This window comes from Tumebacillus avium (genome assembly GCF_002162355.1).
GTDB lineage: Bacteria > Bacillota > Bacilli > Tumebacillales > Tumebacillaceae > Tumebacillus_A > Tumebacillus_A avium.
The window spans coordinates 4145653-4202227 of sequence record NZ_CP021434.1; the positions used below are offsets into that span (position 1 = coordinate 4145653).

The 56575-nt window shown below is 57.7% G+C and carries 57 protein-coding genes (2 of these 57 running past the window's edge); 5 read left to right on the forward strand and 52 right to left on the reverse strand.

What is annotated here, in order from left to right; genetic code table 11:
• The 17 genes from CBW65_RS19245 to CBW65_RS19320 all read right to left on the reverse strand — a co-directional run.
• On the reverse strand, nucleotides 1-573 hold the 5' portion of the coding sequence (locus CBW65_RS19245; protein ID WP_087458221.1) for an anhydro-N-acetylmuramic acid kinase. Its footprint begins 618 nt before the window's first position; the window shows 573 of its 1191 coding nt (coding positions 1-573); its start codon is at nucleotides 571-573; the stop codon falls past the left edge of the window.
• A complete protein-coding gene (nagZ, locus tag CBW65_RS19250; RefSeq protein ID WP_232463371.1) occupies nucleotides 570-2228 on the reverse strand; it encodes a beta-N-acetylhexosaminidase in 1659 nt (552 codons plus the stop codon). Before nagZ ends, CBW65_RS19245 begins: the two co-directional genes overlap by 4 nt.
• A gap of 12 nt (nucleotides 2229-2240) precedes the next feature.
• On the reverse strand, nucleotides 2241-3137 hold the full coding sequence (murQ, locus tag CBW65_RS19255; RefSeq protein WP_087458222.1) for an N-acetylmuramic acid 6-phosphate etherase: 897 nt from the start codon (nucleotides 3135-3137) through the stop codon (nucleotides 2241-2243).
• A gap of 25 nt (nucleotides 3138-3162) precedes the next feature.
• Complete coding sequence (locus tag CBW65_RS19260; protein WP_157722066.1) at nucleotides 3163-4125, reverse strand: N-acetylglucosamine kinase; 963 nt, start codon at nucleotides 4123-4125, stop codon at nucleotides 3163-3165.
• A gap of 10 nt (nucleotides 4126-4135) precedes the next feature.
• Complete coding sequence (locus tag CBW65_RS19265) at nucleotides 4136-4861, reverse strand: GntR family transcriptional regulator (protein WP_087458224.1); 726 nt, start codon at nucleotides 4859-4861, stop codon at nucleotides 4136-4138.
• A gap of 96 nt (nucleotides 4862-4957) precedes the next feature.
• The gene (locus tag CBW65_RS19270) at nucleotides 4958-6466 is read right to left on the reverse strand and encodes a protein O-GlcNAcase (RefSeq protein WP_087458225.1); all 1509 of its coding nucleotides are present in this window, start codon (nucleotides 6464-6466) and stop codon (nucleotides 4958-4960) included.
• Nucleotides 6467-6601: 135 nt separating this feature from the next.
• Nucleotides 6602-8548 (reverse strand): SpoIID/LytB domain-containing protein, encoded by a 1947-nt coding sequence (locus CBW65_RS19275; protein ID WP_087458226.1) that lies wholly within the window; start codon nucleotides 8546-8548, stop codon nucleotides 6602-6604.
• 129 nt (nucleotides 8549-8677) lie between these two features.
• On the reverse strand, nucleotides 8678-8839 hold the full coding sequence (locus tag CBW65_RS24360) for a hypothetical protein (protein WP_157722067.1): 162 nt from the start codon (nucleotides 8837-8839) through the stop codon (nucleotides 8678-8680).
• A 267-nt stretch (nucleotides 8840-9106) separates the two neighbouring features.
• Nucleotides 9107-9652 (reverse strand): GNAT family N-acetyltransferase, encoded by a 546-nt coding sequence (locus tag CBW65_RS19280; protein WP_157722068.1) that lies wholly within the window; start codon nucleotides 9650-9652, stop codon nucleotides 9107-9109.
• Nucleotides 9653-9723: 71 nt separating this feature from the next.
• Nucleotides 9724-10221, reverse strand: coding sequence for a helix-turn-helix transcriptional regulator (locus CBW65_RS19285; protein ID WP_232463372.1), 498 nt, complete (start codon nucleotides 10219-10221; stop codon nucleotides 9724-9726).
• Nucleotides 10222-10659: 438 nt separating this feature from the next.
• A complete protein-coding gene (locus CBW65_RS19290) occupies nucleotides 10660-11634 on the reverse strand; it encodes an extracellular catalytic domain type 1 short-chain-length polyhydroxyalkanoate depolymerase (RefSeq protein WP_087459300.1) in 975 nt (324 codons plus the stop codon).
• Nucleotides 11635-11694: 60 nt separating this feature from the next.
• Nucleotides 11695-12462, reverse strand: coding sequence for an alpha/beta fold hydrolase (locus tag CBW65_RS19295; protein ID WP_087458228.1), 768 nt, complete (start codon nucleotides 12460-12462; stop codon nucleotides 11695-11697).
• Nucleotides 12463-12474: 12 nt separating this feature from the next.
• A complete protein-coding gene (locus tag CBW65_RS19300) occupies nucleotides 12475-13428 on the reverse strand; it encodes a branched-chain amino acid ABC transporter permease (protein WP_087458229.1) in 954 nt (317 codons plus the stop codon).
• Between the two features lie 5 nt (nucleotides 13429-13433).
• On the reverse strand, nucleotides 13434-14294 hold the full coding sequence (locus CBW65_RS19305; protein ID WP_087458230.1) for a branched-chain amino acid ABC transporter permease: 861 nt from the start codon (nucleotides 14292-14294) through the stop codon (nucleotides 13434-13436).
• A gap of 4 nt (nucleotides 14295-14298) precedes the next feature.
• Nucleotides 14299-15024 (reverse strand): ABC transporter ATP-binding protein, encoded by a 726-nt coding sequence (locus CBW65_RS19310; protein ID WP_087458231.1) that lies wholly within the window; start codon nucleotides 15022-15024, stop codon nucleotides 14299-14301.
• Nucleotides 15002-15775 carry an ABC transporter ATP-binding protein gene (locus CBW65_RS19315; protein WP_087458232.1) on the reverse strand — a complete coding sequence of 258 codons (774 nt, stop codon included), beginning with the start codon at nucleotides 15773-15775 and terminating at the stop codon, nucleotides 15002-15004. Before CBW65_RS19315 ends, CBW65_RS19310 begins: the two co-directional genes overlap by 23 nt.
• A gap of 50 nt (nucleotides 15776-15825) precedes the next feature.
• Complete coding sequence (locus tag CBW65_RS19320) at nucleotides 15826-17043, reverse strand: substrate-binding domain-containing protein (protein WP_087458233.1); 1218 nt, start codon at nucleotides 17041-17043, stop codon at nucleotides 15826-15828.
• A 244-nt stretch (nucleotides 17044-17287) separates the two neighbouring features.
• On the opposite strand from CBW65_RS19320, the gene CBW65_RS19325 reads away from it, so the two are divergent.
• Nucleotides 17288-18646 (forward strand): sodium-dependent transporter, encoded by a 1359-nt coding sequence (locus tag CBW65_RS19325; RefSeq protein ID WP_408646510.1) that lies wholly within the window; start codon nucleotides 17288-17290, stop codon nucleotides 18644-18646.
• A 61-nt stretch (nucleotides 18647-18707) separates the two neighbouring features.
• On the opposite strand, the gene clpP is transcribed toward CBW65_RS19325, so the two are convergent.
• The 8 genes from clpP to fabG form a co-directional block, all read right to left on the reverse strand.
• A complete protein-coding gene (gene clpP / locus CBW65_RS19330) occupies nucleotides 18708-19289 on the reverse strand; it encodes an ATP-dependent Clp endopeptidase proteolytic subunit ClpP (RefSeq protein ID WP_087458235.1) in 582 nt (193 codons plus the stop codon).
• 37 nt (nucleotides 19290-19326) lie between these two features.
• Nucleotides 19327-19563, reverse strand: coding sequence for a hypothetical protein (locus CBW65_RS19335; protein ID WP_087458236.1), 237 nt, complete (start codon nucleotides 19561-19563; stop codon nucleotides 19327-19329).
• Nucleotides 19560-20159, reverse strand: coding sequence for a winged helix-turn-helix domain-containing protein (locus tag CBW65_RS19340; RefSeq protein WP_087458237.1), 600 nt, complete (start codon nucleotides 20157-20159; stop codon nucleotides 19560-19562). Before CBW65_RS19340 ends, CBW65_RS19335 begins: the two co-directional genes overlap by 4 nt.
• A gap of 122 nt (nucleotides 20160-20281) precedes the next feature.
• On the reverse strand, nucleotides 20282-21295 hold the full coding sequence (locus CBW65_RS19345; protein ID WP_087458238.1) for a 3-oxoacyl-ACP synthase: 1014 nt from the start codon (nucleotides 21293-21295) through the stop codon (nucleotides 20282-20284).
• Between the two features lie 28 nt (nucleotides 21296-21323).
• Entirely contained in the window at nucleotides 21324-22607 is a 1284-nt protein-coding gene (locus CBW65_RS19350) for an AfsR/SARP family transcriptional regulator (RefSeq protein WP_087458239.1), read from the reverse strand.
• On the reverse strand, nucleotides 22513-24582 hold the full coding sequence (locus tag CBW65_RS19355; protein ID WP_157722069.1) for a winged helix-turn-helix domain-containing protein: 2070 nt from the start codon (nucleotides 24580-24582) through the stop codon (nucleotides 22513-22515). The genes CBW65_RS19350 and CBW65_RS19355 overlap by 95 nt, the downstream gene beginning before the upstream one ends.
• A 122-nt stretch (nucleotides 24583-24704) precedes the next feature.
• Nucleotides 24705-26204 carry an acyl-CoA synthetase gene (locus CBW65_RS19360; protein WP_087458241.1) on the reverse strand — a complete coding sequence of 500 codons (1500 nt, stop codon included), beginning with the start codon at nucleotides 26202-26204 and terminating at the stop codon, nucleotides 24705-24707.
• Entirely contained in the window at nucleotides 26204-26944 is a 741-nt protein-coding gene (gene fabG, locus CBW65_RS19365; protein ID WP_087458242.1) for a 3-oxoacyl-ACP reductase FabG, read from the reverse strand. The genes CBW65_RS19360 and fabG overlap by 1 nt, the downstream gene beginning before the upstream one ends.
• 226 nt (nucleotides 26945-27170) lie before the next feature.
• Here fabG and lexA point away from each other — a divergent pair, with 226 nt between their 5' ends.
• Nucleotides 27171-27794 (forward strand): transcriptional repressor LexA, encoded by a 624-nt coding sequence (gene lexA, locus CBW65_RS19370; protein ID WP_087458243.1) that lies wholly within the window; start codon nucleotides 27171-27173, stop codon nucleotides 27792-27794.
• Between the two features lie 98 nt (nucleotides 27795-27892).
• Here the strand turns inward: lexA and glnA are convergent, their stop codons facing one another.
• The 6 genes from glnA to CBW65_RS19400 all read right to left on the reverse strand — a co-directional run bounded on the left by glnA (nucleotide 27893) and on the right by CBW65_RS19400 (nucleotide 34725).
• Entirely contained in the window at nucleotides 27893-29227 is a 1335-nt protein-coding gene (gene glnA, locus CBW65_RS19375; RefSeq protein WP_087458244.1) for a type I glutamate--ammonia ligase, read from the reverse strand.
• A gap of 55 nt (nucleotides 29228-29282) precedes the next feature.
• The gene (locus CBW65_RS19380; protein WP_087458245.1) at nucleotides 29283-29708 is read right to left on the reverse strand and encodes a MerR family transcriptional regulator; all 426 of its coding nucleotides are present in this window, start codon (nucleotides 29706-29708) and stop codon (nucleotides 29283-29285) included.
• Nucleotides 29709-29890: 182 nt separating this feature from the next.
• Nucleotides 29891-31150: a methionine gamma-lyase family protein gene (locus CBW65_RS19385; RefSeq protein ID WP_198299854.1), complete on the reverse strand. Its 1260-nt coding sequence runs from the start codon at nucleotides 31148-31150 to the stop codon at nucleotides 29891-29893.
• Nucleotides 31151-31250: 100 nt separating this feature from the next.
• Nucleotides 31251-32531, reverse strand: coding sequence for a TolB-like translocation protein (locus CBW65_RS19390; protein WP_087458246.1), 1281 nt, complete (start codon nucleotides 32529-32531; stop codon nucleotides 31251-31253).
• Nucleotides 32532-32807: 276 nt separating this feature from the next.
• The gene (gene hflX / locus CBW65_RS19395; protein ID WP_087458247.1) at nucleotides 32808-34178 is read right to left on the reverse strand and encodes a GTPase HflX; all 1371 of its coding nucleotides are present in this window, start codon (nucleotides 34176-34178) and stop codon (nucleotides 32808-32810) included.
• A 31-nt stretch (nucleotides 34179-34209) separates the two neighbouring features.
• Entirely contained in the window at nucleotides 34210-34725 is a 516-nt protein-coding gene (locus CBW65_RS19400; protein WP_087458248.1) for an NUDIX hydrolase, read from the reverse strand.
• Between the two features lie 83 nt (nucleotides 34726-34808).
• Here CBW65_RS19400 and CBW65_RS19405 point away from each other — a divergent pair, with 83 nt between their 5' ends.
• The gene (locus CBW65_RS19405) at nucleotides 34809-35081 is read left to right on the forward strand and encodes an LPD28 domain-containing protein (RefSeq protein WP_087458249.1); all 273 of its coding nucleotides are present in this window, start codon (nucleotides 34809-34811) and stop codon (nucleotides 35079-35081) included.
• Between the two features lie 53 nt (nucleotides 35082-35134).
• Here CBW65_RS19405 and CBW65_RS19410 read toward each other — a convergent pair whose 3' ends face one another.
• From CBW65_RS19410 to CBW65_RS19425, 4 genes are all read right to left on the reverse strand, one after another.
• A complete protein-coding gene (locus CBW65_RS19410) occupies nucleotides 35135-35785 on the reverse strand; it encodes an SCO family protein (protein WP_087458250.1) in 651 nt (216 codons plus the stop codon).
• A gap of 93 nt (nucleotides 35786-35878) precedes the next feature.
• Nucleotides 35879-37591 carry a M4 family metallopeptidase gene (locus CBW65_RS19415; protein WP_087458251.1) on the reverse strand — a complete coding sequence of 571 codons (1713 nt, stop codon included), beginning with the start codon at nucleotides 37589-37591 and terminating at the stop codon, nucleotides 35879-35881.
• A gap of 183 nt (nucleotides 37592-37774) precedes the next feature.
• Complete coding sequence (locus CBW65_RS19420) at nucleotides 37775-38887, reverse strand: S-layer homology domain-containing protein (RefSeq protein ID WP_198299667.1); 1113 nt, start codon at nucleotides 38885-38887, stop codon at nucleotides 37775-37777.
• A 394-nt stretch (nucleotides 38888-39281) separates the two neighbouring features.
• Complete coding sequence (locus tag CBW65_RS19425; RefSeq protein ID WP_087458253.1) at nucleotides 39282-40829, reverse strand: ABC-F family ATP-binding cassette domain-containing protein; 1548 nt, start codon at nucleotides 40827-40829, stop codon at nucleotides 39282-39284.
• A 397-nt stretch (nucleotides 40830-41226) separates the two neighbouring features.
• Here CBW65_RS19425 and CBW65_RS19430 point away from each other — a divergent pair, with 397 nt between their 5' ends.
• Nucleotides 41227-41445, forward strand: coding sequence for a hypothetical protein (locus CBW65_RS19430; protein WP_087458254.1), 219 nt, complete (start codon nucleotides 41227-41229; stop codon nucleotides 41443-41445).
• Nucleotides 41446-41686: 241 nt separating this feature from the next.
• On the opposite strand, the gene CBW65_RS19435 is transcribed toward CBW65_RS19430, so the two are convergent.
• The 10 genes from CBW65_RS19435 to surE all read right to left on the reverse strand — a co-directional run bounded on the left by CBW65_RS19435 (nucleotide 41687) and on the right by surE (nucleotide 50929).
• A complete protein-coding gene (locus tag CBW65_RS19435; RefSeq protein ID WP_087458255.1) occupies nucleotides 41687-42484 on the reverse strand; it encodes a DnaD domain-containing protein in 798 nt (265 codons plus the stop codon).
• A 122-nt stretch (nucleotides 42485-42606) separates the two neighbouring features.
• The gene (gene asnS / locus CBW65_RS19440) at nucleotides 42607-43905 is read right to left on the reverse strand and encodes an asparagine--tRNA ligase (RefSeq protein WP_087458256.1); all 1299 of its coding nucleotides are present in this window, start codon (nucleotides 43903-43905) and stop codon (nucleotides 42607-42609) included.
• Nucleotides 43906-44026: 121 nt separating this feature from the next.
• Nucleotides 44027-45241 (reverse strand): acetate/propionate family kinase, encoded by a 1215-nt coding sequence (locus CBW65_RS19445; protein ID WP_087458257.1) that lies wholly within the window; start codon nucleotides 45239-45241, stop codon nucleotides 44027-44029.
• Complete coding sequence (locus tag CBW65_RS19450; RefSeq protein WP_087458258.1) at nucleotides 45238-46110, reverse strand: 3-hydroxyacyl-CoA dehydrogenase family protein; 873 nt, start codon at nucleotides 46108-46110, stop codon at nucleotides 45238-45240. Before CBW65_RS19450 ends, CBW65_RS19445 begins: the two co-directional genes overlap by 4 nt.
• A 94-nt stretch (nucleotides 46111-46204) precedes the next feature.
• The gene (locus CBW65_RS19455; protein ID WP_087458259.1) at nucleotides 46205-47056 is read right to left on the reverse strand and encodes an SRPBCC family protein; all 852 of its coding nucleotides are present in this window, start codon (nucleotides 47054-47056) and stop codon (nucleotides 46205-46207) included.
• Nucleotides 47057-47167: 111 nt separating this feature from the next.
• Complete coding sequence (locus tag CBW65_RS19460) at nucleotides 47168-48670, reverse strand: AAA family ATPase (protein WP_087458260.1); 1503 nt, start codon at nucleotides 48668-48670, stop codon at nucleotides 47168-47170.
• Nucleotides 48667-49215, reverse strand: coding sequence for a hypothetical protein (locus CBW65_RS19465; protein ID WP_087458261.1), 549 nt, complete (start codon nucleotides 49213-49215; stop codon nucleotides 48667-48669). Before CBW65_RS19465 ends, CBW65_RS19460 begins: the two co-directional genes overlap by 4 nt.
• 140 nt (nucleotides 49216-49355) lie before the next feature.
• Nucleotides 49356-49916 (reverse strand): hypothetical protein, encoded by a 561-nt coding sequence (locus CBW65_RS19470; RefSeq protein ID WP_087458262.1) that lies wholly within the window; start codon nucleotides 49914-49916, stop codon nucleotides 49356-49358.
• A 54-nt stretch (nucleotides 49917-49970) separates the two neighbouring features.
• Nucleotides 49971-50147, reverse strand: coding sequence for a DUF4264 family protein (locus tag CBW65_RS24365; RefSeq protein ID WP_157722070.1), 177 nt, complete (start codon nucleotides 50145-50147; stop codon nucleotides 49971-49973).
• A 23-nt stretch (nucleotides 50148-50170) separates the two neighbouring features.
• Nucleotides 50171-50929 (reverse strand): 5'/3'-nucleotidase SurE, encoded by a 759-nt coding sequence (gene surE, locus CBW65_RS19475; protein WP_087458263.1) that lies wholly within the window; start codon nucleotides 50927-50929, stop codon nucleotides 50171-50173.
• A gap of 107 nt (nucleotides 50930-51036) precedes the next feature.
• On the opposite strand from surE, the gene CBW65_RS19480 reads away from it, so the two are divergent.
• Nucleotides 51037-51237, forward strand: a complete 201-nt coding sequence (locus CBW65_RS19480) for a hypothetical protein (protein WP_087458264.1) — start codon at nucleotides 51037-51039, stop codon at nucleotides 51235-51237.
• 263 nt (nucleotides 51238-51500) lie between these two features.
• Here CBW65_RS19480 and CBW65_RS19485 read toward each other — a convergent pair whose 3' ends face one another.
• The 7 genes from CBW65_RS19485 to CBW65_RS19510 all read right to left on the reverse strand — a co-directional run.
• Complete coding sequence (locus CBW65_RS19485) at nucleotides 51501-52799, reverse strand: amidohydrolase (protein ID WP_087458265.1); 1299 nt, start codon at nucleotides 52797-52799, stop codon at nucleotides 51501-51503.
• Between the two features lie 34 nt (nucleotides 52800-52833).
• Nucleotides 52834-53514 (reverse strand): class II aldolase/adducin family protein, encoded by a 681-nt coding sequence (locus tag CBW65_RS19490; protein ID WP_087458266.1) that lies wholly within the window; start codon nucleotides 53512-53514, stop codon nucleotides 52834-52836.
• 16 nt (nucleotides 53515-53530) lie between these two features.
• Nucleotides 53531-54559 (reverse strand): S-methyl-5-thioribose-1-phosphate isomerase, encoded by a 1029-nt coding sequence (gene mtnA / locus CBW65_RS19495; protein ID WP_087458267.1) that lies wholly within the window; start codon nucleotides 54557-54559, stop codon nucleotides 53531-53533.
• A 21-nt stretch (nucleotides 54560-54580) separates the two neighbouring features.
• On the reverse strand, nucleotides 54581-55372 hold the full coding sequence (gene mtnP, locus CBW65_RS19500) for an S-methyl-5'-thioadenosine phosphorylase (RefSeq protein ID WP_087458268.1): 792 nt from the start codon (nucleotides 55370-55372) through the stop codon (nucleotides 54581-54583).
• Between the two features lie 88 nt (nucleotides 55373-55460).
• Nucleotides 55461-56207: a DNA polymerase domain-containing protein gene (locus tag CBW65_RS19505; protein WP_232463373.1), complete on the reverse strand. Its 747-nt coding sequence runs from the start codon at nucleotides 56205-56207 to the stop codon at nucleotides 55461-55463.
• The gene (gene ligD / locus CBW65_RS24945) at nucleotides 56128-56391 is read right to left on the reverse strand and encodes a non-homologous end-joining DNA ligase LigD (RefSeq protein WP_232463374.1); all 264 of its coding nucleotides are present in this window, start codon (nucleotides 56389-56391) and stop codon (nucleotides 56128-56130) included. Before ligD ends, CBW65_RS19505 begins: the two co-directional genes overlap by 80 nt.
• Nucleotides 56388-56575 carry the 3' portion of an ATP-dependent DNA ligase gene (locus CBW65_RS19510; RefSeq protein WP_087458269.1) on the reverse strand. It continues 763 nt past the right edge of the window, so 188 of the gene's 951 nt are visible here — the last part of the coding sequence; its start codon lies off the right edge, out of view — the gene reads right to left on this strand; its stop codon occupies nucleotides 56388-56390. Before CBW65_RS19510 ends, ligD begins: the two co-directional genes overlap by 4 nt.

Here is a 56575-nt window from a genome sequence, read left to right on the forward strand (position 1 = left end):
GGGCAAAACGGTCAGGTTGGCGATCCCGCCGATGTTCGCCGCAATCCGCCCGACATCGAGCGAGGTGAACAACAGCTTGTCAACAAATGGCACCAGCGGCGCGCCTTGACCGCCTGCCGCCATATCGCGGACGCGGAAGTCGGAGATCGTCGTGATCCCCGTCTTTTCGGCGATCACCGAAGCTTCGCCGATCTGCAGGGTCGAGGTGACCTCATGCCCGTCGATCAGCTCCGGCACCGGGCTGTGGTAGATCGTCTGCCCATGCGAAGCGATGAAGCTAACATCCTGCGGGGAAATTCCCGCATTCCGCAGCGCGAGCAACGTCGCATCGGCAAATACATGTCCCAACAAAAAGTTCATCGTGCTCAGCTCTGGCACAGTCGCCTGCTCCGGGTCGAACAGCCGGAAAATGCGGCGGCGGACCTCATCCGAAAACGGCACCGTCTCAAAATGCACAACGCTCACAGCAAGCTCCGGCGGCGCGCCTGTGATCTCCACGACCGCAACATCGATGCCGTCCACCGAAGTGCCGGACATCAAGCCGACACAGGTCAGCTTTTCAAATGTGGTCATCGCCCTTCCCCCCGGTTCTGCGCTTGATGCCCGCGCGGTGCGATGTCCGGGATGGTCACCGGCAGCCGTCCGCGCAATTCACGCTTGCCGAGGATCGCTTCAACAGCGATCTCCAGCGCGGCCGGGGTAAATTCGTACGCCGCGATGTGCGTCGCCACCTCTGGAAACACCGCCAGATCATACGGTGTGCGCATCGAGATCACCACCAGCGGGATGCCCGCGCGGTTAAGTCTGCTCACAAGTTCCGCCTGCCCCGGCGCCAGTTGCGCGTTCATCGTGCCCACGATCACTGCCGCACAGCCGTCCAGACTCTCCAGCACCTGCACGATGTCCGCTGCGGTCGGCGGATTGTTTACTTCCAGGCAACGCGTGTTCCCATGCGACGCTTCCACCGCCCGCTGCAGCGGGTTGATCAGATACCGTTCGTCCTCAACAAGCGAGGTCAGCGTGTTTTTCAGGCACACCACCGCGATCGTCTCTTCTGCCCCCACGGTGAGCGGGAGCAGCCCGGCTTCATTTTTCGTCAAGGTCACAGCTGCTTCCATCGCTTCACGGGCCAGGCGTTCATGCTCCGGCCCGCCGACAAGCGTATCGGGCTCCGGGTCTTGCTGCTCAAACCACGGCGTGATCTGCTCCCAGCTCAAGTATTTCTCCTTCAGCTTGAGAATGCGCCTGACCGCGTCATGAAGCCGCTGAAGCGGCGTGTCGCCCGCTTCGATTCCAGCCGCCATCCGCTCGATCGCGCCGAGCTGCCACTCGTAGGTGTGCGAGATGAACGACAGGTCGATGCCCGCTTGAAAGGCGCGGTATGTACCTTCCACCGTGCCGGGGCTGTCGGCGATCGCCTTCATCTCCATGCAGTCGGTGGTGATCACGCCGTCAAATCCCAGCTCGCCGCGCAACAGGTCGGTGACGACGCGACGGGACAAGGTCGCCGGCAGCGCCGGGTCCGGCTCGATCTCCGGGAAGCAGACGTGCGCGATCATCATCGAGTCAACGCCTTCTGCAATCGCTTTCACAAAGGGAACCAACTCTACCTGTTCCAAGCGCTCCCGGCGATGCGGAATCATCGGCAACGTCAGATGCGAGTCTTTACTGGTATCGCCATGGCCTGGGAAATGCTTGCCGCAGGTGGCGACGCCCGCTTCCTGGAATCCGTGGATCGCCGCCGTGCCGCATTCCGCGACAAACTGCGGGTCTTCCCCGTAGGAGCGCACCCCGATCACCGGGTTGTGCGGGTTGTTGTTCACATCGAGCACCGGCGCCAAGTTGAAGTTGATCCCCAGCGCTTTTAATTCGCGCCCGGTCGCTTTTGCCGTTGCTTGGACCAGTCGGGTGTCCCCGGTTGCCCCCAGCGCCATGTTGCCCGGCAAGAGCGTCGTGCCTGCTCCGAGGCGGCGCACGATGCCGTTTTCCTGGTCGATCGAGATCAGGAGCGGATGCTCATGTCCGGCCTCATAGGCGATCTTTTGCAGAGCGACGGTCAGTCGCAGCACATCTTTTGGCTCCGCAATGTTGCGGGCGAACAGAATGACGCCGCCGACATGATGGTCGCGGATCAGCGTGGTGATCTCAGGCGTTGGTTCCGTACCGTGAAACCCGAACATCATCGTCTGCCCGATCTTCTGACGCAGCGAACGTTGTTTTTCTGCCACGCGACTCCCCTCCTATCCTTCGATGGCCCGGCGGACAAAACCGCCGACAGCTTGCAAACGCGCTTCCGCTTCCTGCGGCCCAAGACCTGTTTTCAGCATCACCAGCGCCACTTTGGCGCGGTTATCCGCCATTTTCAACGCTTCGGCCGCCTTGTCGTAGTCCACTTCGGCCGCCATCGTCAAAATCCGGGTCGCGCGGTCAACCAGTTTGATGTTGGTCGGCTTCACGTCGATCATCAGGTTTTGATAGACTTTGCCGTTCAGTACCATGCTCGCCGTGCTCAGCATGTTCAGCACCATCTTCTGTGCGGTGCCCGCTTTGAGCCGGGTCGAACCCATCAGCACTTCCGGGCCGGTCATCACTTCGATCGCCACGTCGGCCAGCTTGGAGATCTCCGCCGGCGCGTTGCAGGACATGGCGATCGTCGCCGCGCCGATCTCGCGGGCGTAGTTCAAAGCGCCTGCGACGTACGGCGTGCGGCCACTGGCGGAGATCCCGACCACCACATCGAGCAGGGTCAAGTTCACCTTCTGCAGATCTTGCGCTCCGGCGTCCGCATCGTCCTCTGCGCCTTCCAAGGCATTGACCAGCGCGGAGTCGCCGCCTGCGATCAGGCCTTGGACAAGCGTTGCGTCGGTGCCAAACGTCGGCGGGCATTCGGACGCATCCAGGATGCCGAGCCGGCCGCTCGTGCCGGCTCCGATGTAGAAGAGTCGTCCGCCTTTGGCAAGCGCTGCAGCGATCGCTTCCACCGCCTGCCCGATCTGCGGCAAAGCTTGCTGCACCGCAAGGGCTACCGTCTGATCTTCACGGTTGATCAGCGTAACGATTTCCAGCGGGCTCATCCGGTCAAGGTTGGCGGACTGCTCGTTAGTCTGTTCAGTGCTTAATTTCGAAATTGATTCCATAGGACAGGGTCATCCCTTCTCTGCCTTACTTGATCTCGGACAGCGTCTGCTCCCAGTGGTCGCCGGGAGCAGCGCCGGCCTGCTTGTGTGCCAGAATGACTGCGCCGACTGCGGGCGGCTTCTCGCTGCGCACCACATCGGCCCGTCCTGAGAGACGGCCTTCCACCATGCCGATCAGCGGGCTTCCTGCATGGAACAGCCCGCCGGTCAGCACGACCGGCACCCGCGCTTTGACAAACGACATGCGGGTCAGCATCGTCCGCACTAATTCAGCAAGTTCGTCGGCCGCACGACTCAGCAAGGTCAAACTCACCTCATCGCCTTCCCGGGCTGCTTCAAACACAAACCAGGTCACCGCCGCGATCTGCTCGCGGGAAAAATCGTTGGAGTAGACCAGCGGAATCAAAGCGGTCGGGTCTTGGAGCTGGTAGTACGCGAGGATCTTGCCGGTCAACAGCGTTTGCGGCCCGCGGCCGTCAAAGCTCCTCAAAACGGCGGAGTACGCGTCCCGGCCGATGTCATAGCCGCTGCCTTCGTCACCGATCAGATAACCCCAGCCGCCGACGCGGCATTGCTCGCCGCGATCATTGATGCCAAAAGCGATCGAACCGGTGCCGCCGATCAGCACGATTCCTTCCGTCTCGCCGGAACCGCTGACCAGCGCGGGCAGCGTGTCATTTTCAACGCCCACAGCAGCGCCGGGCCACTGTGTCGAAATCCATTCGCTCATCTTTCTTCGCTCTTCCGGACGGTCCACTCCTGCCAATCCGAAAAAAAGACTGCTAATCCAAGTGTTGGCAGGAAGCGAAGCGCGAATTTGTTCAAACAGGTCTCCCAAAACCGTCTGGGCACGTTCCCATCCGAAATGGTTGACATTGCTGCCTTCGGTCACGATGTCGGCGATCTTTTCGCCCGTTTCGGAAACGACGACAGCACGGGTTTTCGTCCCGCCGCCATCCACTCCTAAAAACGCTTTCCTAGCGCTCAACAGTCAACACCTACCGATGGAGTTCTACTTGAAGTTTATAACGGTCGCCCCGGTACACCGAGCTGACATATTCAAACGGCTGTTCGTCCCCGTCAAACGTCACGCGCTCGATCAACAGCACCGGCGACTTGACGGAGATGCCAAGCGCTTCCGAATTGGAGCGGTCGGACAGCCCAACCTCGATCACTTGTCTGGCAAATTTGATCTGCAGGCCATGCTTTTCCTCCAGCAAGGTGTACAGCGAGACCGAATGCAAATCTTCCTGCTCAAGTTCCGGGAACCGGGCCAGAGGCAAATGCGACACCTCAAAAGCCATCGGCTTGGAATCGGCCAAACGGACGCGCTCCAGCACCAGCACCTGACGATTCTGGCCGAGGTTGAGCGCCGCCGCGACACTCTGCGCCGCTTCCTCCGTATAGATCGCGAGAATGCGCGAGTCGGGCTTCATCCCGCGGCTGCGCATATCTTCGCTAAACGAGGTCAAGCGCAAGAGCGGCTGGTCGATCTTCGGCTCGGCGACAAACGTCCCCTTGCCCTGCTCCCGTACCAGCAAGCCTTCTTTGACCATCTCGCCCAGCGCCTGGCGCACCGTCATCCGGGAGATCCCATAGCGGTCGCTCAGTTCGCGTTCCGACGGCATCAAAGCGCCCGGCTGCAGCTCTCCTTCGCGGATCGTCTGTGTCAGCCGTTCCTTGAGCTGATAATACAGCGGAATCGGAATATTCTTGTTTAACATGGCATCACTTCACCTAACCTATGGAGGTCTATACCACCTTATATATTCGAAAAGTCCGTTTCTTTTCCTTCTCTTTTTCGACAGGTTCCAAAAAATTTACTGTTTCTGCAAGGACAAGTCCACAAACGTCAAGATTTCTTCGCCGATCTTGTACGGCTCCCCTTTGAGCTTGTTCAGTTCTGCCTGTGTTTGTTTGGTCAGTTTGGCCCGCTCTGCAGACCCGGGCGCCGCCGCCAGCATCTGCAAGGTCAACAAGCCCAGTTCCCCTTCGCGGCTCAGCTTCATCAGCCACGGGTCGATCTCTTTGAGCAGCTGTTTGTTGGTCGTGCTCTGCATCAGCGCGCCGCGCAGGCCTTTCAGTTCCTCAAACTCTTTTTTCAGACGCGCTTCGTCCTCGATATCGACCAGCGCCTTAAACTTCGGATTCCACACGTCCTCTTCGAACATCGAACGGCGGGAGTAATCGGCAAACTTGTTGAACAGCCCTCCGTCCGCCACGCCTTGGAGCTGGGATAGGCCTTCGACATACGCTTTCTCCGGGTCATACGCAGCCGGACTTTGCAGATATTTCGAGATCGAATACAAAGCCGGCTTCGACGATTCCGGCTGCACCATCGGGTTGGCGAGCAGACCGGAGACATGCTTATGCAAGTCTTCAGAACGCGCCTCCAGAGGGCCGAAAAAGAGCTGCGGCTCATTTGCGATCGCATAGGTAAAATCGTTAACCGGATAGTTATCCCAGATCAACGGCTTGCGTCCGAGCAACTGCGCAACTTTGTCGGCGTCGGCCGAGTCGATTTTTTTGGAAAGAATCTCCGGGCCGGTCCAGATCACCTGGATCGACGGATCGAGCTGTTCACGCAGCGTCTGCCAATAGGGATCGTCCTTGACCCCCCAGTAGCGCGTCGGGGCAAACCACAGCTCGAAGCCGGGGTCCTTTTTCTTCCCTTCGGCCAGCAGGTTGTTGGCCAGCTGCATGTGCGCTTCCGCATAGTTGGTGCCGTAGATGCCTTTGTCTTTGTCCTTCAGCTCTTCCTGCACATCGTCAAAAGACAGCATGAGCGTCTTCACGCCCATCTCTTGCAGCTGCGCGATCTTGGCGGACAAGCGTTTGCGGTCTTCCTCGGAGGAGAACAGGATCGCTTTTTCATACATCTCGGTTGTGGTTGGCTTGTTCGGCAGCGCCAGCGGGATGCCCGGCGAGATCGAATAGACAAAACGCAGTCGCCCCGCCTCCGCCTTTTGAATCAACTCGCGCATCTTCCCCGCCTGCTGCTCCGGGTATGGCAACGCCCAGTCAACGCGCTGGTACGGATCGTCTTTCGGCGCGTAGACGTATGTATTGTAAAGGTTGCGCGACATAAACTCGAACATCGCAAGCCGCTGCTCATGCGTCCAAGGCGCACCGTAAAACCCTTCGATCACGCCGCGAATGGCGAACGACTCTGCTGTTTGCTGCTCTTTTTGCTGCTGTTGTAACGGTTCGGCCGTCGCTTGTTTCGGGTGCTGCACCGCTTGCTGCTCCGGAGGCTGTGAAAAATAAAGCACTCCGCCTGCACCAAGCACTGCCGCAAATACGCCGGCCCAGATCACCGTTCGTTTCATCCAATCGACTCCTTCCCCATTTCCACCCAATTTTCCAATATCATTTCTACCTTAACAAGAAACATTCAAAAGCACCACCCAAAATTCGGGTGGTGCCTGTTTTTTCTGAATCTTTTTGCGGTTTTTTTCTTGCGCTTAGTACGCCTGCACCAGTTCCATGCCGTTGTAGTACGCGTTGAGAATCTGGTCGTACGACCAGCCGGACAGACCCAGCATCGAAGCGCCGTATTGGCTCATGCCGACGCCGTGGCCGTTGCCGCCGCCGAAGAAAGTGACAGACGAAACGGTGCCGTTTGCATCGCGCGCAATGTCAAAGGTCGCAAACGCCGACGGAAGGATCGTGTAATTTTTCAGCGTGTAGCCGAGATCGTATGCGGTCGAGCCGCCTTTTGCCCGGTACAGCGAGACGTCTTGGCCCAGCGTGAAGGTTTTGCTCGGACGGATCGTAAAGCGGATGTTGTACTCTTTGACGATCTTGTAGGTGCCGGTCGTGCCTTCGACAACCAGTTCCATCATGTTGCCGCCTTGGCCGCGCTTGGCAACGTACAGGTTTTTCAGCTGGCCGATGCCGGTGGCCGGGATCGCTTTTTGGACAAAATTGCCCGCAGCGTCTTTCGTCAAAATGAACGCCGGATCTGCCGCGTAACGGCCGGCGAGGTTTTGGTTGATCGTGTTTTCCAGCTCCAGCTTGGAGAAGCCGACTTTCCAGCGGAAATAGTAGGACGCAGAATCATAACCGTTTAAGGTCAAGTCCTTATAGAAGGTGTTCAGCGCCGCTTCATCTTGGGTGTTGATGTTGTAGATCTTCGAGCTGTCGGTCGGATCATACGTGAAAGAGCGAGCCGACAGATACGGGATCGGAACGCCCGGGTAGATGTTGCCTGCGTCCGACCACACTTCGTGTTTCGCCGCGCCATAGCCGCCCGAGGTGGAGTAGTAACGAGCATCGACCAGCGTGCCGTTTTCCTCCATGATCATGCCGGCCGTCGCGTTGACCGCCTGGGTGTGCAGCGGGCTCTCCGCGCTATTGTTGTAAACTTGGCTCAACGTTGAGTCATCGACGTGGAAGCCACGCTTCGCATAGCGGTTGGAGAAGTAGTCGCTCATCGCATAGGTGCGGGCGGCGACGCTTTGCGCTTTCAACGCTTCCAGGCCAAACGATGCCGGCATTTCGCTTGGTACCACTTGGTACAGGTACTGCTCCATGTTAACTTCGTTGATCAGGTTCAGCTTGCCTGCCGCTGCCGCCGGCGTGATTTCGAACGTGCCGCGGTAGTTCGGGTTGCCGTATGCGCGCTTAAACGTGGTGATCTGCACCGTCGAAGCGTCGCTGACCGGTTCGACGTACAGACGGCTGGTCGAGGTGTGCAGTTCGACGCCGCCCACCGTTGCTTTCACCCCGGTCGCCGTTTGCACAAACGTGACCACAGCGTTTGGCGCTACATCAAAGGTCTGGCCGGCTTTCTTGTCGACCACTTTCAGACCGTCTCCCGAACGGAAGTCGAGCTGCGTGTGATCAAGCGAAGCAAAGCCGTTGGTCATGATCCCGACACGCATCGTATCGGTCGGCGTGATGCCGTCGATGACGATCAGATCGACTTGACCCAGTTCATTAAAGAAAACGTTTACATTCTCCGCCCCGACAAACACGTCGTTCAGCGATTTTTGAACCGACTGACCGTTCAGCGACTGGTACACTTGGTAGCCGTTCGCCAATTGCACGGTGCCGGACAGTTCCAGGTCCAGCGTTTTGCCGGTCGTGTCTTTGGACATGATCTTTTCGTTCACGCTCTGCACGGCCACCGTGTCGCGGAAATCGACGATGCGGTCCTGCTGGGCTTTAAACGAAACAAACGAGCCCGGCTGTGCGGCAAACGATTTGTTGTGCGTGTAGAACGTCTGAACTTTGCCGCCCACGATCATCTGATACGTGACAGCGCTGCCCTCTTCGGTTGCGCTCAGCACGTACGCTTTGGAAATGCCATCCATCGCTTTGTTGTCGTCCTGTGCCAGGACCGGTGCGCTCATGACGGTCGACAGCGAAAGCGCCACCGCCACGGCGAGACTTGCAAACTTGCGCATGAAATACCCCTCCTTTTCTCTCCCACCAACTGGTGGTATATACCACTTCGCGCCTTTTGCCTGTAAATCCTCTTTGGTTTGATTCTCGTATAAGTAAAAAATAAAAAAGAGCCCTGCTCTCGCAAGGCTCTACGCAGTTTCGCGTCTCGGGCGCCATTGGACGACCCATCCATCGTTGACCGCTTCCGGCTGTCTGGTTTCGTACCCGAGAGCTTCCAGAATGCCAACGTATTTTTCAACCTGATCGAGCTTAGGCATCGCCATGCTCACAAACCATTCCGCAACATTCACTCTCGAACGCCTCCTTGACCTTATATGTAAACAAGCACACTCTGCAGAATCAATTGTATTCAAGCTGCCGTTATATGGTTCGAGGCACCCGCCTCGTTTTGTGATGGTTTAGGCTTGTCCGAATTTTCGACTTATTATGACTGTATTTTTCGACAGCATGAGCCTTTTTTTCGCAGCTCTAGCAATTTGACTCTAATTTAATAGACGCAGGATCTGAGTGAAAGGTTACAACGTTGACAAAAAAAGAAGAAGCCCGGCGGCTTCTTCCTACTCGTTCGTTCGATTCCAGTGCGGATTGACGATCGCAAAATGCACGCAGTCACGCCACTCCTGGTTCAGCCATATGTACTTTTCGGAGCGCCCGACATATTGAAACCCCAGCCGCAGCACCGCCATCTGGGCCGGGACATTGGTGGTTAAGGTTGACGCTTCGATCCGATGCAGCCGATGCGTGTCAAATCCTTCCCGCACCAGCAGGCGCAGCGCTTTGCTGGCGATCCCGTGTCCGGCGTGACAGCGGCTTAAATGACAGCCGATCTCCGCCTTCTGACGCGGCCCGCGCATGATGTCATACAAGTGGCAGCGCCCGGCCAAATCCCCATTGCAGTTGCGGATCAGGTAGGAGAACCGCTCTCCCGTTTTGTTCGCCGCCAACTGCTTCTCAAACAGCTCGCGCAGCTTTTGCGGATGGTAAAACAGGTCATCATCCCGCCCCGGAACCGTCTTGCGCAAAAACTCGCGGTTATTTATTTCAAACTCGATCACTTCTTCATAATCCGCTTCTGTGATCAGTTGGATCTCGATGTCTGACACGGAACTTCCTCCATTCAACCCAGCAAATCTACACCGTTCGACAAAAATACGACCTGAAAAAAAGGCCTCCGTTAGAGGCCTTCCTGCGCACCGCCATCTTCTGCCAGCTCACGCAAACGCTTGTGCGCTTCCGAGGGGTCCATGCTGTAGTAGTGCAAAAAATGATCCTCGTCGATGATCCGGAAGTGTCCGGTCAGCACATGCTTTTGCAGGCAAAATCCGCCTGAGCGCTGCATCTCCGTCCACCATACTTTGCCGCCCATCGTCTTGTACCATGCGCCGGAACGGCGTTTTCCGGAGACCAGATCGAGGATTTCCAAAACCGATTCCCCGAACATCGCCTGCACGATCTCGCTTTTGCGAAACAGCACCGCCGTTAAGCCTGCCGCCGTGAATCCGAGCGTCTGGCGGCCCTTTTCCACCTGCACCAGCGTTTTTTTCGAAATGCCGATCAGCTCGGCCATCTTGTCTTGCGTCAGATCCAGATCTGCCCGAATCAGGCGCAGCTTGTCCGACACCATCTTGTCGAACTGTTCGCGGCTAAATCCTTGTTCGGTCCCCTGCTCCACTGCGTCCGACCACCTTGTCGTATTTGTGTAATTTTACACTACACAAAGGGGCTGGTTTTGTCAAACGCCATAAAAACGCTCCCTGCCATCAGACAGGGAGCGTTAGAAAAGCTCGTCAGCACTGCGAGCCGGGAATGCTCTCATCGTAAATCGAAAAGCCGTCATCCTGATCATAGTCGATCACGAGGTCCTGTACCAGCGACGACGTTTTCGAGCCAAACAAAAACAGGATGCCTTCTTCTTCTACCTGGGTATCGCGCGGAGCCGGCTCATCCAGAGCCAGTTTATAGGTTGGGCCGCCTCAGCCCGGCAGCACATAGATGCGCGCGCCATGGTTCTCTTTGCCCGCTTCCTGCTGGAGCTCTTTGATCCGCTCCACGGCGGCCATACTGATGTCGATCGAAATCATCTTCCTCACCTCAACACCAGTGTAGCACATCAATGCGCACTGAAGAAATCCCACATCACCCGCGAAGCATCCGGGCCGTAGGGATCGGTGTACGAACCGGCCGTGGAACCGCCCGACCAGGCGTGCTCCAGCCCGCTTACTTTATAGTAGTGAATCAGCGAACTTCCGCTTCCGTCGTTGTAGACGTATTTCGTATAGCTGCGGCCGTTCACCGTGCCGCTCGTGGTCAGCTCGGCCGTATTGTTCACCGAGCCGTTGTCCGAACCGTCATCGACGAGGTCGTTTGTCTGCGCCCACTGAGTAATCACCTGTGCGGCGTTGATGAGCTCGACTGTGGTGTCGCTCGTGCCGTGGAACACGATCACCGGCATGCGGCGCTTGTAGCTCCCCATCTCATAATAGGCGTCTCGCCCGGCTGTGTTCGGATCGATCCCGCCGTATGACATCGCGGAGATCCCGCCCGCCGCCGTGTTGGCAGCGTTGTATTCCACGCCTGCGCTCACGCCAACTGCGCGAAACACATCCGGATAGGTCGCCCCCATGATCACGCTCATGCCCGCCCCGGCCGACAACCCGGCCACATAGACGCGGGAGCTGTCGATGCTGTACTTCGCCTTCACCGCATCGACCATTCCTTTGATGATCGCAGGCTCGCCGCTGCCCCGGTGCTGGTTGTAGTCATAAAACCAATTCCAGCAAGCGTTCGGATTGGCGTACACGTTCATCTCCGGGTACAGCACGATAAACTTCTTCTCTTCGGCCAGCGCATTCATCCGCGTCCCGGCGGCAAAGTCGTTCGGATTTTGCAGACAGCCGTGCAGCATCACCATCAGCGGCACTTTCGTCCCGGCCGTGTAAGTGCCCGGCACATAGACCTTGTAGTAGAAGTTGCTTCCATAATAGTACGAAGTAAAAGTCCCGGCTGCTTCTGTGACCGGCAGATAAGCGGTCATGAAAATCAGGGTCAGCGCCGCCAGCACCAGCTGTTTGATGATCTGTCTCATCTTCCCCAAGTCAATCCCCCCCTTATGGGGTTACTGTATCAGGGAAGAGTTACTCGTCAGTTACCCGGCAAACCGCACGATGTCCTGCAGCAGCCGCTCCGGCGCTTCGACATTTGGCGAGTGTCCGACGTGCTCATACAACACCAGTTCGCTGCCCGGAATTCCTTCGTGCGTCCGCTCCATCATGTCCTGGGTGATCAGCGAGTCGAGCTGCCCGTAGACGATCATGGTCCGCACATGACCCCGCCCCAGCTGTTCGCGATAATCGGCCTCACCAAGCGATGTGTAGTTCGGCACCGCCGTCTGGGCAGCGATCATCGCATCCTCGACCAGCAGTTCGAAAAATTCGCCTTGAGCAGCGGTCGGCACCACGGCGGCCAGCGACATCTTCATTAAGTTGCGGTCGCTGACCATCTGCTCGATCAACGGCTTGCGTTCATCTGGCGTGACCAGCCCGTCGATCGGGGCTGAGTTGAGCAGCAGCATCCCGTCGACCAGCTCCGGCGCGTTCGCCGCGATGTCCATCGCCACCGAACCGCCCAGCGAATGGCCGACCAACACGACTTGCTCATGTCCAAGATGCTTCAGCAAAGCGCGCAGATCGGCGCTGTACTGCTTGATGTTGTTGCCTTTTCCGCCATCGCCCGCGCTTTGCCCGCAGCCGCGCAGGTCGGCGCGCACCACCGTATAACGCTCGGCCAGCGGCGCCATCAGATGCTCCCACCAGCGGCTCGAAGCGACGTTGCCGTGAATCAGCAAAATCACCTTGCTCCCAACGCCTGCCTGTTCATAATACAGATCGATTCCATTAATAGGTACGTGCGGCATGATCCTTCCCCCTTACGATCGCATCCATTTGTCTTTGATCGTGCCGAGAATCCCTTTGGGGAAAAACATCACGATCGCGATATAAACCAGTCCAAAGAACAACAGCCAGCGCTCAAAGATCGGATGCACCGAAGACAATGACGACAGCCATTCGTGAGCAAACGTAACAACACCGGCGCCAAAGATCGCGCCGACCAGCGTCCCGGTGCCGCCGACGATCGTCATCAAGAGCGCGTCGATCGTGCGGTCAAGGCCCAGCACCGAAGTGTTGATATAGCGCTGAAACACCGCCCACATCCCGCCGGCCAGCGACGCGACGATGCCGGAGATGACCAGCGAGACGATCTTGTATTTCACCACGTCGTAGCCCAGCGACTCCACGCGGTGTTCATTTTCCCGGATCGCCTGCAAGGTGCGCCCCAGCGGTGAATCGACCACGCGCCGCAAGAACAGATACATCACGAGCAGGAAGACCAGCGCGAAGTAGTAAAAGGCGATCCGCTCGCGGAAGATCGCCGGCACCGGAATGTAGGTGATCCCGTCATTGCCGCCGGTCAGAGAGCTCCATTTTTCCGAAACGATGAAAAACAGCTCGGCCAACGCCAGCGTGATCATCGAAAAATAGACATCTTTCACCCGCAACGACACGGCACCGATCAAAATGCCGATCAGCACGGCGATCGCCACCCCCAAGAGCAGCGCCACGACCAGCAGATTCGGCTCTTTGGTCCTGGAGAGCATGATCCCGACCGAATACGCCCCCGTGCCAAAGAAAATCGCATGTCCAAACGAAACGATGCCCGTGTAGCCAAGCAGCAAGTCATAGCTCATCGCATACACCGCCAAAATAAAGACCGAGATCAGCAGCGACAGCAAGAATCGGGACTCGGTGACAAACGGCAGCACGGCGAGCACCGCAAACAAGACGGTCAACAGCAGCTTATTGTTCAAAATTCGCGCTCGCACCCCGCTCACCTCCGCACTCCGAATATTCCTTCAGGTTTTAAGATCAACACGAGCGCCATCAGCGCCACATTCACGGCGACCGCCGCATCCGGCACGTAAAACGCCATAAACGTCTGCAGCACGCCGATCAGCAGACTGCCAACAGCAGCCCCGGCAAAGTTGCCAATCCCGCCGATGACGATGACGATAAAAGCGGCCAACTGGTTCTGCATGCCGAGCTCCGGGAACACCGAGCCAAACGACGGCCCGGCCATCACGCCGCCAAACGCGGCCAGCCCCGCTCCCAGCGCAAACACCATCGTAAACGCTTTTTTGACGTCGATGCCCAGCGCCTGCACCATCTCCGGGTTCTGCACCCCGGCGCGGATGATCAAGCCGTATTTGGTGCGGGTGAGCAGCAAGTGCACCCCAAGCAGCACAAGCAGGCCCACACCGATCGTGAAGAAGCGGTAGATTGGGAACGCGTGCTCCATAATGGTGACCACGCCTTGCAATAGCTCCGGCTTGTCAAATCCTAAAATGTTCGGGCCCCAGACGATCTTGACCCCTTCGGTCAAAACGATCATCAGGCCCAAGGTCAGCAAAATCTGCGCCACATGATTGCCGTAAAAAGGACGAATAAACAACCGTTCCATCAGCCACCCGAGCACGATGCCGCCCAAGGTGCCGCCCAGCAGCGCCAGGATGAAACTGCCGGTCGCGCCATACACCGTCCACCCGAGATACGCGCCCCAGATAAAAATCGCTCCGTGCGCAAAGTTCAACACGCCCATCAGGCCGAAGATCAGCGACAGCCCGACGGCGATCAGGAAGATCAACATGCCCAAGGCAATTCCGTTTAACAACAGATTGAGAATCAGCGACACAAGGTTACCCCCTTTCCGACCGCAAACCGATGCCGAGATACTTTTGCTTGATCAATTCGTCCCCCTGCAGCTCTTGCATCGTGCCCTGATAGACGGTGCGTCCGTCATCGAGCAGAAACACGTCGTCGCCGACACCGCTTGCCATGATGAAATTCTGTTCGACCAGCACGATTGTCGTGCGCTTTTTCAGCTCAAGAAGTGCTTCCATCACCTTCTCCACGACAATTGGAGCCAGCCCTTTGCTTGGCTCGTCAATCAAGAGCAGTTTGTTGTCGTTGACGAACGCCCGCGCGATCGCCAACATCTGCTTCTGCCCGCCGGACAGGTTGCCGCCTTTGCGTTTCCAGGCGATCCCGAGATCGGGGAACAGTTCCAGCACGACGTCCTGACGCTCCCTGGTCGCATCGTCTCGTTTTCGAATCGCCAGCTTTAGATTCTCTTCCACCGTCAGATCGGAAAAAATACCCTGGTCCTCCGGCACATAGCCAATGCCTTTCAGCGCCGTGTGGTGCGGAGCCAGCCCCTGAATCTCTTCTCCTTGAAAGATCACTTTGCCGCTTTTCGGCGGGGTCAGGCCCATGATCGTGCGCAAGGTCGTCGTTTTGCCTGCACCGTTGCGCCCGAGGATCACCGTGACGCCGCCGGCCTTGACATCGAGCTCGACGCCTTGCAGAATGTGGTACTGGCCGATATACGTCTGCAATGCTTCAACTTTTAATAGCGTCGTCATAGAGCCCTCCCAGATACGCGGACTGCACCAAGTCGTTGTTCATGATCTCCTCTGGCGTGCCGTCGGCGAGCAGCTTGCCATTGAACAGCACGGCCAACTCATCCGACAGGTCGAGCACCATGTCGATCTTGTGCTCGATCAGCAGGATCGTCTGCCCGCCCGCCGCCTTCAGTTCGCGGATCACCTCGATGATCGCCGGCACTTCCTCCAGTGACATCCCGGCGGTCGGCTCGTCGAGCAGGAGCAGTTCCGGCTCCAAGGCCAGCAAGATCGCGATCTCCAGTTTCCGTTTGTCGCCGTGCGACAAGTTTTTCGCCAGTTTGTCCGCCTGGCTGTCCAGATGCACTTTTTTCAGCAGTTCGTGCGCCTGTTGCTCCAAAGCGGAGAACTTGCGGTAGTGGGAGAAGAGGCGGAAACTGACGCCGCTCACCGCTTGGGCGGCCATGCGGACATTTTCCAGCACCGTCAGGCTCGGCAGCACGTTGGTGATCTGGAACGACCGCCCGATGCCCATGCGCGCCCGCGCGGCGACCCCTTTCCCAGTCAGGTCTGTTCCTTTAAAGAACACAGCGCCGCGCGTCGCCTTCAACTGTCCGCTGATCAGATTAAAAAATGTGGTTTTGCCGGCTCCGTTCGGGCCGATAATCGATTTGAAAGTTCCGGGCTTCAATTGAAAATCCACATCGCTTACGGCGACATGGCCGCCAAATTGAATCGTCAGCCCTTGGGTTGTCAGCAAATGATCTGCCATACGCCACCTCCGTGTGAAAAGTGCCCTGCTGGTCGGCAGGGCACCTCGAATTAATTTTGGATCGGCGGAGCGGTGTCTTCGCCGCTCAGCTCCTGTACCAGCACCGGCACGAGGTGGTCAGCGCCCGCCTGCTTCTCCAGCTTGACGATGTACATCGGCTGCAAGGCCTGATGGTCGTCTTTGCGGAAGGTGTAGTCGCCTTTCGCGCCTTTGACGGTCATGCCTTCCAGCACCGGGATCAGCTTCTCGGCATCGGTTGAATCCGTTTTCTTAATCGCTTCCACAATCGCGATGCCCGCGGTGAATCCGCCTGCGGTGAACAGATCCGGCGGTGCGTTAAACTGCTTCTGATGCTCTGCGACCAGCCATTCGTTTTCCTTGGTGCTGGACAGTCCGTAGTAGTACGCCGTCATGCCCTGCAACCCTTCGGCCGCGTCGCCCATCGCTTTGATGCCGGCGATGTCCGGAATCCCGGTGGTGATCTTCAGCTTGTCGGCGATCTTCAGCTCGTTGATCTGTTTGAACAAGGTAGCGCCGCCCGCGCCAGCCCAAGTGACGATCATCACGTCCGCGCCGGACTGGGCGGCTTTTTGCAAGTACGGGGTGAAATCTTGCGTGGTCAGCGGCGCAAACTCCTCTTGAATCACCTGTCCGCCCGATTTTTCGATCGCAGCTTTCCAAGCGGCTGCGCTCGATTTGCCAAATACATAGTCGGGCGCGAGATGGAAGAACTTCTTGCCGAGATTCTCGACCGCGTATTTCCCGCCGGTGGCAGCATCTTGGGAGAGATTGCGGCCGGTGCGGAAGATGTATTTATTGAAGTTCTTGCCAGTGATCTCGTCGGTCGCCGCCGGATCGACGATAAAAATCTTCTTATATTCTTCAGCCAGCGGCGCGATCGCCAGTGCGACTGCCGAGTTGGCCGAACCTTGCAGGATGTCGACATTGTCTTCTTCCAGCAGCTTGCGCGCCTTCTTGATCCCTTCGTCCGGCTTGCCCGCATCATCTTCGACCAGCACTTCAATCTTGCGTCCATCAATCTCGTTTTTGCCGTCGGTCGCATATTGGATGCCGAGCTTCAGACCGTTGATCTCCTGCCAGCCGTACGCTTCCAGCGCGCCCGATTTCGATGTGACGACACCGATCTTGATCGGCTCTTTGCTTGCGGACTCCCCGCTCTCTGTTTCTGTCGAACCGCATGCGGTCAACAGCATCGACATAGAAAGCACCGAGACCAGCCCGAGCTTCTGCCATCTCTTTTTCTGCATGATGGTACCCCCTCGTATAATTTCGAAAAGTTGTAAATATTCTATCCTGAGAGCGTTACACAAGAGTTACAAATCTTGCAGACGAGCGAGGTGAGCCTTTCGCACTATTTTTCGAGCCTACTAAATAATTGTTTGACAACTCGAACTCTTTTTCGTACAATTCTAAAGTAATATTGTTCGTGCCTGAATAGTATTTTGTCAGGCATAAACAATGGTTTTAGTCTTTATTCGGGAGGGAAAATGTGTGAAAATTGAAACAAATCAGAACTCACTCCAACTTGAACCAAAAGCATCTGACAGCTTTACATCCACCGGCTTCATTTTAGCGGCGATTGGTTCCTCGGTTGGTCTCGGGAACATGTGGAAGTTCCCGTACATCACCGGCATGTACGGCGGTGCTGCTTTCTTCCTCATCTTTATCCTGTGTCTCGCACTGGTCGGTCTGCCGATCCTGTTGGCCGAGATGGTCATCGGTCGCGGCGGTCGCGGCAACGCAGTATCTTCTTTTCATAACCTGAGCAAAACCAAATGGTGGGGCTACTTCGGCTTCCTTTCCGTATTATCCGCATTTGCAATCATGGGTTTTTATGCAGTAGTAGCAGGCTGGACCATGAACTACGCGTTTACATCGCTGACCGGCAATCTCTTTGAGAATCCGGACTACACCGCAAGCTTCCTGTCCTTTGCAGGCGGCAACATGCCGATCTTCTGGACGATCATCACCTTGATCATCACTTGCTGGGTTGTCGCGAAAGGCGTCGCTGGCGGTATCGAGAAGTTTAACAAAGTGCTGATCCCGGGCCTGGCTGTGATTCTGGTCATCCTGATGATCCGCGCGCTGACCCTGCCGGGCGCAGGCGAAGGCGTTGAATTCTTCCTGATGCCCGACTTCAGCAAGCTGACCGCCGAATCGGCGCTTGTCGCTCTCGGTCACGCATTCTTCTCGCTGTCGCTCGGTATGGGCGCAATGCTTACGTACGGCGCTTACACCTCCAAGAAACAATCGCTGGGCAAAGCTGCGGCAGCAGTAGCAGGCGGCGACTTGCTGTACGCGTTTGTTGCAGGCTTGATCATCTTCCCGACCGTCTTCTCCTACGGCATCGCGCCGGGTCAAGGCCCGGGCCTCGCCTTCATGGCGCTGCCGGCAGCATTCGCTGCAATGCCGCTGGGCAACCTGTTTGGCTTCCTGTTCTTCTTCCTGCTGTCGATCGCAGCGCTGACTTCCACCGTTTCCCTGGTTGAAGTTCCGAACGCTTACTTGATGGAACGCTTCAAGTGGAGCCGCGCGAAATCGGCAACCATCGTGACCTTGATCATCTTTGCGATCTCCATCCCGGCTTCGATGTCGATGGGCATCCTGTCTGACAACCTGCTGTTTGGCAAAACGTTCTTCGATCTCCTCGACTTCGTGGCATCGAACATCTTCCTGCCGATCGGCGGTCTGGTCGTCACCCTCTTCACCGGCTACGCGTGGAAGCGCGCAGGCGAAGAAGCAGGTCTCTCCGGCTTCTGGTACAACGCTTGGATGTTCTGCCTGAAGTACATCGCACCGATCATGGTGATCGTGATCTTCCTGTACTCGATCGGTATCATCAAATTCTAATCTGGCAAAACAAAAACCACCGCGAGCTCATGCTCCGGTGGTTTTTTCTTGTTCCAAACGCTTACAGCTTCTCGATCACTTTGTCGATCAGGCCGTAGTTTTTCGCTTCTTCCGCATCCAGCCAGTGGTCGCGTTCCATGTCTTTGGCCACTTCCTCGTACGGCTTGCCGGAACGTTCGGCCAAGACTTTGGTCAAGGTGCGCTTGGTGCGCAGCATCCGCTCCAGCTGGATCTCCATGTCGGTCGCCTGCCCTTGCGCGCCGCCGTGCGGCTGGTGAATCATGATCTCCGCGTTCGGCAGCGCGATGCGCTTGCCGTCCGCCCCTGCCGCCAGCAACACCGCGCCCATCGAAGCGGCCATGCCGATGCAGATCGTCGACACATCCGGCTTGATGTACTGCATCGTGTCATAGATCGCCATCCCGGCCGAGGTGGAGCCGCCCGGCGAGTTGATGTAGAGATGGATGTCTTTGTCCGGATCATCCGCTGCGAGGAACAGGAGCTGTGCGATGATCGAGTTCGCCACATTGTCGTCGATGCCGGTGCCGAGGAAGATGATGCGGTCCTTCAGCATCCGCGAATAAATGTCATAGGAGCGCTCGCCCATGCTGGTTTGTTCCACTACGTAAGGAATCAGGTTCATGTAAAAGTACCTCCCTTTTGTTTGTGCTTGATTGGTATTACGCTGCCAGTCTTTGCACCGATGCTTTGGAGACGTCGCCAAATCCGGACGACACCCCGGTCAAACGCACCGGACGCTGCTGGTTCTGTCCGCCGACCACCCATTCCACGGCGGTCGTCTCACGCGCCCCCCGGGCAGGCATCGGGAACGGAATCACATTGCCGGTGCGCTCTGGCCGGGACTCTGCCCGTTCAAATACGACAACCGGTCTGCTCTCTGCTTGTCGTTCGCTCATTTGACATCCCCTCCTTGACCTCCGTCCGGGTAGACGGCAAGGATCACGTTGTACGCATCGTCTGCAGGATTGGGTGACTGGTATTTCGCCACCAGCTCCTGCACGAGCTGTACGTACTCCCGGACGAATTCATTGCGCTTCTCTTCCGTTTCCAGCTGCAGCTTCATCGCAAGCGTCGCGCTCGGGATCTCTTCCGCCTGATCGCTTTGCTCCATCAAGCACAGCGCATCGCGCCTGATGCGGTCGGAGATCGTGATCAGGTGGGACAGCGAGCTTTGGTCTTTGATCCGCTGCATCGCTTCCGGGTTCAAGCCAAGCAGTTCGGAGATGACAAAGGTGCGGGCGATCGACCGGTACAGCACCTCGACGAGGTTGCGCACCTGCCGGGTGCCGACGCGCCGCGCCAGCCCGACTTTTTCCAGCGCTTTGAGATGATAATTGACGCGCTGCGGCGTATCATTGATCATGCGCGCCACTTCGGCAGCCGACGCAGGCTCGGTGAGTTTCGAGAGGATCTCCGCCCGGAGCGGGTGCAGCAGCGCCGTTGCCTGCTCGGGCGATTCCACATAACAGGTCTCTTGGATCTGATGTTCCACCGATCACTCACCTCCCCTAAAAACTTTGTGCTTCGTAAAAATATATTATTACGTTATGCGGCGTTTGTCAAAATGATACAGCAAAAAAATGGGTATGCTGCCATTCACAGCATACCCATTTTTTATCCCCAGCGCACCGTGCAGGCGTCCCACGCATAGCCGATCCCGGCGCTGACCAGCACCGTCACAGCACCGGGCCGCAGCCGCCCCGAGGAGAGCCCGAGCTCCAGCGACAAGATCTGATCGCACTGCCCGATGTGTCCATACTCGGAAAGGTAATACGACTGCTCCTCTTGCAAGCCCAGTTCCCGCAGCACATACTGATGCGCCGAGCGCTTCATGTGCAGAATCGCCAGGTAGCCGAGGTCTTGTGCCGCATACCCGCTTTTCTCCAGCGAGCGGTGAATGACCTTGAGAAAGTTGTCCATCGACTTTTGCTCCAGCCGCGCCTTCATGCCTGCGGGGTCCATCACGTCGAGGTAGTTCAAACGCTGTTCAAGCGCTTCGGCGGTGATCGGATGTTTGGTGCCGCCTGCGACCACTGCGACATCTTCGGAGAAGGAGCCGTCGGTGAGGATGTGGCTTTGCAGCACCAGATTCTGCTCGTGCCCTTTTTTCAAGATCACAGCCGCGCCGCCTGCGCCGAGGTTGTACATAAAACGGGTGCGCGGGTTGGTGTAATCGATAAAATCGCCGTTGCGGTAGCCGCCCGCCAAGAGCACCGTGTTGATCTCCGGGTCGGACGTCATCATATCCTTGGCCACCTTGATCGCCAGCACCATCGTGCCGCAGCGCTGCTGGAGGTCAAAAGCAAACGCGTTGACGGCGCCGACCGCTTCCTGCAGTTTGATCCCGGCCGTCCACAAAGGATACTCTTTGTGCTCTTCACCGATATAGATCACGAGGTCGATCGTCCGGGGATCGACACCGCCCTTTTTCAGCGCTTGCTGTGCCGCCCGGATGCCCATCTGGCAGGTGTGGTCGTCGGGACCTGGCACCGGCTTTTTGGAAAAACCGAGCTTGGTCTCGATGACCTCCTGCGGAAGCCCGCTTAGCTTCGCGATCTCTTCGCTTGTCTGATACGTCTGCGGCAGATAGGTGCCGGTGCTGACAATGCCAATTGAAGGGGTATTCATCGTTCTCTGCCTCCTCTGTCCCTCTACTTTAGAGCACAGAAGTTACAGCAGAGTTACCCGCCCCGCGCACCAGCCGCTGATAAAGCCGGGTCGTCTCCGGCATCGGCGTCAGACCGAGATGATCGGAGAGCTGGGCGACACAGTTTTTGTAAGAAGCGATGACCAGGCTGCGGTTGCCGAGCAGGTGGTAGCAGGCCATCAGGATCTGATACGCCGGCTCCCAGCTCGCATCCTTGTTCAAGATCCGCTCACAGCAGGCGACCGCCTCCTGATGCGCCCCGCGCTCCTGATACAAGCGCGCCAACGCTTCCAGCGTCCGCAGATACAGGGTGCGCAGGCGTTCCCGCTCGGCCGAACACCATTCCAGATAAGGCTGGTCCTGCAGAAAATCCCCTTGGTACAGCAAGAGCGCCGCTTCCAGTTGCGCTGCGGCCCGCTCCGGGTCGAGGGCGGCCGCTCCCAGCCCGCTTTCGGCCAGCTTCTCAAATTCCACCGCGTCGATCCACACCGCCGCGTCCGGGTTCAAGCGGTAGGCCGTGTCCAGCCGCTCGATGAAAAAGCAGTTCGAGCGCGCTTCCCGCCTCGGTTCGATCGCATGGGTCAGCGCGTTCATCGCCACTTTAAAATCGCGGTTGGCCGTCTTTTCGTCCATCTCCGGCCAGAGCAGCTCGCACAGCTCGTCGCGCTGCACCAGCTGGCCTTTGCGCGTGACGAGGAGTTGAAACAGTTGGCGCGACTTTTCGCGCTTCCACTCTTTGCGCGCCACTTCCTCCAAGCCCCGGGTGACGGCAAATTTGCCGAGCGTTGAGATGCGCAGCGTGTAGCCGGGGTGTTTGTCCACACCTTTGCAGTTCATCATCCGCAAGACTTTTTCCGCGCTTTCCAGCCCCAGACGGTCGCGCGCTTCGATCAGAAACGGCACGGTCATCAGCAGGTCGCTGGGACCAAACAACGTGCGTTTGACAAAAAGATCGTGAAAGCCGTGCTCCTCGACGCTGTGCAAGAGCCGGGTCGCTTTTTCCGCAAACTCCGCCTTGCGCTCCAGACGCAGATAGAGCATCGCCAGCCACAGATGCACGTTGGCCAGGCAAAACGCGTCGCCGCACTCCGCGAATCCCGCTTCCGCCTCCAGCAGCCAAGGCAGTGCTTCTTCATGACAGCCCCATGCGGTCAGCACCGACCCATGCGCCAGCCGCACCAGATTGGCGCACCACAGGTCATGCACGCTCAGAGCCAGCTCCAGGCCGGTCCGCGCGTACGTCTGCGCCTGCTCCAGCTCCCCGAGCAGCCCGGTGGTGATGCACAGCCCCATCAACCCCTTCCACTTTGCCCCGCTCCACGCAGAGCTCTTCACTCATCTTGACCGAGCGGTGGTAGCAGGTCTCCGCCTCTTCCAGCCGTCCGGCCATCGCCATCGCATGGCCAAGCCGCATGTAGCCGACCGCTTCCACAAACGGCGACTGCAGCGTCTGCCCCGTGCGGATGCCCTGTTCGGCATGCCAGCGCGAAGAGTCCGCCTCGCCGAGAAACGCGTCGATCAGCGACAAGAGCAGATGCATCTCGCGGTGCGACTTGGCGACGCGATTTTGTCCGCCGTCCGCTTCCCGCCGCTCTTTGTCGATGATTTCCAGCGTCATCTCCTTCGCCTGACGCAAGCGTCCCGTCCGCAGGTGCAGGCGCACGTCGAGCTCATCCCGTCCCTGCCCCGGCATCAGCTCATCGGCGCGCCGGATCATCGCTTCCGCTTCCCGCAGCTGCCCGGAGTTGGTGTGGTTTTCCGCCAAAAGACGCAAGATCTGGAACGTCTCGGCCGGGTAGTCGCCGCCTAAGATCTGCACCGCCTTTTGCAGCCAGTAGTTCGCTTTGAGCGGCTGGATCGTATCGAGATAAACCTGCGCCTGTCCCCGGTAGACATAGCTTCGGCCCAGCCTATCGCCTTTTTGAATATAGCCGCCTTCCGCCAGCGTGTACCAGTGCGCCGCTTCGTGAAAACGGGACAAGGCGCGGTCGACCTCCCCGCGCCAGAACAGCAGCTTGGGGTACTGTTCGAGCACCGAGCTCGGCAGTTTGTCGATCCAGCTCTTCATCAGTTCCAGACGTCCGCTGACCAGCAAGTCCTCGCCGTGCATCAGCAAAAGCCGCACCACCGCCTGCATCTTGCCGGCCGCCGAGTAATGCGCCAGCGCCCGCTGCAGATCACCCCGCCCTTCGTACAGCGCCGCCGCCATCTCTTGAAGGTCAGACCATTCAGCCGCCTCCAGTTTCTTCTCCGCATGCGTGACCAGAAACTTTTGAAACAGCCGGTGGTAGCGGTAATGCCCATCCCCCGCTTCCGTCACGAACAGCCCGGAGCGCTCCAACTGCCGGAGCATCTCAGCGGAGTTGGCGCGGCCAAGCAGCAGGTTGCACACGTCCGGCTCCATCGTTTGCAGCATGCAGGTTCGCTCCAAGAACGCCTGCACTTCGGGCGGCTGGCGGTCAAATACTTCTTCTGCCAAGTATGACAGCAGCGCACGTCCCGCTTCCGGCTGCGTTTGCCACAGTTCGGGCAGACCCATGCCCCGCTCCAGCCCCTTCCAGATCATCTGCAGGGCGATGATCCAGCCTTCCGTCTGCTCCTGAATCTCCGCCACCTGCTCCGCAGACAGCAGAATGCCGTATTCCGCTTCAAACAGCACGGCGATCTCTTCGCGGGTAAAGGTCAGATCTTTCTTGCCGATCACCAGCAGGTCGAACGTGGCCTGCAGCCGCTTGACAGCATCGATCTCCAGGGCTCGGCGGCTGCCGATCACCAGATGCAGGCCGGCCGGCAGATAGCGGATCAGCAGATGAAGTACCGTCGCGATCTCCGGCACGTCCAGCACCGCATGCAGGTCATCGAGCACAAGCACCGTCGGATCGGGTGCCAACTCGGCCAGATCGTTGATCAACAACGTCAGGCAGGGATGCAGCACGGCATGGGTCATTTCGGCTTCTTCCAGCAGGCGCAAAGAGCGCTCGCCAATCCGCGGATGGATGCGCTGCACGGCATGGATCAAATAATGCAGGAACAAAAACGCGTCGCGCTCCCCCGTTTCGACCGAATACCAGGCGATGTGGTCAAACTGCGTGCAGAGGTGCGTGACCAGCGCCGTGCTTTTGCCATAACCCGCTTCGGCCTGCACGAGCGTCACCGGATAGTCGGCCACTTGAATCAACAGCTCGTCCAACCGCTTCCTGCGCAGACACTGCAATTTGACACGGGGCGGCACCAGTTTGGTTGATAACATTAACGGCTGTGAATTCATCGTCTTCCCCCTTCGAAACACTTTCCGAAACTTTCATATATTTATTACTATTTCGTAACACCGGTGGCAATCCCTGCCACAGAAAAAAATGCACCTGAGCACAGGTGCAGTGGGATTGCGAGCTATGCAATTTCCGAGCACAGGACGACCAACTGCTTCTTGTCGATCTTGCCGACCGGTGTCATCGGCAGTTGCGACAGGAAGAAAAACGACTTCGGCACCTTATAGCGGGCGAGGTGTTCCGCGCAGAATGCTTTCAGTGCTTCTACCGTCAGCTGCGCTCCGCTCTGCGGCACGATCGCCGCCGTGACCACTTCGCCCCATTTCGGGTGCGGCACCCCGATGACCACCGCTTCGCTGACGGCGGGATGAGCAGCGAGGATGTGCTCGACTTCCAACGGGTAGACATTTTCTCCGCCGGTGATGATCATGTCTTTCTTACGCCCGACGATGTAATGGCAGCCGTCCGCATCGCGCCGCCCGAGGTCGCCCGTATGCAGCCAGCCGTCTTGCAAGGCTTCTTGCGTCGCGGCCGGGTTGTTCCAATAGCCGGAGAACAGGTGCGGCCCGCGGATCAAAATTTCCCCGGTCGCGCCCGGCGGCATCTCTGCGCCGAATTCATCGACGATGGAGATCTCATTGTGCAGCATCGGCACGCCCACGCTGCCGACTTTCACCCGGGCCAGGTCGGGATGGATGTAAAAGTTGTTCGGGCCGGCTTCTGTCATCCCGTAGCCTTCTTTGAATTGTAAGCCCTTCGCCGCATACGCCGCATAGATGTTATGCGGGCATGGCGCACCTCCGGAGAGGAAGGTGTGCATCGTCGAAGGTATGTAATCGGAAAATTCGGTCGATTCAATCAACATGTGGTGCATCGTCGGCACAAACAAGGCGATCGTGCAGCGTTCGCGCTCCAAGACTCCGAGCACCGTGCCGGGATGAAACTGGTCGCCGATCACCGCCGTGCCGCCCATGTACAGCACCGGCATCGTCAGCGCGTTCAGGCCGCCAGTGTGAAACATCGGCAGATAGACCGGGGTGACGTCCTCATCGGTCAAGCCCCACGATGCCGCCGTATTGATCGCGTTCCACAGAATCGCGCGGTGCGACAGAATCACGCCTTTTGACTTGCCGGTTGTGCCTCCCGTGTAGATGATCGCCCACGGCGCTTCGGCATCTGCAGAAACCGGCCGACAGGACTCCTGACCCCTTTCGACCACCGCCTTATACTCGTGCTGGGACAAGGTGATCGGAACGCGAGCCTGCAGCTTCTCCCCCGCCTCCGCATAGCGGTCAGAGCAGACGAGCAGCTTCGGCGAGCAGTCTTCCAGCACATACGCCAGTTCCTTGTCGGAGAAGCGATAGTTGAGCGGGACAAACACAGCGCCTGTCCTGCCTGCCGCAAAGAGCAGTTCGAGATAAGCGGCGGAGTTGGGAGCGAGCAGCGCCACGCGGTCGCCCGGTGCGATCCCGTTTTGCTGCATCCAGGCGGCGAGACGGCCGACGCGGCGGTTCAACTCTGCATAGGTGAGGCGCAGGCCGGTGCCCGCCTCGACCACCGCTGTCTTGGCGGGGGTGAGACGGGCGCGGCCTTCCAGCCATGGAAACCGCGCCGCGCTCATCAGAAGCTCAAGCCTCCGTCGACCGCCAGCACCGCGCCGTTGATAAAGCTCGCTTCGTCTGACGCCAGGAACAGATACGCGTTGGCGATGTCGCGCGGCTGACCGAGACGGCGCAGCGGCGTCTGCAGCTTCATCGCGTCCAGCACCTTCTCCGGCACTTTGTCGGTCATGTTGGTGGAGACAAATCCCGGCGCGACCGCATTGACGCGCACGCCTTTTGGACCCAGCTCTTTCGCCCAGGTCTTGGTCATGCCGACGACGCCCGCCTTGGTCGCCGCGTAGTTGGTCTGGCCGACGTTGCCAAACTGAGCGACAACCGATGCGGCATTGAGGATCACGCCGCTGCCCTGCGCCATCATCACCTTCGCCGCCGCCTGTGTGCAGAGGAAGACGCCGGTCAGGTTGATGCCGATCACGCGGTCCCACTGCTCCTGCTCCATCTTGACGAGGAAGCCGTCACGGGTGATGCCGGCGTTGTTGACGAGGATGTCGACGCGGCCAAACTGCTCCAGCGCGGCCGCTACGATCTGCTCTGCGTCTTCGGACGAGGACACGTCCGCTTTTACAAAATGCGCCTGGGCGCCGAGAGCGCGCAGCTCTTCGACGGCAGCCGCACCGTTTGCTTCATCAAAATCGGCGAGGATCACCTTTGCTCCGTTCTGTGCGAACAGGATGGCCGTCTCTTTGCCGATGCCGTTTGCTCCGCCTGTGATGATTGCTGTTTTGTCTTGTAAGCGCATTTCAAAATCCCTCCATGTTGAGCCTGTTCTGCTGAGTTGAATTATACCACCATTGGTTACAGGGCAGTTGCACGTGTCAGAAGAGTCGCAAGAATGTCGAAAATAAGAACTTACGTTTGTATCTGTTACCAACCTGTGGTATAATTTTTTCAACATAGAATCTGCGAACATATTTTCCCATCATCATAGAGTTCTCATACCATGTAGTCAAGGAGTGTATTCTGCAATGATCAAGCTGTCCAAGCGGCAACAGGAAATCATGGAGTTTATCAAACGAGAAGTCAAAGACAAAGGGTATCCGCCATCGGTGCGTGAGATCGGCGAAGCGGTTGGCCTCGCATCCAGTTCCACCGTCCACGGCCACCTGGCCCGCTTGGAGCAGAAGGGTCTGATCCGCCGCGACCCGACCAAGCCGCGCGCGATCGAGGTGCTCGATGAGGAAGGCGCGACCGATTCCCGTTTTGAATATTCGACCGTGATGGCGCCGATCGTCGGCCGCGTAACGGCAGGCATGCCGATCACCGCGATCGAAAACGTGGAAGACTACTTCCCGCTGCCGACCCGCTTTGTCGGCGACAACAACGTATTCCTGCTGAACGTCGTCGGTGAATCGATGATCGATGCCGGCATCTACGACGGCGACCTCGTCATCGTCCGCCAGCAGGCCACCGCCCACAACGGCGAGATCGTCGTCGCGATGACCGAAGACGACGAAGCGACCGTCAAGCGCTTCTACCGCGAGGCAGACCACATCCGCTTGCAGCCGGAGAACCCCACCATGGACGCGATGCGCTACCGCAACGTCACCATCCTCGGCAAAGTCATCGGTGTCTTCCGCGAAATTATGTAAAATATATACGTAACCCCGCCCTCACCGGGCGGGTTTTTTTATATTTTCACAACAAAAAGCCCATCGTCTCAATCGAGACGATGGGCTTTGACTGCTGCTTAGTACGTGGTCAGGTATTGGTTGCGCTCCCACTCGGTGACGGTGGTGCGGAACATATCCCATTCGATTTGCTTCGCTTCTACGAAGTGCGCGACAACGTGTTCGCCAAGCGCTTTGACGATGATTTCGTCTGCGAGCAGCTCGTCGATCGCTTCTTTCAGGGAAGCCGGCAGCGAGAGGATGCCGTTTTCGAGGCGCTCTTCTTCGTTCATCACGTAGATGTTGCGGTTGACCGGGTCGACCAGCTTCAGCTCGCGGCGAACGCCGTCGAGACCGGCTTGCAGCATCGCTGCCAGCGCGAGGTACGGGTTGCACGCCGGGTCCGGGTTGCGGACTTCGATCCGGGTGGACAGACCGCGGGACGCCGGGATGCGCACGAGCGGCGAACGGTTCTTCGCGGACCAAGCGATGTAGCACGGCGCTTCATAGCCCGGAACGAGACGCTTGTAAGAGTTGACCGTCGGGTTGGTGATCGCTGCAAAGCCGCGTGCATGCGCCAGGATGCCAGCCAGGAAGTGCTTCGCCGATACGGACAGGCCAAGCTCGTCGCTGTCATCGAAGAAAGCGTTGGTGCTGCCTTGGAACAGGGACATGTGGCAGTGCATACCGGAACCGTTGATGCCAAAGATCGGCTTCGGCATGAAGGTTGCGTGCAGGCCGTGCTTGCGGGCGATGGTCTTAACCACCAGCTTGAAGGTCATGATGTTGTCTGCTGCGGTCACCGCATCGGTGTATTTGAAGTCGATCTCATGCTGACCGACTGCAACTTCGTGGTGGGACGCTTCGATCTCAAAGCCCATCTCTTCGAGCGTCAGCACGATTTCACGACGGCAGTTTTCGCCGAGGTCAACCGGTGCGAGGTCGAAGTAGCCGCCTTGGTCGTTTACTTCGGTGGTGATGTTGCCTTTTTCGTCGAGCTTGAAGAGGAAGAATTCCGGCTCCGGACCGACGTTCATCGTGTCAAAGCCCAGCGCTTTCGCATCTTCGAGCGCGCGCTTCAGCGTGGAGCGCGGGTCGCCCGGGAACGGGCTGCCGTCCGGCATGTAGATGTCGCAGATCAGGCGTGCTACTTTGTAGCCTTTATCCGTTTCCCACGGGAAGATCAGCCAGGTGTTGAGGTCCGGGTAAAGGTACATGTCAGACTCTTCAATGCGGACAAAGCCGTCGATCGAGGAGCCGTCGAACATCATTTTGTTTTCCAATGCCTTGTCAAGCTGAGAAACCGGGATTTCCACGTTCTTGATCACACCAAGCAAATCGGTGAATTGCAGTCGGATGTAACGCACATTCTCTTCTTTGGCCATGCGTTTGATGTCTTCTACAGTGTAGCTCATTTCTGGTTCTCCTCCTCAGGCTCCATCCTCTTTGGAATGAATGCTCTATGTGTAATTAATGGAAAAACCGCGACAGGTCGCCGGCGTTAAACGGGTTGTTCCCCGGCATCGCCGGACGGCGCAGCATTTCCTTTTTCAACATGTCTCGAAGTTCGCGGTCGGACAGATCGCGTTTGACTTCCTGGGCGATCTTCTCCGCCTGTTCCTTCTTGTGGTCTGGCAGAAGATCGGATACGGTCTTGGCGGGTCCAAGCACCGTCTTGATGCCGGCAATGTTCAGCCCTTGGTCGATCAGCCGCTTGATCTCAAGCAAGCGTTCCACGTCATTGAAGGAAAACAATCGCTGGTTTCCATCAGTACGTGCCGGCCGGACCAACTGGTGCTGCTCGTAATAGCGAATTTGCCGGGCGGTCAGGTCGGTCAGCTTCTGAACGATGCCGATCGGGAAAAGGGCGAGATTGCGTCTGATTTCGTCGTTCATTCACATCAACGCCTCTCCTTTGATAGTCTAAGTATATGCCATGTCAGCAGAATGTGTCAACGCATGTCAGGAAAGCTGACACAAAAATTTTTCCGCTCCCCTGCCGCATACAAAAAGACCATGTCAGAACGGGCATCGCCCCTTATAACATGGTCTTTTCTGCGCATTGCTATGTCAGCTTTTTACAGCAAGCCTTTCTCCTTCAGCCCGGCCACCGCCGACAGCACCGCCACTTTGGCGTGCGCGTAGGTTAAGCCGCCCTGCAGATAGCCGATAAACGGTTCGCGGATCGGGCCGTCGGCCGACAGCTCGATCGACGAGCCTTGGATGAACGCGCCAGCCGCCATGATCACTTCGTCCGCATAGCCCGGCATCGCCCACGGCTCCGGCTTGACGTGCGAGTCGACCGGCGCGGCCGCCTGGATCGACTGGCAGAACGAGATCAGTCTCTCCCGTGAGCCGAGCTGCACCGCCTGAATGATGTCGGTGCGCGGCGCGGTTGACGCCGGATGGGTGGTCAGGCCCAGCTCTTCAAACAGCCCGGCTGCAAACACTGCGCCTTTGACCGCTTCCCCCACCACGTTTGGCGCGAGGAAAAAGCCTTGGAACAGCGTGCGGTTGGTGCCGAGCATCGCGCCCTGCTCCGCCCCGATGCCCGGTGCGGTCAGACGGCAAGCCGCGCGGTGCACGAGATCGGTGCGGCCGGCCACATAGCCGCCGCTGTGCGCCAAGCCGCCGCCAGGGTTCTTGATCAGGGAGCCGACGATCAGGTCGACGCCAACTTCGGTCGGTTCGCGGCGCTCGGTGAACTCGCCGTAGCAGTTGTCGACAAAGACGACAACATCCGGCTTGATCCCTTTCACAAAGCGCACCATCTCGCCGATCTCCTCCACCGTAAACGACGAACGCCACGAGTAGCCCGCCGAACGCTGGATGCCGATCATTTTTGTGTTCGGCTTGATCTTCTGGGCGACGAGGTCGTAATCGACCTTGCCCTCCACGAGCGGCACCAAGTCGAAGGACACGCCAAATTCCTGCAGCGACCCCTCACCTGCTTCGCCGCGCACGCCGATCACTTCTTCCAGCGTATCGTACGGCTTGCCGGTGATGTACAACAGTTCATCGCCCGGGCGCAGCACGCCGTACAGAGCCAGCGCGATCGCGTGGGTGCCGGAGACGATATGCGGGCGCACCAGCGCCGCTTCCGCTCCAAACGCCTTAGCGTAGACGCGCTCCAGCGTCTCGCGCCCGGCGTCATTGTGGCCGTAGCCGGTCGAAGAAGCAAAATGAAAATCGCTCACCTGCTCCTCTTGAAAAGCCTGCAAAAGCTTCGCCTGGTTGTAGACGACCGTCTCGTCGATCAGGCGAAACTGTTCGGAAAGTTTCTGTTCAATCTTGGCGGTCAACTGCAGCCAAGTCGGATTTTGCAAAAGTTGCAGCAAGGACAAAGCACGTCTCTCCCATCTCTGAACCAAATGAAGCAATACTCTACCACTATATCATATAAAAACAGCATGACCCCAGCGGTCATGCTGTTTTTTCTCAAGAGATCGGCTTCCAGCTCAGCACGCTGTCCCAGTGCCAGTGCTCATAGTACATCTGCCCTTCGCCGATCCCTTCCACCCACAGCTTGGCGTTTGAGCCGTCCGCGTTCGAGACCCAGATGTCGGCCCGGCTTTTGTTCCAGCGCACCCAGGACAATGCAATGCCTTTGGCCAGCACCTGCGGATCAAAGTCGCCCGCTCCGGCCGGGGGCGTGCTCAGCGGCTGGGCCGAGCCGTTTTTGGCATCGACGCGCATCACGCGGGGAAACGTATTCCCCAGCGGCGTTTGATCCGACTTCGGCGCAGCGCTGCGGGCGACAAGCAGCGATTGCTCATCCAGCCAGGCAAAGGAGCGGTCGACACGCCCGTCCGGCGTCAAGTTCTCCCCTTTGCCAAACGGCGGCCCGAACAGCTGCAGTCGCTTGCCCAGCAGCGAGAACCGCCCGCTGCCTGCGATCACGCCAAGCTTCGCGCCTGCGGGCGCCCATTTAAACCACTCGTCATAAGCCAGCATCTCCGCCGCCGGCTTAAAGAATTTCCCGTCGGCCGACAACAGGCACAGCACATTGGCATCGGCAGAGAGCGACGCGGTCTGGGTGGCGATAAAAGCGATCCACTTCCCGTCCTCCGACCACTTGAACCCGCCCGTCCCGATCGCCAAATAGTCGTTTTCCTGAAAGCGCAAAGGGCTGGGCAGCGAGTAAAACTTGCGCACCTGCTTCGCCTCTTCATCGGGCGAATACCAGACCTTGTACAGCTCGCTCGACGTCCATCCTGTCGGCTCGAGATGCGCCTCCGAAGAGACGAGGAATCCGCTGCCGTCCGGGAACCACGAATAATTGCTGATCCCCGGCACCACCTGTTGTGCCGCACGCACTGCGCCTTTGCGCAGATCGGCGACCAGCAGGTCGGAGTCGACACGCAACGCCAGCAGATTCTCTTTCGGCGACCAACGGGCGGAGATCACGCGGTCATGGACCGGGAATGTCCGTCCGTTCGCCGCATCGTACACCCACAGCTGTGCGGTATCGTCCTGCACACGCTCCCGCTTTTGAAACGCAATCCATTTTCCATCCGGCGACCAGAGCGGCCACGACGCGATGCCGTCCGCTGTGACCGGGCGTTCCTGCACCCCTTGTTTCACCCACAGCTTGCCGTCCCGGATAAATGCCAGTTCTAACGAATCGCCGTGCCAGGCTGCAGCAGGCGCCGATGTCCAACAAAAGAGGAGTATCATGCAGAGGAAGACCAGGCCGATCTGCTTCCAGAACCGTTTCATTCAGAAGCCCTCCCGTCAAAAGTAGGTATCTCCCCTACTATTTCCCACCGACAGCTCCCCATGCGCGGAAAATTGGAAAAGGCACCCTGACGGGTGCCTTTTCCTCGCTGCTCTCATAGTTTAATCTCTCTTGTACCCTAAGTATAATACAAACAATTCGATAAAGTCAATAACTTTCCTAATAAAATTTATAAAGCTCACAGAGAAAACCTTTTAAACAAAAAGACCCTTCACTTTAAAACAAGGAAGGGTCTTCCATTTCATTTAACGTGAAGCTTATTGCAGCGTGGAATCGGTCATGTCGAAGATCATCTGCTCATTGGTTTTGACCGACTTGGCCGGTTTGGCTTCCTGCGCCTCTTCGATCAGATACGGGCGCAGTTCCTCAGCGATCGCCTGAGGCACTTCCGCATGCAGATAGGTGCCCGACTCGCGGTGCTCCTCGGCAAACAAGCGGCCTTCGCGGTGAATTCTCGCCACCAGCGCGCTTTCTTTGTACGGCACTTCCGCTTTGACGATCAGGTGCCGGACGCCGACGAGGTCGTCGATCTTCTCCATCATGTCCTGCACGCCGTCCCCTTGCAGAGCGGACAGACGGATCGTCTCCGTCGAGTTGGGGTCGTTGCCAAGCCAAGTGCCCGGCACGAGGTCAATTTTGTTAAACGCGGTCAGCACCGGGCGGTTCAGCACGTCGAGCTGGCCCAGCACGCCGTACACCGTTTCCATCTGCACGTCAAAATTGGGGTGAGACGCGTCGACCACATGGACGATCAGATCGGCCTCGGCCGTCTCTTCCAGCGTGGAGCGGAACGCTTTGACCAGCGAATGCGGCAGCTGTTGGATAAAGCCGACCGTATCGGAGAAAATCGCCGTCTTCCCGTCGGGCAGCTGCACCTGCCGCGTTGTCGTGTCCAACGTGTCGAACAGGCGGTTGCGCCCTTCGGCCACCTCTTTGCTTCCTGTGCCGTAGCGCTCGACGATCTTGCGCATCAGCGTGGATTTGCCGGCGTTGGTATAGCCGACAAAAGCGATCACCGGCACGTCTTGCTTCTTGCGGCGCTGGCGGTGCAGGTCGCGGTGTTTGCGCACCTCGTCCAACTGCCGGCTGAGCTCGACCAGCCGGCGGTGAATATAGCGGCGGTCGGTCTCCAGCTTGGTCTCGCCAGGGCCGCGCGTGCCAACCCCGCCGCCGAGACGCGACATTGAAGCGCCGCGTCCGGTCAGGCGCGGGAGCAGGTAGTTGAGCTGCGCCAGTTCGACCTGCAGCTTGCCTTCACGCGTCTTGGCGCGCAAGGCGAAGATGTCCAAGATGATCTGCGTGCGGTCGAGCACGCGGCACGGCAACGCTTCTTCCAAATTGCGCACGTGCTTCGGAGACAGTTCGGCGTCAAAGACGACGAGGTCCGCTTCCAGCTCTTCGACCACCGCGCGCAGTTCGTCGAGCTTGCCGCTGCCGATGTAGGTCGCCGAATCGGGCAGGCCGCGATTCTGCACCACTTCGGTCACCACTTCCGCCCCGGCCGTTTCGACGAGGCCGTGCAGTTCCTGAAACGCCATCGTCCAGATCGTTTCATCCTTTTGATTCAGGCGCAGCCCCACGAGCACCGCTCGTTCCACGCGGTTTTGCTGTTCTTGTATATCGTGCATGCTCTCATTCCTTTTTGTCTGATCTTACCTGTTATTGTAACACCATCCAGCTTTCATACACCACCGTCTCCGAACTCATCCGTCCGGACTTCATCCATTCCAGCGCTTTGCGCACCAAAGGCGAGGTGTTGTCCTCTTCCAGCTCGCCAAGATGCACCCATTCCAGACCAAACGAGTCGTTCAGTTCCTGCCCTCTGTCCTTTTGCAACACGCGCTCGATCGAGCCGGCCGGCGCTTCCTGATCGGCCAGCGTGACTTTGTAGAAGACGGCGATGTGGTGCAGGTGTGTCGTGTCTTTCCACTCATGCGGCACAACAAAATCATACGCGCCAAGATTCTGCTGCGCGGTGACCGGCATGCCGGTCTCTTCTAAAAATTCACGCTGCAAAGCTTCTAGCATCCCTTCGCCGGGATCGACCGAACCGCCGGGCAGGTCATAGCGCCCCCGATACGGCCCGCCCGCTTTTTCCACGACGAGCAGCGCTTCTTTTGCTTCATCATAACAGATGCCGTAAACGCCAAAATGGCGGTGCCAGCGAATGTCCATTCTGCCGAACCTCCTTTGAACCTATACTATCATCTTGTATAATGAGAAGAACAGCAGAAATGCCAAGGAAAGGAAGATGAATTGTGAAATACTTGAAATTCAAAGGCCAAAAGGTCGGCATCACGACAGACCGCATCGAAGCAAGCGACCGCGAAGCGGACAAATACTACTACGAAATGCGCCGCGACGAGGAGCAGCCGCATGTGCCGTACATGATTGAGGACAGTGTGGACGAGGATGCCTTTTGGGGCACGATGGTCACCGAAGAGCCGTTTGAGTTCAACCAAGGCGATTACCACTCGCTGACCGAAGAACTCGGCTTGAAGCTCGCAGAAAAATTTGGCCTGCTCCAATAAGGTAAGTATGATAGGCAAAACCACCCGCAGCGCGCTCCGGGTGGTTTTTTATGTTACAGGTTGGTCAGTTTCTTCATGTCGTTGATGATCACGTCGTTGGTGATGCCATCGCTCATGTTGTAGGAGTTCATCACCTGGTTCTTCTCGTCGAGCAGGAAGATGCGGTCATTGTGCGAGATGTCGTGGATGCTGTGCTTTTCAGCCAGCACGCCAAACTGGTCGCGCACGGCGGCCAGATCTTCATCCGAACCGGTCAGGAACGCCCACTCGTTCGGGTCGGCCTGGAACTGTTTCATGTATTCGGCAAGCTTGTCCGGCGTGTCGTTTTCCGGGTCGACGGTGATCGAGACGAACTGCACATCTTCTTTCTTCAGACCGTTCTCATCCAGCGTCTTCATGATGTTCGCCATGCGTGCATGCGACACCGGGCACACATCCGGGCAGTTCGCGAAGAAGAAATACACCAGTTTCGCCTTGCCGGTCAGATCTTTTTCGATCGACACCGGCTGGTTGGCGGTGTTGGTTAACGTAAAATCTTTTATTTGCATGATCGGCTGAAGCTCGCCTGATGTTTGCTCGTGATCTTCATGGCCCGCGTGCTCGCCATGCTCATTTTGTTGGGCACCTTGTCCGCCGCAGGCGGTCAGCAGAAGCGACGCTGCCGTCAGCAGGCCCAACGCGGTGTAACGAAAACGCTTGTTCATTCAGTACCACCCTTTCTGCCCCTCATTATAACAAAAAAACCCCCGCCGGAGTCCCGGCAGAGGTTTTGGCAAATCGTAACTTTTTGCAAACAATTACTCGGTGATGCCGACCGCATCGAGGCCGCGGATGACCGCTTGCGCTTCGAAGCTGCCTTCCCCGTACAGCTCTTTGGCGGAGTGGATCGTCGCAATGCGCGCGTCGCGGAAATTGGAGTCGGGCGTCAGGTAGTTGGTCAGCGTGTGGTAATAGATCTTGCCGAGCTTCTGCTGGCCGATCTCCTGCGCGATCAGGTACGCGCCATGGTTCCAGATCGAGGAGTTGACATGCACGCCGCCGCTGTCGAGGCTGAGCGGCAGGTTGTAGAACTGGCTCATATATTTCGGATACATCCCGGAACCGTCGCCGTACGGCACATAGTCCGCTTTGACCGGGAAGCGGTTGGGGTTGGACAGCGAGCGCAGCGCGTCGCGGCCGATCGCTTTCTGATCGGAGCCCATGATGTCTTCGCCCATCTCCCAATCATCGGAGTCGATCAATGCGCCGAAAATATCGGAGTACGACTCATTGAGCGCGCCGGACTGGTTGCGGTACTTCAAGCCCGCCGTATGCGTCGTCACGCCATGCGTCATCTCATGCGCCGCGACGTCAAGACCTGCCGACAAGGAGATGAAGTACGAACCGTCCCCGTCCCCATAGGTCATCTGACGGCCGTCCCAGAAGGCGTTGTTGTACTTGTCGCCATAATGCACGGTGGAGATGATCGCCATGCCTTCCCCGTCGATCGAGTTGCGGTTGTGCTCGCTTAGGTAATAGTCGTACACGATCTTCGAGTTATGGTGCGCATCGACCGCCGCGCGCTCATAATCGCTGTGGAAGGATGCGTTTTTCGACGTAAACAGCTCGCCGGGCAGACGAACGGTCGACGAACGCCATTGGTTCTTGAAGTCATACGTCAAAATACCGTCCATCGCGCCGATCGAGTAATCGGCGAGGTAGAACGTCGAGCCGCCCTGGCCCGTGTTGTTGTGTGAGATGCTCAGCGTGCGGTGTGCCCCGTTTACGCCGATCCCGGAAGCGGTAGCCGGCTGCACATCGAGCTGCTTGTGCTGGTCAAGGTCCATGATCGCGTTGTACTGGTCGATCACCTGGCCCGACTTCGCGTCCACGTACACCGACCAGTTGCCGGGATGCTCGCCGAGGAAGTGCACGTTTACTTTGTGCGCGACATACGTCTGCCCTTCGAACGGATAGACGACCAGCTCCGAGCTCGGATCGGACTCCAGCATCTCCGGCGCGTCAACCGAGGCGATCGCCGTCTGCACAGCCTGCTCCGCGCTCAGCACAGGCGTGGTGTCCAGGTCGAGCGCATCAACCTCCGCGTTGAAATCGCCGTTTACGGTGCGCACTTCACCGTCTGCATCAATGTGCACGATGGTGATCGCGTCTTCCACCGGCAGCCCGTTTTTCGTCTGCTGCAGGCGGATGTGGGTCGTGCCGAGGCTGTCCCGCTCCGCTTGCAATGCTTTCAGGTCGGCCTTCGGATTCTTCATCTTAAAGAATTCTTTATGTTGATCCAGGAAATCGACAGCGGCCCCTGCATCTTGTCCGCCTTGGTTTGACAGCACGCCCGTGACAAACTCCGGCGTGCCTTTTTTATTGTAGACCACTTTCAGCGCGCCGTTCGATTTGGCGTTAAATTGCGCCAACGACTCATCTTTTGCCGCCGATGCGTCCGTGGACGGAACCAGCGAAGTTCCCAGCAATAAGGCGGTTACCAATACAGGTGCGAGCACAGCTTTTTTCACAATCGATCCCCTCTTCTTTCGCTGCTAAAGTATGTATCTGTTGTTTAATTCTAACTATTCTAAATTATACACACCTCCTTTATCACGGTAAAGCGAAAACAGGTAAAATGATCCAAAAGCATTAGAAAACCCATCACATTTCAAGTGATGGGTTACTTTCTACCTATGTGTGTTTATGCGTTTTTATTCGAACGGATCGGTTTGCTCCGGCAGATAGCGGATCAGATATTCGCGGCCGCGCCCTTTGTGCAGGGACTCATGGGCGACGACAGACGCTTCTTCGATCCAGCCAAACGACCAGTGGCCGGGCAAAACATCCGGGAAATGCTGTTGGACTGCGATCTCGCCGTCGATCAGCGGTCCGCGGAACAGCCCGACGTTGAGCAGTTTGGCTGCCGCTTGCCGCTCCGTGTTGCCGTTTGGCTTAAATTTCCCGCCGCCGACACCATCGATCATGCCGAGCGACTTAGCGGTGCCGATCGCATCTTTGGCCCAGTTATCGCTGGTGTCGTCAAACCCGCCGAGCGGAATCGGCTTTACCCCGCGCAAGGTCAACATCAGACGCACCAGTTCGGCGCGGGAAATCGGATCGTCCGGATGGAACGAGCCGTCCGCATAGCCGCCCATGTAACCGGCGTTGCTGACTTTGTTGATCACCTTGTTGGCCCAGTGACCGCTCGGAACGTCCGAGTACGGATGATCAACCGGGGAAACGTCTTCCAGCTTCTTGATGTGCGCGATCACCGCTGCCACTTCGGCGCGGGTGATCAGGTTCTCCGGGTGGAACAGACCGTCCGGATAGCCGATGAAAAACGGCTGATCGATCTGCACGCCTTTTTTGACTTTCACTTTCGGCGTCTCCCACTTCAGCGAGCCGTCCCCTTCGACTTGGCAGGACAGCTCCAGCCAGTCGCCGAGATTCTCTTGGGCTTTCAAGTTAAAGTGCAGCACCTGCGCCCCGTTGGCGGACGCCCCTTGCAAGTGCCAGATCAGTTGACGGTTTTGCGCATCCCACTCCGCCCCGCTCAGCCCTGCGGTCTCCACCTCGACGCCGGCGGGGAGTTGTACCTTCAGGTAGACATTGCTCTGGTTCTTGTTCTGCACATTGTGGTAGAGAATGTGGTAGGACAACGTGCCTCCTGCCGCGATCGTTTCCTGGTCGGAGATCAGCTGCACCTCCGGCAGATCGGAAGCGTCCGTCTGCGCCGATACGCTCGCGCCGCTCCCGGCGATACATGTCGCCGCCACCGCAGTTGTTGCCAGGCCCATTGCCATCTTTTTGAACAAACCAGCCAAAAGATCTCCTCCTCCATGCAAATCGTATTCCTGTTGAATATCTAATGCACAGGACTTCGCTGAACAGAACCCGGGAGGAGAGAAATAGGAGCCGGGACCCTGTGTCCCGGTCTGGAAAACGAGAAAGAAGCCCTGACATGCGACAGGGCTTCTTGGCATAGCGAAGTGCGGGACCTAAGGCTTGCGATGCAGGACCGTATGCGCAGAGGCCCGTCGGCGGGTATTTCCAGAGAAATGAGAACTTTCGTGTTGATTCGCCTTTCTCTTCCTAAAGTACGTCTGATTTTGTCAGATTATGAATTGTCGATTTCCCATTTCCACGGAAATGAGATAATTCGCACATTTCTACAATAAGAAGCGAATCTGCGTCAGTTTTTGTCGAGCGGCGGTGCGCTTATTTCTGCCAGTGTTCCACATCCCAGACCTGATGCACCCAGCCTTGGTAAAATTCCGGTTCGTGCGACACGAGCAACACGGTGCCGGGGTATTGGCGCAGGGCTTCTTGCAGCGCTTCTTTGGCCGCCTGGTCGAGATGGTTGGTCGGTTCGTCCAGCACAAGCAGGTTGCTGTCGGCGAGCATCAGGTGGCAGAGCCGGACTTTTGTCTGCTCGCCCCCACTCAGTGATTTCATCGGCTGCCCGATATGCTCCGTGCGCAAGCCGCAGCGGGCCAAGGCGGAGCGGACTTCTTTTTGCGTCATCTTCGGATGGGCGCGCCAGACGTCTTCGAGCGCGGTGTGCGGGGCTTGGGATTCGGCTTCCTGCTCGAAGTAGGCCGGCTGCACCCGTTCCCCGAGCTGAACGGAGCCGCTAATCGACGGCAACTGACCAAGCAAGGTGCGCAAAGTGGTCGTTTTGCCGATCCCGTTGTAGCCGACCAACGCGACTTTTTCTCCGCGCTTCAAGCGCAGGTCGACCGGGGCAAACAGCGGCTTGTCATAGCCGACACAGAGCCCTTCGGCGAGCAGCACGGTCGTGACCGGCTCGACGCTGACCCCAAACGCAAAGCGCGGACGCGGCACCGGAGTGGGCTTGTCGATGCGCTCGATCTTGTGCAGGCGCTTTTCCCGGCTCTTGGCCTGTTTGGCGGTCGAGGCGCGGGTTTTGTTTTTCTGGATGTAGGTCTCCAGCTTTTGGATCTCCTGCTGCTGCCGGACAAAAGCGTGGTAGATTTGCTGTTTGCGCAAGTCATAGGCGGCGACATATTGCTGGAAGCTACCCGTAAAGCGGGTCAGGGTCTGGTGTTCCAGATGATAGACGACGCTTACGACTTTGCCCAGGAAGTCCTGGTCATGGGAAATCAGGACAAAGGCGTGCGGGTAGCTTTGCAGGTGCCCGGTCAACCATTCGATATGCGCCGTGTCGAGGTAGTTGGTCGGCTCGTCGAGCAGGAGCACGTCAGGCTTTTGCAGCAAGAGTTTGGCGAGCAAAAGCTTGGTGCGCTGCCCGCCGCTGAGGGCGCTGACGTCGGTTTCGAGGCCGAGTTCGGTCAGGCCAAGCCCGGCCGCGACCTCTTCGACTTTGGCGTCGACGGCGTAAAAATCGTTTTCTTCCAAGAACTCCTGCAGCAGCCCAAAGCGTTTGATCGCCGCATCCAAGGCGGCCCCTTCCGCGGTGCCCATCCGCTCGGCCGCCTGCAGCATTTCCCGTTCGGCTGTATAGAGTCCCGCAAAAGCGCCGCGCAGGAAATCACGCATCGTCTCGCCAGGCTGCAGGTCGACATGCTGTTCCAAAAAGCCGCGCTGCACCTGCGGCAGCCAGTCGATGCGGCCGGCGTCGGGGATCGTCTGCCCGATCAAAATTTTCAGCAGGGTCGATTTGCCCGCTCCGTTCGGCCCGACCAGACCAACATGTTCGCCTGCAAGCAGGCGGAACTGCACGTCACGCAGCACCGTTTTATCGCCAAACCCGTGGGTCAATCCTTCTACGTTTACAATGCTCATTGAAAAACACTCCTTCGCTTGGTCGTTCACAGCTACCGGTGCCAAGCGCAAGAAACAGCGAAAAAGGCAACAAAAAACGAGTAGAGCAAAACACGCTCTACCCGTATCTGTGGTCATCAAAAGACATGCCTGCACAGAGGGTCCGTGTTCTGTCTCGCTGTTCTTGCAACATGGCAGATGCGTAAAAATGGGCAGACTTCTCCCGTTTTACGACAGCACCTGTTGAAAAACAACGGACATAAACATTGGGTTCCCTTCACTCCTTCGCAGGTTAGTTGTACATAATTTACCACCATCTTACAAAGGACGCAAGCCCTTTTTGTGTCGAAAAAACGCATAGGTCAAGCGGCGGGCGGCGTAGTGTAAGAACATCAAAGAGTCAGGGGGGTCAACAAACATGTCACTCGTGCTCATGGAAGACCTGCGCAAGCCCATGCCCAAGCGGCGTTTTGCTTTCGTCCATTCGGTGCGCATCTTCCGCCCCGTCGTCAAAGTCGCCCGCTTCGCCTTCCGCAGCAGCCGGTTCCTGCTCCGCCGGGCGATCTGGGTGATCAAAGGCGATTCCGCCAAGCCGCTGCACCAAGAGATTCAGGTGGTGACCAGACAAGAGCACTAACGCGTACAAAAAGCCCCATGGCGGCCGCCATGGGGCTTTCAGATGCAAAAGATCACTAAGTCTATTCGTGACACTAGGTCTATTCATGACACCATGTCTTTTCATGACACCATGTCTTTTCATGACACTATGCCTTTTCATGACACTATGCCTTTTCATGACACTATGCCTTTTCATGACACTATGCCTTTTCATGACACTATGCCTTTTAAACGTACATGTATTTTGCAGATCGTTATGTTTATCCGTTACCGCCGTAGACTTTGTAAAACATATCATACTTGTTGCCGGAGTCTTCATCACTTGCGGCTGCCGGCTTATTGCCTGCGTTGCCGTTTTTGTTGCCCGTTTTGTTGTTCTGGCCGCGGGTTGGGATGCGGTTGCGGAACTGCTCGCGGTGGACGGTGAGGTCTTGGATGGAACGGATGTTGCTCTTCCCCCACTCGAACAAAATTCGGTCGATATAGCGGAAGTTGAACTTCCCGGCCAGCACCGCTTCTTTTAACGCCTCTCGGATCAGCTCTTCCCGATAATGATCCTGGTCGATCCAGCAGGAGATGCGCTCATACTCGATCGGCGAGATCGGACGGCCAAATTCCTGCTCGAACAACGCAAACAGATTCTGCTGCTGCTCCCGCTGCTCCAGCATGTCGTAGCTCGACACCGGCTTCGCGGCAGGTGCTGCAGGTGCAACCGGCGGTTTTGGTTCCAGCAGCTTGGCCAGTTTTGCATACAAGGGTCGCAAGCTCAGCGCATCATGCCCCAGCCCGTGCTCGTCGATGTCGAGCAGTCCGCGATGCACCAACTGCTGCACCATCCCGGCCAGCACGTCCGGGTGCAGAGTCATCCGCTCGCCCAGCTCGCGCGGCGTCGGAAACTCGATCCCTTCCTGGCGAAACTGCATGACATGCAGCACCAGCATCATCTCTTCATCAGATAAACCCAGTCGTTTATATTCACGCAATAAAATCCCCGGAATGGCGACAAATCCGGATGACATGAGAACGGTGAAAGCACTCTCCTGTGTCTGTCTCTGCATCCGATTCTCTCCCCCTCTTCTCTAGTAGCGAACCTTAGTATATCACAAGTTCTATGCGAACAGAGGTACGTAAATGCAAAAAAGGACAAGCATATTCTGCTTGTCCCAAAGCGTCGTGCGATTTACGGATACAGACGGTACAGCGTGCGCGGAATCATGATCGTTTCACGGATGTGATCGATGCCGCAGATCCACGCGATGGTGCGCTCCAGACCGATCCCGAAGCCGGAGTGCGGCACAGAACCGTATTTGCGCAGTTCGAGGTACCAGTTGTAGGACTCGTCGAAGTTCTCGTGTTCAAAGCGCTGTTTCATCAGCTCGTAGTCATGAATACGCTCCGAGCCGCCGACGATCTCGCCGTAGCCTTCCGGTGCCAGCAGGTCGGCGCCGAGAATGACGTCCGGGTTCTCCGGGTCGGGCTGCATGTAGAACGCCTTGATGTTCGCCGGCCATTTTTCCACGAAGATCGGGAGATCAAAGTGGTTGGTCAGCTCCGTCTCATGCGGTGCCCCGAAGTCTTCGCCGTACGGGAAGTCATGACCTTTTTCCTGCAGGATCTTGACCGCTTCCGCATAGGTGATGATCGGGAACTTCTCAGCAACGACGCGCTCGAGCGGAGCCGTGTCGCGCTCCAGCGTTTTCAGCTCGTACTTGCAGTTGTCGAGGATGTGCTTGATCGTGTATTTGACCAGGGCTTCCTGGATCTGCAGATTTTCTTGATGTCCCACGTACGCCATCTCCGGCTCGATCATCCAGAACTCGTTCATATGCTTGCGGGTCTTGGACTTCTCGGCGCGGAAGGTCGGGCCAAAGGAGTACACGCGGCCCAGCGCCATTGCAGCCGCTTCCATGTAGAGCTGGCCGGATTGGGAGAGGTACGCCGATTCGCCGTTGACGTATTCCGTCTCAAACATGTTGGTCGTGCCTTCTGCGGAAGACGGGGTCAGGACCGGCGGATCAACTTGGGTAAAGCCGTTTTCGTCAAAGAATGCGCGCATGCCTTTGATCACTTCGGCGCGGATCTTCAAGATCGCGCGTTGGCGCGGCGAGCGAATCCACAGATGACGGTGGTCGAGCAAGAAGTCAACGCCATGCTCTTTCGGGGTGATCGGGTAGTCTTCGGTGCGGGAGACAACTTCGATGCCGGTCACGGTGATCTCATAGCCGATCTGCGAGCGCTCTTCCTGGCGCACGAGGCCGGTCACGCGGATCGAAGATTCCTGCGACAGGCCTTTCGCCAGCTCGAACAGCTCTTCCGGCACGTCTTGTTTCACGACGACGCACTGAATAAACCCGGTGCCGTCGCGGAAGTTCAAGAAAGCGATCTTGCCGGAGGAACGTTTGTTCCACAGCCAGCCTTCCAATGTTACTTCTTGATCGACAAATTCGCCAATGCGTTCAATTCTTGCTTTTACAGTCACTTGCTATCCCTCCAACTGTTACGAGAACAGAGAATCAACAAAGTCCACTTTGTATGTAGTCAGAGTCCATTATAGTCCACTTTGGCCGAAAAAACCAGTTTTGGATTCTACTTTAGATTGATCATGACTCCTCTTTCGCCAGCATCCCCGTGACGAGGACGTTGGTGTCGCGGGCGATCATCAGCTCTTCGTTGGTCGGGATGACGCAGACTTTGACTTTCGAGGCCGGGGTGGAGATCAGGCGCTCGCCTTGGCCATGATCATTAGCGGCCGGGTCAAGCTCGACGCCGAGGTAGGTTAGATTGTCACAGATCAGCCCACGCAGCAAAGGTGAATTTTCCCCGACGCCTGCCGTGAACAGGATCACGTCGACGCCGTTCATCGCGGCGGCGTAGGCCCCGATGTATTTGCGGATGCGGTACTCGTACATCGCAAAGGCGAGCGATGCGCGCATGCTTCCTTTTGCCCGCGCCTCAACCACTTTGCGCATATCGCCTGACAAGCCCGACACGCCAAACAGGCCGCTGTGCTTGTTTAACATCGAAGTCAGCTCGTCAAAGCTCAGCCCTTCCTTCGCCATCACAAACTCATGCAGGCTTGGATCGATGTCCCCGCTCCTCGTGCCCATCATCACGCCTTCCAGCGGCGTCATCCCCATGCTCGTGTCGATCGAACGCCCCCGCTCGATCGCAGCCAGGCTCGCCCCGTTGCCGATGTGGCAGGAGATCACTTTCAAAGCGGACAGATCGCGCCCGACCAGACCTGGCACCCGCGACGCGCAGTAGCGGTGCGACGTGCCGTGAAAACCATACCGGCGCACCTTATGCCGCTGATACAGCACATACGGCACCGGATACAGGTAATGCTCTTGCGGCATCGTCTGATGAAACGCCGTGTCAAACACCGCCACCTGCGGCACGCTTGGCAGCACGTCCTCCATCGCTTCAATCCCCAGCAGATTCGCCGGGTTGTGCAGTGGAGCCAACTCGATCGTATCAGCGATCGCCCTTTTCACATCGTCCGTGACCAGAATCGATGACGAAAACGCCTCTCCCCCGTGCACCACGCGATGTCCGACCGCCGCGATCTCTTCTGCCGACGACAGCACGCCGACTTCCCCTGCCGTCAACGTCGCCAGCACCTGCCGCAGCGCCTCGCGATGATCCAGAATCGGCGCGGTCACGCTGCCTTCTTTTCCGTCCGACTTGTACGAATGCGTCCCTTCCTCGCTCCCGATCTTCTCCACCGTTCCTTTGATCAGCACCGCTTCCTCCGGCATCGCAAACAGCTGGTATTTCAGCGACGAGCTTCCGCAGTTTAGCACCAGCACTTTCATGCCTGCACCTCCCCCGCCTCATCGTAGCGGTAAAACCCCTGCCGCGCCTTCATCCCCAAATGACCGGCCCGCACCAGTTTGCGCAGATAGGCGGCCGGACGATAACGCGGATCGGCCGTCTCGAAATACAGCCCCTCCAGCATGTCCACCACCGAATCCAAGCCAAACAAATCGGCGATCTCCAGCGGCCCGTAGCTAAAGCCATAGCCGACTTTCATCGCCGTATCCACATCCCGTTCGCTCGCCACGCCTTCCGCCACGATCGCCGCCGCTTCGTTGATCAAAGGCAGCATCAACCGACTGGTAACATAACCGGGAGACTCGTAAACTTGTATTGCCGTTTTCCCGAGCCCTTTCACAAACTCAAACGCCGCGTGAAACGTCGCTTGCGATGTGTTCAGCCCGCGCACCACTTCCACCAGTTCACGCCGTTCCGGCGGATAATGAAAATGCAGGCCGATCACCCGCTCCGGATGTTCCGTCTGCGCCGCGATCTCCGTCAGCGACAAGGTGGAGGTGTTGCTGGCGAGGATCGCCTTGGGCCCGACGACACGCTCCGCCAACTGCAGCGCTTCGCTTTTTGCCTCCAGCTGCTCCCACACGCATTCGATCACCAGCTCGCACTCGCGCAGTTCGTTCGCATCGGTGGTGAGTTGAATGCGCGACAGGATCACCTTTTTCTCCGCTTCCGTGATCCCCCATTTCGTCAACCGCCGGTCGAGCGCCAACTCCAGCCCCTGCCTTGCTTGTTCCAGTTCGGCCTGCGTCTGGTCGAGCAGCACCACGTCCAACCCTTTGCCTGCGATCGCCTGCGCAATCCCCTGTCCCATCGTGCCTGCTCCGATGATTCCAACATGTTGAATGTTCATGGAATCCCCTCCTTCATTTCAGTAGCATAACCAAAAAAGACCTCGGCCTCTCCCCGCCAAGGTCTTTCTGCCGCCTGCTCTATACTTGTGAAGGCTATACTTTCGAAGGCTCGTCGCTGTACAGATGGTTCCACAAAAAGCCCATCAGGTTGCTCCAGCCCTCTTCATGCTCCTGATATTCCTGATCCCACTCCGCCCCGTGTCCAAATCCCTCATGCTCCAGGGAGACACAGGTCTCGCCTTTGCCCTCTTGCAACTCAATCCTTACGGAGGTCGGCGGCAGGTCGGTCATGTACCACCGCCAGGACAGGCGGATGCGCTTGCCCGGCACCAGTTCGACCACATAGCCGGTGCCGTCGGTGGGAAAGTCATCGCGCAGCCAATACGAGCCGCCTTGGCGCGGGTCAAGAGACGCTTCTCTGGCAAACCACGTCATCAGTTGCCTGCGCTCGGTGAACGCCTGATACACCCGCTCCGCCGAATACGGCACTACCGTCTCCTTGACGATCGAACGCGTTTTGCCGCGGCCTGTGACATGCAGCAGCGTATCCAGCGCTTCATCCCAGCCGTCGCTTTGTGCCGCGATCGCAAGGTCCCACTCCGGGCCGTCGCCAAATCCATGTTCGGTCAGCACCAGCCGTGTGCCGCCCGCTTCGCTCTGCAGCGAAAAATGCACCACCGTATCGTGCCCTTTACACTCGCTCTCCCAGCGGAACACAAAATCATAGCCCGGGTTTTCCTCAACCACGAGGCACGGAATCTCCACCGTCTTCTGCGGCAGATCCCACCCCAACTGCAAAACCTCTCCGTCCCGAGAAGCACGGTGCGAGAACCAGCGGGCGATCTCCGACGGCTGGGACAGCATCATATACACTTCGTTGGTTGTCGCCGCCAAGACCAGGCTCCGCTCGATGACCCTTGTTCCGGCTTCATAACGATTGTTCATCCGGCACTGCACCGCCCTTCTATCCTCTAATGCTTTCACTCATTATAGAACAATGCGCGCCGAAAAACAAAAATCCGCCGCTCCCGAAGGAACAGCGGATTTGATAGAAGATTAAACGGCAACCGGCTGCTTTTCGTTCACAGCCATCCAAGCGCGGAACTCATCGCCCGACATGTTTTCATCACGGACGAGATCGATCGCCAGTTCGTTGATGCCGTCCTTGTAGACGGACAGCAGTTCACGGGTTGCTTCGTAGATGTCAGCAAAAATGCGGCGGATCTCTTCATCGAGCACATTGCGCTGCAAGTTGTCGATGTCGACGATGCCAAGCGAGGACAAACCGCACGCCACGATGGTGCGCGCCATGTTGGTCGCCTGCTGGATGTCGCCTTGCGCGCCGGTCGAACGGTTGCCGTAGATCAGCTCTTCGGCCACGGTGCCGCCCAGCGCGATTTTGATCTGGTTGACCAGTTGATCATAAGTGTACAGGTAGCCATCCGACTCCGGCACCTGACGGACAAAGCCCAAGGCGTTGCCGCGCGGCGCGATCGTGATGTGCGAAACGGACGCTTTGCGCACCGATTCGCTGACGATCGCGTGGCCCAGTTCGTGCACCGCCACGCGCTCCAGCTCTTCTTGACGCGGTCGTTTGCCGGTGCGCTCGCCGAGCAGGACTTTATCGACCGAGTCGCGGAAGTGCAGCTGCTCGATCTTGTCTTTGTTTTCGCGCATCGCCATGATCGCCGCTTCGTTGCACAAGCTTTCCAGCTGTGCGCCGGAGAAGCCGTACGCTTCGGAAGCAACTTTATCAAGGTCGACCGTGTCGGACAGAGGGCGGTTCTTGGTCTGAATCTGCAGGATGTGCAGACGGCCGTTCTTGTCCGGCAGATCGACTTTGATCTGACGGTCGAAGCGGCCCGGACGGATCAGCGCCGGGTCGAGCATGTCCAGACGGTTGGTCGCTGCGATCACCAGCACGAGCGGCGAAGACGTGGTCCCCATGCCGTCCATCTCGGTGAGCAGTTGGTTCAACGTCTGGTCATACTCTTGGTGCGACTGGTTGCCGCCGCGCTTGCCGCCGATAACATCGATCTCGTCGATAAAGATGATCGCCGATTCTTTGCCTTCTTTTTTCGCCTGCGCACGCGCTTTTTGGAACATCTGGCGCACGCGGGATGCGCCGACGCCGACATACATCTCCACGAACTCCGAGCCGGACGCCGCCACAAACACCGAGTCGGTGTAGGTCGCCGCAGCTTTTGCCAGCAAGGTTTTACCGGTTCCCGGAGGTCCGGTCAAGATGATGCCTTTCAGCGGGTTGATGCCGAGCTGCTTGATCTTGTCGCGGTGGCGCAGGAAGTCGAGCGCTTCGGTCAACTCGCGCTTCGCCATGTCCTGGCCGCCGATCTGGTCGAACTCAATGCGGTGCGATTTCGCCACTTCATGCGAAACGGCAGCCGTCGCGCCTTTGTTGCGGTCTGCCACAAAAGCAAAGGTCAGCAAAATGCCGAACAACAGCAAAAACGGTACGGTAAACTGTTGGAAGTTAAACGCGACAAACGCGATCGTCGCAACCCCAACCCCGATGATCAGCTCTTTGAGGTAGCGTTTCATTGCGACGACACCTCCTTCAGGCTGTTCAAGGTGAATGCTTGCGTGGTCTGGTACGGCACGACTTCATAGAGGTACTTGCCGTCTTTTTTCAGCTCCACAAAAATATGTTCGTCGTTCATCGAGATCTTCGACTCGACGCCGGCCTGTTTCGCCTGTGCGCCCATGTTGGCGATCATCGCCGGGAATTCTCCTTTGGCGATGCCGGCATACAGGGTCGGCTGCAGGTCACGGTACGTCTTTTCCAATGCATCCTCACGGTTGTCCGCGAGGTCGATGGTCACATAAGCGCCCAGCGAGTCATGCACGATCTGTTCAACACCTTCATAGGCCGCTTGCAGATCCGGCACCTGTTTCATGGTGACTTTGATCGCGCGCTCCTGTCCGTTCACCACCGATTCGACTTTTTGCACCGTGCCGGCTGCCATCAATTGATCTTCGAGGGGGCGTACCAGCCCGAAATTGCGGTACAGTTCCCATCCGCCGAACAATAGAGAAAGCGTGACACAGGTGATGGCCAGAATCGGGACGATCCGAATTCGAGACATGGTCCATCCCTCCTCAAAGGATATCTATATTAGTAGTTTACATAACGTCCAACTCAACTCTGTCATTATAGCACACGAACCTGACTCGCAGGTTTAGGATTCTACAGGAAAAAACACCCCTTCCGCTTGGAAGAGGTGTTTTATTTTGGCTCCGGCAATTGGATCTGCCACAGCACTTCGCCGCTTTTGAAATCGACGTAGGTATAGCCGGACTCGCCGTTTGCGAACTTCCCGTACAGCTCCCAGACGAACTTGCTCGGCGCCGAGCTGAACTCCGTCTTCGCTTTCGGCAAAACGGGACCGGGCGTGGCGTGCACCACTTCGGTGAGCGGCTGCAGCTTGGCCTCGGCGATCTCCTTGCGGACGAGCGACTTCGACCAGACCGGCTTTTTCGCGGCGGCGATCGCCTTCTCCTTCGTCAACCCTTGGTTGGCGTAGGCGGTGGCGACTACTTTTTCATCTTGCGTCCAGATGTAGACGGCGCGGCCGAGTTCATCTTTCCCGGAGATGAAAAATCCGTCCATGCCGCCGGTGTACGGCTCGACAGCAGTGACTTTTTGCAGGACGGTGGTGTCGAGCGCAGTTTGCACCGACGGTTCCGCACCTTCGAATTGGGCGTACGTAATCTCACGGACAGCAAAAACGGCTCCCCCAATCAGAGCCGTCAGGATGAAAATGGAAAGCCAAATGTACTTCTTCATCCAAAATGGTACTCTCTTTCTCTGTTATTGATCAACCTTGCGATTGATCAGCCTCTATTGATCATATTCCTCGTAGACGGAAATATTGAGGAGACCTTCTTCACCTTTGCTCAAACCAAACACGAAACCGCGTTCTTTCATCGTGTGGTTGAGAAAATCGACCACGTAATAGAGATCGCTCGGATTGTCAAATTCCGCCGTGCCCAGTGTGACGAGTTTGGTTTCTTCCATTTAGTTTCCTCCTCTTTCGTCCGCTAGTCAAGAGTCCATTTTTGCAAGTTATTCATCATGCCGTGATGGGTGAAATCAAAGTGTACAGGCGAGACGGCGATGTAGCCGTCTTTGATCGCTTGGATGTCCGAATCGGGCGCAACGTCCAAGTCTTTGAGGTCGCCGGCGAGCCAGTAGTACGCTTCCCCGCGCGGGCTGTAATGCTTCTGAAAGTCGTTGTGGTAACGGCGCTCGCCAAGCGTGGCGATCTTGACGCCTTGCACCGCATCGGGCTTGATCGGCGGGTAGTTGACGTTGAGCACGGTGTCTTTGGGGATGCCGTGCTGCAAGACCTGCGCGATCAGCTTGGCGGTAAATTCGGCAGCGCCTGCGTAGTCAAAATGTCCGGTGCCGCATTGCGAGACGGCGATCGACGGGATGCCTTGGATGGCGCCTTCAATCGCAGCCGAGACGGTGCCGGAGTACATGACGTCATTTCCTAGGTTGCTCCCTTCGTTGATTCCTGATACTACAAGATCGGGCGGAGCATCCTTCATGATTTCGTTGATGCCGATCTTCACGCAGTCGGCCGGCGTGCCGGAGACGGCGTAGGCGTCAACGCCTTCGCAGAGTTTATGATACTGGACGAACAGCGGTCTATGTAAGGTGATGCCGTGACCGGCGGCGCTGCGCTGGCGGTCGGGGGCGACAACAACAACTTTGCCCACTTTTTTCAAACGTTCGGCGAGGACGCGGATGCCTTCCGCCTGCCAGCCGTCATCATTGGAGATCAAAATACGCATGATACCACGCTCCTTTCCGCCCATTGTACCCGAATGGTAAAAACCATTCAACATACTGCCCTTGCCCTCGGAGATACTATGGCTACAACACCAGGGGGGTGAACCGGATGACAACTTCCACCTGTAGTACGGTTTCCACCGAGGAAGTCAAGCGTTACGCCGAACAGATGGCGCAAGAGCTTGGGCTGACCGACCTCTTGCACATGGAACTTTGGGCAACACCGAACCTGCGCGACCTGACGATCCCTGAGCACCTCTGCAAGATGCGCAACAGCCAATTGCGCCTGCGGAGCGAGAGCAAGCGGTAATCCGACACAAGTACGTTTCCCGATACAAAAAGTGACTATACATGCAAGAAGATGAAAAGGGATCAGCCTTTACAAGCTGATCCCTTTTCTGTGTGCCGATGGCACTAACGTGCGAAACAATGCCTGACGGCACAGTGCATCCTGCAGTACAAGTCTTACAATGAACCACAGGTCACCGTTTCTGCAAGAACTGTCGAGTCACTCACAGCGCCACGATGCAGATAAGCGCTTGGACTGAACAGGTGTTGGCCTTTCTGATCTCCTTACTCAGCAAACAGTCGATCGCAGACGCGTTGCACTTCTGCATAGATCTGCTGTTCGTCCATGGTGAGGACTTTGCGGTCTTCTACGACGAGTTCGCCGTCGACGAAGACGTGGGTGACGTCGCGGGAACCTGCGGAGTAGACGAGGTGCGCGATCATGTTGTGGCGCGGGTAGAAGTGCGGCTGGTCGATGTCGACGAGCAGCACGTCAGCCAATGCGCCTTGCTGCAGGGTGCCCAGCGTATCTTCGAGGAACAGAGCACGCGCACCGTCGGTTGTCGCCATCTCCAATGCTTTGAACGCGCTGACCGCGATCGCATCCTGGTTGACGCCTTTGTGCAGCATCGCCGCCATGCGCATTTCTTCGAACATGTCGAGGTTGTTGTTCGAAGCTGCACCGTCCGTGCCAAGGCCGACGGTCAGGCCCTTGTCCAGCATCTTCAGCACCGGCGCCACGCCGGAGCCGAGCTTGAGGTTGGAATCCGGGTTATGAGCGACGCGCACATCGTGCTTCGCCATGATCTCGATATCTTCATCCGACAAGTGCACACAGTGCGCCGCCAGAGTCGGACGGGTGAACACGCCGAGCTCTTCCATCAGCTTGATCGGCGACATGCCGTGCTGCGCGACACACTCTTCCACTTCGCGCGCCGTTTCCGACAGGTGGATCTGGATCGGCAGGTTCAGCTCTTCCGACGCTGCCACCACGCGCTTGAGGAACTCCGGCGGGCAGGTGTACGGCGCGTGCGGGCCAAACGTTACGGTGATGCGGTTGTTCGCTTTGCCGTGGTACTCTTTGCTGAATGACACCGCTTCGGCCAGCTTCTTCTCCCCATCCGGCGGGAACCCGATGATGCCGCGCGACAGGCAGGCGCGGATGCCCGATGCTTCTGCCGCTTGCGCAACGCGGTCCATCGAGAAGTACATATCGGTAAACGTCGTTGTGCCGCCTTTGAGCATCTCGAGGATCGCCAGCTGCGTGCCCCAGTAGATGTCTTCATCGGTCATCTTCGCTTCGATCGGCCAGCAGCGCTCTTCCAGCCACGTTTGCAGCGGGAGATCGTCTGCGTAGCCGCGCAGCAAAGTCATCGCCGCATGGCCATGCGTGTTGATCAGGCCCGGCATCGCCAGTTTGCCTTTCGCGTCGATCACGCGGTCAAACCCTTCCGTCGCGCCTTGGTAGGCACCGGTGCCAACCTCAGCGATGCGGTTGCCTTCCACGATCAAATAGCCTTCCGGAATCCAGGAATCTTCCAATGCAGTCACGATGACCGCACTGTGAATCAGCGTGCGTCCCATATCTCTTGCCCCTCTCGATTCGCTTTTGAGTGCTCTATTTCTGCCCGTAGCTGTGGCGGTACTCATGGCGCAAGTGCTCGACGTCATCCAGCGACAGGAGCACCGGGTTGCCGATCATTTTCGCGACCGCATGGATCTGTGCGCCTTTCTCAACGATCAGGCAGGTGCGGAACGCTTCGTCGACCGTATGCCCGACTCCGACCACACCGTGGTTCGCCAGCAGCACAGCGCCTTTTTTGCCCAACGCCTTGACGACATTTTTCCCGAGGTCGGCCGTGCCCGGCAGCGCGTACTTCGAGCAGGTCACAGACCCGCCGACCACCTGCGCCAGATCTTCGACCACCGGCGGAATGTCTTTGTGTGCGACCGAAAACGCGCTGGCGTAGTTGCTGTGCGTGTGCATCACGCCAAACACGTCTTCGCGGGCGCGGTAGACCGCCAGATGCAGCAGGCGCTCCGAAGAAGGCTTGAACTTGCCTTCCACCACTTCTTCCGAATTCAGATCGATCACGCAGAGCATGTCTTCGATCAGCATTTCATAATCGACGCCGCTCGGGGTGATCACGACCAGATCGGTGCCCGGCACGCGTGCGGAGACATTGCCCCACACCGCCGCGACCAGACCCGAGCGGTACATGTTCAGCGAAGCCATCAGGACTTCGCCTTTCGTGCGGTTGACGAGTTCGCGGTTCTGTTCCAAAATTTGCTGCGTCATACAAACTCGCTCCTTCCTACTTCAACTTCGCCATACGCTCCGTATCGGGGCTCTCAACAGCGCCCTGATCGGTGATGATCGCCGTGATCAGCTCATGCGGCGTCACGTCAAATGCCGGATGCAAGGCCGGAACGCCCTCCGGCGCCATGCGCTTGCCACCGATAAAGACCACTTCATCGGACGAGCGCTGTTCGATCTCGATGCTTGCCCCGGTCTCCAGCTCATAGTCGACCGTCGACATCGGTGCTGCCACATAGAACGGAATGCCGTGATGTTTCGCCAGCACCGCCAGCGAATAGGTGCCGATCTTGTTCGCCGCGTCGCCGTTAGCAGTGATGCGGTCGGCGCCGACGATGACGAGGTCGACCATGCCCTGCTGCATCAGATAGCCGGCCATCGAGTCGGTGACAACGGTGACCGGGATGTTGTCACGGTGCAGTTCGAACGCGGTCAGGCGCGCCCCTTGCAGGTACGGACGGGTCTCATCCGCGTAGACGGTGACGTTTCTGCCCGCTTCGTGCGCCGCGCGGATCACGCCAAGCGCCGTGCCGTAGTCGACCGTCGCCAGGGAGCCGGTGTTGCAGTGCGTGAGAATGCGCGCATTTTCCGGGATGTACGGCAGGCCGTGCTGGCCCATCTGCTTGTTCAGGCGCACGTCTTCTTCGGCGATCAGATTCGCTTCGCCGATGATCAGCTTCGCGAGGTCTTCCACGTCGAGGTCGGCGTTCTCGGAGATCAGGCCGCGCATGCGCTTGATCGCCCAGAACAGGTTGACCGCCGTCGGGCGCGTTTTGGCGAGGCGTTCGCAGACGCCTTCCAGATAGGACAGGTACTCGCCTTTCGACAGCTCCAAGCCCTGCTGTGCACCGATCGCGATGCCGTATGCAGCCGTAGCGCCAATCGCAGGCGCGCCGCGCACTTTCATTTTTTCGATCGCTTCAGCGACCAGTTCGTATGTATCGCATGTTTCCCAGACTTCCTGCTCCGGGAGCAAAGTCTGGTCGAGAACGTCCAACGTTCTGCCCGTAAAACGCAAAGGTTGCATAATTTCTCCTCCTCCGTCTGCTTACAGCGAGCCCAGTTCCGCCAGCGCGTGCGGGCAGGCGCAGGTGCGCTCTCCCTTGTCGCTCTCGATGGCGTGGAAAAACAGCTCGCGGATTTTCTGTACGTTTTCTTTCATCGTGTCGACCACTTCCTGATGGGTCAGCGGATGCGCCGAGATGCCAGTGCAGTAGTTGGTGACCATCGCCACCGTCGCGTAGCACATCTCCGACTCTTTGGCCAAAATCACTTCCGGCACCGACGTCATCCCGACCACGTCGCCGCCCCAGGCGGCATACAGGCGGATCTCCGCCGGGGTCTCAAAGCGCGGGCCTTCGGTGGTGACATAGACGCCGTCTTGTTTGACCGCGATGTTTTGGCCCTCAGCCACCGCTGCGAGATGGCTGCGGATGCGGCCGCAATACGCGTCGGTCATGTCGATATGCACGACACCCTCCGGCGCGCCTTCGTAAAACGTCTGCGGGCGGCTTTTCGTCATATCGAGGAAATCGTTGACGAGGACGAGATCGCCCGGCGCCAGCTCTTTTTTAAGCGAGCCGACCGCAGCGGTCGCCAGCACGGTGTGCACGCCAAGCTGCTTCAGTGCGCGAATGTTGGCGCGGTAGTTGATCTTATGCGGCGCAACGCTGTGCTTGTACCCGTGGCGCGGCATAAACGCCACGCGCTTGCCGGCATACGTGCCAAGCGTCACTTCCGCCGTGCCGTACGGCGTCTCGATCGTATGTCGTTCTGCGTCTTGCAGCATCGCAGGATCGTAGACGCCGGTCCCGCCGATGATGGCATATTCAGCATGCATTTATTTTCTGTGCCTCCTAGCATTTCCATAAGTCATTCAGTTCCATTTAATCAGAGGCCTTTCCACTTCGTCAAGGGAGGAAGACTCATCAAATGCCGGGATGGTTCTTAATAAAGTGAATGATCTCTTTGATTTCAACTCCAGAACGGCTCATCGGCTCAAATAGATCGCCTAGTTCTGCGATGCGTTTGGGCATCGTCCGCAAGGTGAACATGTGCGGCTGCACCCCTTCGCTGATCTCGTCCCACAACAGCGGCGCCGACACCGCCCCCGACTGCACGGCGCGCGGCGTGTACGGCCCGGAGAGCGTTTTGCTTTTGTGATGCTGCAGGTAGTCAAAATATACTTTGTCGCCGCGGTCCTTTTTCAGCCGCTCGATGGTGACGATGTCCGAGGCCTTTTTCGCCATGAATTTGCCGAGGAAATGCGTGATATGTTTCGTGTCTTCAAACGTATAGCCGGGTGCGATCGGCACGAAGATCTGCAGCCCGGTCGCGCCCGACGTTTTCGGGTAGGAAGGCAGCCCGAGGTCGTCGAGCACTTCTTTGAGTTGTAGAGCGACTTTGCAGGCTTTGCGAAACCCGTGCCGATCGACGCCTTTCACCGTCGGGTCGAGGTCAAACGCGATGTTGGTCGGCTCGTCCAAGTTGTGAATTTTCGTGTACGACGGGTGCAGCTCCATCGCCGCCTGATTGGCCAGCCAGATAAACGTGGCCGTGTTGTTGGCGAGGATGTAGTGGATGTCGCGCTTCGAGTCATCCGACCACACCGGAAACGTTTGAATCCACTCCGGCGCACCGTCCGGGATGTTTTTTTTGATAAAACGACTTTTCATGAATCCCGTTCGGAAAGCGGATCACCGTGAGCATCCGGTCTTGATAGTGCCGCAGCATGATCGGGCTCATCGCGATCATGTACTGGATGTACTCCGCTTTCGTAATCCCCTGCTCTGGCCACAGCACCTTGTCGAGGTTGGTGACGGAGACGGGGTATTCGGCCATCAGGGTGTTCGTCGTCATAACACACACTCCTCCGGGTCCCGCTCGCGGAAGCCTTGGATGGTCGGGGCGCGCAGGGTCATGTCGGTGGTCCACTCCATGAACTGCACCTCGACCACCAGTTGCGGGGGGAAGAAGACGATCTCGTCGTACGCGGTCGAGGCAGGCAGTTTCGGTTTTGCGGCGAAGGGGTGCCCCTGCTTGG

What these genes read in the sequence shown, in the direction of transcription:
- murQ (WP_087458222.1), bottom strand. Translation starts at nt 3,137, where the DNA reads ATGGAATCAATTTCGAAATTAAGCACTGAACAGACTAACGAGCAGTCC.
- CBW65_RS19265 (WP_087458224.1), bottom strand. Translation starts at nt 4,861, where the DNA reads ATGTTAAACAAGAATATTCCGATTCCGCTGTATTATCAGCTCAAGGAA.
- CBW65_RS19270 (WP_087458225.1), bottom strand. Translation starts at nt 6,466, where the DNA reads ATGAAACGAACGGTGATCTGGGCCGGCGTATTTGCGGCAGTGCTTGGT.
- CBW65_RS19275 (WP_087458226.1), bottom strand. Translation starts at nt 8,548, where the DNA reads ATGCGCAAGTTTGCAAGTCTCGCCGTGGCGGTGGCGCTTTCGCTGTCG.
- CBW65_RS19290 (WP_087459300.1), bottom strand. Translation starts at nt 11,634, where the DNA reads ATGAGACAGATCATCAAACAGCTGGTGCTGGCGGCGCTGACCCTGATT.
- CBW65_RS19295 (WP_087458228.1), bottom strand. Translation starts at nt 12,462, where the DNA reads ATGCCGCACGTACCTATTAATGGAATCGATCTGTATTATGAACAGGCA.
- CBW65_RS19310 (WP_087458231.1), bottom strand. Translation starts at nt 15,024, where the DNA reads ATGACGACGCTATTAAAAGTTGAAGCATTGCAGACGTATATCGGCCAG.
- CBW65_RS19315 (WP_087458232.1), bottom strand. Translation starts at nt 15,775, where the DNA reads ATGGCAGATCATTTGCTGACAACCCAAGGGCTGACGATTCAATTTGGC.
- CBW65_RS19320 (WP_087458233.1), bottom strand. Translation starts at nt 17,043, where the DNA reads ATGCAGAAAAAGAGATGGCAGAAGCTCGGGCTGGTCTCGGTGCTTTCT.
- clpP (WP_087458235.1), bottom strand. Translation starts at nt 19,289, where the DNA reads ATGAACCTGATTCCTTACGTAGTGGAACAAACCAGCATGGGCGAGCGC.
- CBW65_RS19335 (WP_087458236.1), bottom strand. Translation starts at nt 19,563, where the DNA reads ATGAGCGAACGACAAGCAGAGAGCAGACCGGTTGTCGTATTTGAACGG.
- CBW65_RS19345 (WP_087458238.1), bottom strand. Translation starts at nt 21,295, where the DNA reads ATGAATACCCCTTCAATTGGCATTGTCAGCACCGGCACCTATCTGCCG.
- CBW65_RS19350 (WP_087458239.1), bottom strand. Translation starts at nt 22,607, where the DNA reads ATGGGGCTGTGCATCACCACCGGGCTGCTCGGGGAGCTGGAGCAGGCG.
- CBW65_RS19355 (WP_157722069.1), bottom strand. Translation starts at nt 24,582, where the DNA reads ATGAATTCACAGCCGTTAATGTTATCAACCAAACTGGTGCCGCCCCGT.
- CBW65_RS19360 (WP_087458241.1), bottom strand. Translation starts at nt 26,204, where the DNA reads ATGAGCGCGGCGCGGTTTCCATGGCTGGAAGGCCGCGCCCGTCTCACC.
- fabG (WP_087458242.1), bottom strand. Translation starts at nt 26,944, where the DNA reads ATGCGCTTACAAGACAAAACAGCAATCATCACAGGCGGAGCAAACGGC.
- lexA (WP_087458243.1), top strand. Translation starts at nt 27,171, where the DNA reads ATGATCAAGCTGTCCAAGCGGCAACAGGAAATCATGGAGTTTATCAAA.
- glnA (WP_087458244.1), bottom strand. Translation starts at nt 29,227, where the DNA reads ATGAGCTACACTGTAGAAGACATCAAACGCATGGCCAAAGAAGAGAAT.
- CBW65_RS19380 (WP_087458245.1), bottom strand. Translation starts at nt 29,708, where the DNA reads ATGAACGACGAAATCAGACGCAATCTCGCCCTTTTCCCGATCGGCATC.
- CBW65_RS19390 (WP_087458246.1), bottom strand. Translation starts at nt 32,531, where the DNA reads ATGAAACGGTTCTGGAAGCAGATCGGCCTGGTCTTCCTCTGCATGATA.
- hflX (WP_087458247.1), bottom strand. Translation starts at nt 34,178, where the DNA reads ATGCACGATATACAAGAACAGCAAAACCGCGTGGAACGAGCGGTGCTC.
- CBW65_RS19400 (WP_087458248.1), bottom strand. Translation starts at nt 34,725, where the DNA reads ATGGACATTCGCTGGCACCGCCATTTTGGCGTTTACGGCATCTGTTAT.
- CBW65_RS19410 (WP_087458250.1), bottom strand. Translation starts at nt 35,785, where the DNA reads ATGAACAAGCGTTTTCGTTACACCGCGTTGGGCCTGCTGACGGCAGCG.
- CBW65_RS19425 (WP_087458253.1), bottom strand. Translation starts at nt 40,829, where the DNA reads ATGAGCATTGTAAACGTAGAAGGATTGACCCACGGGTTTGGCGATAAA.
- CBW65_RS19430 (WP_087458254.1), top strand. Translation starts at nt 41,227, where the DNA reads ATGTCACTCGTGCTCATGGAAGACCTGCGCAAGCCCATGCCCAAGCGG.
- CBW65_RS19435 (WP_087458255.1), bottom strand. Translation starts at nt 42,484, where the DNA reads ATGCAGAGACAGACACAGGAGAGTGCTTTCACCGTTCTCATGTCATCC.
- CBW65_RS19445 (WP_087458257.1), bottom strand. Translation starts at nt 45,241, where the DNA reads ATGAAAGTGCTGGTGCTAAACTGCGGAAGCTCGTCGCTGAAATACCAG.
- CBW65_RS19450 (WP_087458258.1), bottom strand. Translation starts at nt 46,110, where the DNA reads ATGAACATTCAACATGTTGGAATCATCGGAGCAGGCACGATGGGACAG.
- CBW65_RS19455 (WP_087458259.1), bottom strand. Translation starts at nt 47,056, where the DNA reads ATGAACAATCGTTATGAAGCCGGAACAAGGGTCATCGAGCGGAGCCTG.
- CBW65_RS19460 (WP_087458260.1), bottom strand. Translation starts at nt 48,670, where the DNA reads ATGAAACGCTACCTCAAAGAGCTGATCATCGGGGTTGGGGTTGCGACG.
- CBW65_RS19465 (WP_087458261.1), bottom strand. Translation starts at nt 49,215, where the DNA reads ATGTCTCGAATTCGGATCGTCCCGATTCTGGCCATCACCTGTGTCACG.
- CBW65_RS19470 (WP_087458262.1), bottom strand. Translation starts at nt 49,916, where the DNA reads ATGAAGAAGTACATTTGGCTTTCCATTTTCATCCTGACGGCTCTGATT.
- CBW65_RS24365 (WP_157722070.1), bottom strand. Translation starts at nt 50,147, where the DNA reads ATGGAAGAAACCAAACTCGTCACACTGGGCACGGCGGAATTTGACAAT.
- surE (WP_087458263.1), bottom strand. Translation starts at nt 50,929, where the DNA reads ATGCGTATTTTGATCTCCAATGATGACGGCTGGCAGGCGGAAGGCATC.
- CBW65_RS19480 (WP_087458264.1), top strand. Translation starts at nt 51,037, where the DNA reads ATGACAACTTCCACCTGTAGTACGGTTTCCACCGAGGAAGTCAAGCGT.
- CBW65_RS19485 (WP_087458265.1), bottom strand. Translation starts at nt 52,799, where the DNA reads ATGGGACGCACGCTGATTCACAGTGCGGTCATCGTGACTGCATTGGAA.
- CBW65_RS19490 (WP_087458266.1), bottom strand. Translation starts at nt 53,514, where the DNA reads ATGACGCAGCAAATTTTGGAACAGAACCGCGAACTCGTCAACCGCACG.
- mtnA (WP_087458267.1), bottom strand. Translation starts at nt 54,559, where the DNA reads ATGCAACCTTTGCGTTTTACGGGCAGAACGTTGGACGTTCTCGACCAG.
- mtnP (WP_087458268.1), bottom strand. Translation starts at nt 55,372, where the DNA reads ATGCATGCTGAATATGCCATCATCGGCGGGACCGGCGTCTACGATCCT.
- CBW65_RS19505 (WP_232463373.1), bottom strand. Translation starts at nt 56,207, where the DNA reads ATGAAAAGTCGTTTTATCAAAAAAAACATCCCGGACGGTGCGCCGGAG.
- ligD (WP_232463374.1), bottom strand. Translation starts at nt 56,391, where the DNA reads ATGACGACGAACACCCTGATGGCCGAATACCCCGTCTCCGTCACCAAC.